The organism is Pseudomonas abietaniphila (assembly GCF_900100795.1).
Lineage (GTDB): Bacteria > Pseudomonadota > Gammaproteobacteria > Pseudomonadales > Pseudomonadaceae > Aquipseudomonas > Aquipseudomonas abietaniphila.
The window spans coordinates 56,102-113,046 of the sequence record NZ_FNCO01000019.1; the positions used below are offsets into that span (position 1 = coordinate 56,102).

General features: G+C 54.2%; 57 protein-coding genes and 1 pseudogene (2 of these 58 running past the window's edge). 35 read left to right on the forward strand and 23 right to left on the reverse strand.

All coding sequences use genetic code 11. The features are described 5' to 3' along the window. From BLS87_RS27665 to BLS87_RS27700, 8 genes are all read left to right on the forward strand, one after another. On the forward strand, positions 1-121 hold the final stretch of the coding sequence (locus BLS87_RS27665) for a DNA internalization-related competence protein ComEC/Rec2 (RefSeq protein ID WP_074757727.1). The gene continues 2,096 nt to the left of window position 1, outside the view; the window shows 121 of its 2,217 coding nt (coding positions 2,097-2,217); its start codon lies beyond the left edge, outside the window; it ends in the stop codon at positions 119-121. 83 nt (positions 122-204) lie between these two features. Next, positions 205-879, forward strand: coding sequence for a MotA/TolQ/ExbB proton channel family protein (locus BLS87_RS27670; RefSeq protein ID WP_074757729.1), 675 nt, complete (start codon positions 205-207; stop codon positions 877-879). Beyond that, a complete protein-coding gene (locus BLS87_RS27675) occupies positions 876-1,307 on the forward strand; it encodes an ExbD/TolR family protein (protein WP_074757731.1) in 432 nt (143 codons plus the stop codon). The genes BLS87_RS27670 and BLS87_RS27675 overlap by 4 nt, the downstream gene beginning before the upstream one ends. Continuing rightward, positions 1,307-2,302, forward strand: coding sequence for a tetraacyldisaccharide 4'-kinase (gene lpxK, locus BLS87_RS27680; protein WP_074757733.1), 996 nt, complete (start codon positions 1,307-1,309; stop codon positions 2,300-2,302). The genes BLS87_RS27675 and lpxK overlap by 1 nt, the downstream gene beginning before the upstream one ends. A gap of 17 nt (positions 2,303-2,319) precedes the next feature. Continuing rightward, positions 2,320-2,505, forward strand: a complete 186-nt coding sequence (locus tag BLS87_RS27685; protein WP_003174668.1) for a Trm112 family protein — start codon at positions 2,320-2,322, stop codon at positions 2,503-2,505. Continuing rightward, positions 2,502-3,266, forward strand: a complete 765-nt coding sequence (kdsB, locus tag BLS87_RS27690; protein ID WP_074757735.1) for a 3-deoxy-manno-octulosonate cytidylyltransferase — start codon at positions 2,502-2,504, stop codon at positions 3,264-3,266. Before BLS87_RS27685 ends, kdsB begins: the two co-directional genes overlap by 4 nt. Before the next feature lie 46 nt (positions 3,267-3,312). Further along, positions 3,313-4,332 carry a UDP-N-acetylmuramate dehydrogenase gene (murB, locus tag BLS87_RS27695; protein WP_074757737.1) on the forward strand — a complete coding sequence of 340 codons (1,020 nt, stop codon included), beginning with the start codon at positions 3,313-3,315 and terminating at the stop codon, positions 4,330-4,332. A 122-nt stretch (positions 4,333-4,454) separates the two neighbouring features. Further along, positions 4,455-5,048, forward strand: coding sequence for a nucleotidyltransferase family protein (locus tag BLS87_RS27700; RefSeq protein WP_074757739.1), 594 nt, complete (start codon positions 4,455-4,457; stop codon positions 5,046-5,048). A gap of 102 nt (positions 5,049-5,150) precedes the next feature. Here BLS87_RS27700 and rne read toward each other — a convergent pair whose 3' ends face one another. Continuing rightward, positions 5,151-8,417 carry a ribonuclease E gene (rne, locus tag BLS87_RS27705; protein WP_208605210.1) on the reverse strand — a complete coding sequence of 1,089 codons (3,267 nt, stop codon included), beginning with the start codon at positions 8,415-8,417 and terminating at the stop codon, positions 5,151-5,153. 717 nt (positions 8,418-9,134) lie between these two features. Here rne and rluC point away from each other — a divergent pair. The 3 genes from rluC to sppA are packed head-to-tail and all read left to right on the forward strand — an operon-like array spanning position 9,135 to position 11,770. Beyond that, complete coding sequence (gene rluC, locus BLS87_RS27710) at positions 9,135-10,094, forward strand: 23S rRNA pseudouridine(955/2504/2580) synthase RluC (RefSeq protein WP_074757743.1); 960 nt, start codon at positions 9,135-9,137, stop codon at positions 10,092-10,094. Beyond that, complete coding sequence (locus BLS87_RS27715; protein ID WP_074757745.1) at positions 10,084-10,764, forward strand: HAD-IA family hydrolase; 681 nt, start codon at positions 10,084-10,086, stop codon at positions 10,762-10,764. Before rluC ends, BLS87_RS27715 begins: the two co-directional genes overlap by 11 nt. Before the next feature lie 7 nt (positions 10,765-10,771). Next, the gene (gene sppA / locus BLS87_RS27720) at positions 10,772-11,770 is read left to right on the forward strand and encodes a signal peptide peptidase SppA (RefSeq protein WP_074757747.1); all 999 of its coding nucleotides are present in this window, start codon (positions 10,772-10,774) and stop codon (positions 11,768-11,770) included. A 65-nt stretch (positions 11,771-11,835) separates the two neighbouring features. Here the strand turns inward: sppA and BLS87_RS27725 are convergent, their stop codons facing one another. Further along, entirely contained in the window at positions 11,836-12,414 is a 579-nt protein-coding gene (locus BLS87_RS27725; protein ID WP_074757749.1) for a Maf family protein, read from the reverse strand. Positions 12,415-12,520: 106 nt separating this feature from the next. Here BLS87_RS27725 and BLS87_RS27730 point away from each other — a divergent pair, with 106 nt between their 5' ends. The 14 genes from BLS87_RS27730 (at position 12,521) to BLS87_RS27795 (ending at position 27,178) form a co-directional block, all read left to right on the forward strand. Beyond that, positions 12,521-13,048, forward strand: coding sequence for a YceD family protein (locus tag BLS87_RS27730; RefSeq protein ID WP_074757751.1), 528 nt, complete (start codon positions 12,521-12,523; stop codon positions 13,046-13,048). Between the two features lie 13 nt (positions 13,049-13,061). Then, a complete protein-coding gene (rpmF, locus tag BLS87_RS27735) occupies positions 13,062-13,244 on the forward strand; it encodes a 50S ribosomal protein L32 (protein WP_003179396.1) in 183 nt (60 codons plus the stop codon). Between the two features lie 4 nt (positions 13,245-13,248). Then, on the forward strand, positions 13,249-14,256 hold the full coding sequence (gene plsX / locus BLS87_RS27740) for a phosphate acyltransferase PlsX (protein WP_074757753.1): 1,008 nt from the start codon (positions 13,249-13,251) through the stop codon (positions 14,254-14,256). Positions 14,257-14,386: 130 nt separating this feature from the next. Next, positions 14,387-15,325 (forward strand): ACP S-malonyltransferase, encoded by a 939-nt coding sequence (gene fabD, locus BLS87_RS27745; RefSeq protein ID WP_074757754.1) that lies wholly within the window; start codon positions 14,387-14,389, stop codon positions 15,323-15,325. Positions 15,326-15,339: 14 nt separating this feature from the next. Beyond that, on the forward strand, positions 15,340-16,077 hold the full coding sequence (fabG, locus tag BLS87_RS27750) for a 3-oxoacyl-ACP reductase FabG (RefSeq protein ID WP_074757756.1): 738 nt from the start codon (positions 15,340-15,342) through the stop codon (positions 16,075-16,077). 186 nt (positions 16,078-16,263) lie between these two features. After that, positions 16,264-16,500: an acyl carrier protein gene (gene acpP, locus BLS87_RS27755; protein WP_074757758.1), complete on the forward strand. Its 237-nt coding sequence runs from the start codon at positions 16,264-16,266 to the stop codon at positions 16,498-16,500. A gap of 107 nt (positions 16,501-16,607) precedes the next feature. Beyond that, positions 16,608-17,852: a beta-ketoacyl-ACP synthase II gene (fabF, locus tag BLS87_RS27760; RefSeq protein WP_074757760.1), complete on the forward strand. Its 1,245-nt coding sequence runs from the start codon at positions 16,608-16,610 to the stop codon at positions 17,850-17,852. Then, on the forward strand, positions 17,849-18,667 hold the full coding sequence (gene pabC / locus BLS87_RS27765) for an aminodeoxychorismate lyase (protein ID WP_074757763.1): 819 nt from the start codon (positions 17,849-17,851) through the stop codon (positions 18,665-18,667). Before fabF ends, pabC begins: the two co-directional genes overlap by 4 nt. Before the next feature lie 3 nt (positions 18,668-18,670). After that, positions 18,671-19,903 carry an endolytic transglycosylase MltG gene (mltG, locus tag BLS87_RS27770; protein WP_074757765.1) on the forward strand — a complete coding sequence of 411 codons (1,233 nt, stop codon included), beginning with the start codon at positions 18,671-18,673 and terminating at the stop codon, positions 19,901-19,903. Positions 19,904-20,168: 265 nt separating this feature from the next. Beyond that, positions 20,169-20,804 carry a dTMP kinase gene (gene tmk / locus BLS87_RS27775; RefSeq protein WP_074757767.1) on the forward strand — a complete coding sequence of 212 codons (636 nt, stop codon included), beginning with the start codon at positions 20,169-20,171 and terminating at the stop codon, positions 20,802-20,804. A gap of 10 nt (positions 20,805-20,814) precedes the next feature. Then, a complete protein-coding gene (locus BLS87_RS27780; RefSeq protein ID WP_074757769.1) occupies positions 20,815-22,818 on the forward strand; it encodes a hypothetical protein in 2,004 nt (667 codons plus the stop codon). Between the two features lie 3 nt (positions 22,819-22,821). Further along, positions 22,822-24,879 (forward strand): tyrosine-type recombinase/integrase, encoded by a 2,058-nt coding sequence (locus tag BLS87_RS27785; protein ID WP_143024495.1) that lies wholly within the window; start codon positions 22,822-22,824, stop codon positions 24,877-24,879. A 33-nt stretch (positions 24,880-24,912) separates the two neighbouring features. Further along, positions 24,913-25,890 carry a hypothetical protein gene (locus BLS87_RS27790; protein WP_074757772.1) on the forward strand — a complete coding sequence of 326 codons (978 nt, stop codon included), beginning with the start codon at positions 24,913-24,915 and terminating at the stop codon, positions 25,888-25,890. 1 nt (position 25,891) lies between these two features. Continuing rightward, positions 25,892-27,178, forward strand: a complete 1,287-nt coding sequence (locus BLS87_RS27795; protein ID WP_074757774.1) for a tyrosine-type recombinase/integrase — start codon at positions 25,892-25,894, stop codon at positions 27,176-27,178. Positions 27,179-27,311: 133 nt separating this feature from the next. Here BLS87_RS27795 and BLS87_RS27800 read toward each other — a convergent pair whose 3' ends face one another. After that, on the reverse strand, positions 27,312-27,776 hold the full coding sequence (locus BLS87_RS27800) for a helix-turn-helix domain-containing protein (protein WP_074757776.1): 465 nt from the start codon (positions 27,774-27,776) through the stop codon (positions 27,312-27,314). Positions 27,777-27,966: 190 nt separating this feature from the next. Between BLS87_RS27800 and BLS87_RS27805 the strand changes: the two genes are divergently transcribed. The 4 genes from BLS87_RS27805 to BLS87_RS27820 are packed head-to-tail and all read left to right on the forward strand — an operon-like array spanning position 27,967 to position 29,563. Continuing rightward, on the forward strand, positions 27,967-28,365 hold the full coding sequence (locus BLS87_RS27805; protein ID WP_074757778.1) for a DUF6957 family protein: 399 nt from the start codon (positions 27,967-27,969) through the stop codon (positions 28,363-28,365). Positions 28,366-28,398: 33 nt separating this feature from the next. Beyond that, positions 28,399-28,845, forward strand: coding sequence for a hypothetical protein (locus tag BLS87_RS27810; protein ID WP_074757780.1), 447 nt, complete (start codon positions 28,399-28,401; stop codon positions 28,843-28,845). Positions 28,846-28,853: 8 nt separating this feature from the next. Continuing rightward, complete coding sequence (locus tag BLS87_RS27815) at positions 28,854-29,216, forward strand: hypothetical protein (RefSeq protein WP_074757782.1); 363 nt, start codon at positions 28,854-28,856, stop codon at positions 29,214-29,216. Between the two features lie 59 nt (positions 29,217-29,275). Beyond that, complete coding sequence (locus BLS87_RS27820) at positions 29,276-29,563, forward strand: hypothetical protein (protein ID WP_074757887.1); 288 nt, start codon at positions 29,276-29,278, stop codon at positions 29,561-29,563. A 38-nt stretch (positions 29,564-29,601) separates the two neighbouring features. Here the strand turns inward: BLS87_RS27820 and BLS87_RS27825 are convergent, their stop codons facing one another. From BLS87_RS27825 to BLS87_RS27845, 5 genes are all read right to left on the reverse strand, one after another. After that, positions 29,602-29,871, reverse strand: coding sequence for a hypothetical protein (locus tag BLS87_RS27825; protein WP_074757784.1), 270 nt, complete (start codon positions 29,869-29,871; stop codon positions 29,602-29,604). A gap of 328 nt (positions 29,872-30,199) precedes the next feature. Continuing rightward, positions 30,200-32,107: a DUF7380 domain-containing protein gene (locus BLS87_RS27830; protein ID WP_083370775.1), complete on the reverse strand. Its 1,908-nt coding sequence runs from the start codon at positions 32,105-32,107 to the stop codon at positions 30,200-30,202. 249 nt (positions 32,108-32,356) lie between these two features. Next, positions 32,357-33,217: a hypothetical protein gene (locus tag BLS87_RS27835; protein ID WP_074757786.1), complete on the reverse strand. Its 861-nt coding sequence runs from the start codon at positions 33,215-33,217 to the stop codon at positions 32,357-32,359. A gap of 31 nt (positions 33,218-33,248) precedes the next feature. Then, positions 33,249-34,160: a hypothetical protein gene (locus BLS87_RS27840; RefSeq protein WP_074757788.1), complete on the reverse strand. Its 912-nt coding sequence runs from the start codon at positions 34,158-34,160 to the stop codon at positions 33,249-33,251. Positions 34,161-34,162: 2 nt separating this feature from the next. Further along, positions 34,163-34,984 carry a phosphodiester glycosidase family protein gene (locus tag BLS87_RS27845; RefSeq protein ID WP_244165910.1) on the reverse strand — a complete coding sequence of 274 codons (822 nt, stop codon included), beginning with the start codon at positions 34,982-34,984 and terminating at the stop codon, positions 34,163-34,165. A 916-nt stretch (positions 34,985-35,900) separates the two neighbouring features. On the opposite strand from BLS87_RS27845, the gene BLS87_RS27850 reads away from it, so the two are divergent. Then, a complete protein-coding gene (locus BLS87_RS27850; RefSeq protein ID WP_074757790.1) occupies positions 35,901-37,088 on the forward strand; it encodes a DUF4427 domain-containing protein in 1,188 nt (395 codons plus the stop codon). A gap of 121 nt (positions 37,089-37,209) precedes the next feature. Here BLS87_RS27850 and BLS87_RS27855 read toward each other — a convergent pair whose 3' ends face one another. From BLS87_RS27855 to BLS87_RS27885, 7 genes are all read right to left on the reverse strand, one after another. Next, positions 37,210-37,653 (reverse strand): 3'-5' exoribonuclease, encoded by a 444-nt coding sequence (locus tag BLS87_RS27855; protein ID WP_074757792.1) that lies wholly within the window; start codon positions 37,651-37,653, stop codon positions 37,210-37,212. A gap of 1,432 nt (positions 37,654-39,085) precedes the next feature. Continuing rightward, on the reverse strand, positions 39,086-40,033 hold the full coding sequence (locus tag BLS87_RS27860; protein WP_074757794.1) for a LysR family transcriptional regulator: 948 nt from the start codon (positions 40,031-40,033) through the stop codon (positions 39,086-39,088). Positions 40,034-40,570: 537 nt separating this feature from the next. Continuing rightward, positions 40,571-41,221: a response regulator transcription factor gene (locus tag BLS87_RS27865; RefSeq protein ID WP_074757796.1), complete on the reverse strand. Its 651-nt coding sequence runs from the start codon at positions 41,219-41,221 to the stop codon at positions 40,571-40,573. Positions 41,222-42,093: 872 nt separating this feature from the next. Next, entirely contained in the window at positions 42,094-42,519 is a 426-nt protein-coding gene (locus tag BLS87_RS27870) for a nuclear transport factor 2 family protein (protein WP_074757798.1), read from the reverse strand. A 514-nt stretch (positions 42,520-43,033) separates the two neighbouring features. Beyond that, positions 43,034-43,864: an alpha/beta fold hydrolase gene (locus tag BLS87_RS27875; protein ID WP_074757893.1), complete on the reverse strand. Its 831-nt coding sequence runs from the start codon at positions 43,862-43,864 to the stop codon at positions 43,034-43,036. A gap of 844 nt (positions 43,865-44,708) precedes the next feature. Further along, on the reverse strand, positions 44,709-45,422 hold the full coding sequence (locus tag BLS87_RS27880; protein WP_074757800.1) for an aquaporin: 714 nt from the start codon (positions 45,420-45,422) through the stop codon (positions 44,709-44,711). Beyond that, positions 45,419-45,748: a hypothetical protein gene (locus BLS87_RS27885; RefSeq protein WP_083370776.1), complete on the reverse strand. Its 330-nt coding sequence runs from the start codon at positions 45,746-45,748 to the stop codon at positions 45,419-45,421. The genes BLS87_RS27880 and BLS87_RS27885 overlap by 4 nt, the downstream gene beginning before the upstream one ends. 365 nt (positions 45,749-46,113) lie before the next feature. On the opposite strand from BLS87_RS27885, the gene tehA reads away from it, so the two are divergent. Further along, positions 46,114-47,133 carry a dicarboxylate transporter/tellurite-resistance protein TehA gene (tehA, locus tag BLS87_RS27890; RefSeq protein ID WP_074757804.1) on the forward strand — a complete coding sequence of 340 codons (1,020 nt, stop codon included), beginning with the start codon at positions 46,114-46,116 and terminating at the stop codon, positions 47,131-47,133. Between the two features lie 79 nt (positions 47,134-47,212). Here tehA and BLS87_RS27895 read toward each other — a convergent pair whose 3' ends face one another. Further along, the gene (locus BLS87_RS27895) at positions 47,213-47,452 is read right to left on the reverse strand and encodes a DUF2789 domain-containing protein (RefSeq protein ID WP_074757806.1); all 240 of its coding nucleotides are present in this window, start codon (positions 47,450-47,452) and stop codon (positions 47,213-47,215) included. 465 nt (positions 47,453-47,917) lie between these two features. Here BLS87_RS27895 and wrbA point away from each other — a divergent pair, with 465 nt between their 5' ends. Then, positions 47,918-48,517: an NAD(P)H:quinone oxidoreductase gene (wrbA, locus tag BLS87_RS27900; protein WP_074757808.1), complete on the forward strand. Its 600-nt coding sequence runs from the start codon at positions 47,918-47,920 to the stop codon at positions 48,515-48,517. Positions 48,518-48,650: 133 nt separating this feature from the next. On the opposite strand, the gene BLS87_RS27905 is transcribed toward wrbA, so the two are convergent. The 5 genes from BLS87_RS27905 to BLS87_RS27925 all read right to left on the reverse strand — a co-directional run bounded on the left by BLS87_RS27905 (position 48,651) and on the right by BLS87_RS27925 (position 51,214). Continuing rightward, positions 48,651-49,169 carry a Dps family protein gene (locus tag BLS87_RS27905; protein WP_074757810.1) on the reverse strand — a complete coding sequence of 173 codons (519 nt, stop codon included), beginning with the start codon at positions 49,167-49,169 and terminating at the stop codon, positions 48,651-48,653. An 8-nt stretch (positions 49,170-49,177) separates the two neighbouring features. Beyond that, complete coding sequence (locus tag BLS87_RS27910) at positions 49,178-49,642, reverse strand: DUF302 domain-containing protein (RefSeq protein ID WP_074757812.1); 465 nt, start codon at positions 49,640-49,642, stop codon at positions 49,178-49,180. Positions 49,643-49,878: 236 nt separating this feature from the next. After that, complete coding sequence (locus BLS87_RS27915) at positions 49,879-50,202, reverse strand: SH3-like domain-containing protein (protein WP_074757814.1); 324 nt, start codon at positions 50,200-50,202, stop codon at positions 49,879-49,881. After that, positions 50,199-50,864, reverse strand: a complete 666-nt coding sequence (locus tag BLS87_RS27920) for a nitrile hydratase subunit alpha (protein WP_074757816.1) — start codon at positions 50,862-50,864, stop codon at positions 50,199-50,201. The genes BLS87_RS27915 and BLS87_RS27920 overlap by 4 nt, the downstream gene beginning before the upstream one ends. Next, entirely contained in the window at positions 50,861-51,214 is a 354-nt protein-coding gene (locus BLS87_RS27925) for an SH3-like domain-containing protein (protein WP_083370777.1), read from the reverse strand. Before BLS87_RS27925 ends, BLS87_RS27920 begins: the two co-directional genes overlap by 4 nt. Positions 51,215-51,949: 735 nt before the next feature. Between BLS87_RS27925 and BLS87_RS27930 the strand changes: the two genes are divergently transcribed. Together BLS87_RS27930 and BLS87_RS27935 are read left to right on the forward strand one after the other, a co-directional pair. Continuing rightward, on the forward strand, positions 51,950-52,903 hold the full coding sequence (locus BLS87_RS27930; protein ID WP_208605211.1) for an MBL fold metallo-hydrolase: 954 nt from the start codon (positions 51,950-51,952) through the stop codon (positions 52,901-52,903). A 592-nt stretch (positions 52,904-53,495) separates the two neighbouring features. Continuing rightward, complete coding sequence (locus BLS87_RS27935; protein ID WP_074757818.1) at positions 53,496-54,554, forward strand: HoxN/HupN/NixA family nickel/cobalt transporter; 1,059 nt, start codon at positions 53,496-53,498, stop codon at positions 54,552-54,554. A 50-nt stretch (positions 54,555-54,604) separates the two neighbouring features. Here the strand turns inward: BLS87_RS27935 and BLS87_RS34780 are convergent. Next, positions 54,605-54,718 (reverse strand): annotated as a pseudogene (locus BLS87_RS34780) (copper resistance protein CopC); the annotation flags it as partial. Positions 54,719-54,955: 237 nt separating this feature from the next. Further along, on the reverse strand, positions 54,956-55,807 hold the full coding sequence (locus BLS87_RS27940) for a LysR family transcriptional regulator (protein ID WP_074757820.1): 852 nt from the start codon (positions 55,805-55,807) through the stop codon (positions 54,956-54,958). A gap of 149 nt (positions 55,808-55,956) precedes the next feature. Between BLS87_RS27940 and BLS87_RS27945 the strand changes: the two genes are divergently transcribed. Further along, positions 55,957-56,945: the 5' portion of a zinc-dependent alcohol dehydrogenase family protein gene (locus BLS87_RS27945; RefSeq protein ID WP_208605212.1), read on the forward strand. It continues 10 nt past the right edge of the window; the window shows 989 of its 999 coding nt (coding positions 1-989); it begins with the start codon at positions 55,957-55,959; its stop codon lies off the right edge, out of view.

The following is a 56,945-nucleotide window of genomic DNA, read 5'->3' on the forward strand; positions in this document are numbered from 1 at the left end:
CTATCGCTGGTTCGGCATTGAAACGTATGACAGTGCCGAACTGGGTGCTATCACATTGCGATTAGGCAGGTTCGAAGGCGTTGACGCCGAACGTAGGGAAAGACGCTTCTGGCGTGAGTGAATGGTCGGATATTCATCGACGGGTTCGGCGAGCCGACTGCCCTATGTTAGAGTGGCGCCACTTTTTTTCAGGGGGTGGTCGCTGTGTGGGAGCTGGTCAAATCTGGTGGCTGGATGATGCTACCGATCATTCTGAGTTCCATCGCCGCCGTCGGAATCATCATCGAGCGTTTGTGGACCCTGCGCGCCAGCCGCATTACGCCACCGCACCTGCTCGGTCAGGTGTGGCGCTGGATTCAGGACAAACAACTGAGCAGCGACAAGCTCAAGGAACTGCGCGCCGATTCGCCGCTGGGTGAGATTCTCGCCGCCGGCCTGGCCAACTCCCGTCACGGTCGCGAGATCATGAAGGAGTGCATCGAGGAAGCCGCCGCCCGGGTGATTCACGAGCTGGAGCGTTACCTCGCCACGCTTGGCACCATCGCCGCCATGGCCCCGCTGCTGGGTCTGCTCGGCACCGTGTTGGGCATGATCGACATCTTCAGTTCGTTCACCAGCACCGGCATGACCGGCAACGCGGGCATGTTGGCCAGCGGTATCGCCAAGGCGCTGATCTGCACGGCGTCCGGCCTGACCGTTGCGATCCCGACCATCTTCTTCCACCGCTACCTGCAAAACCGCGTCGACGAGTTGGTGGTCGGCATGGAGCAGGAAGCGATCAAGCTGGTGGAAGTGGTGCAGGGCGACCGTGACGTGGACCTGACCGACGCCAAGCCTGACCTCAAGGCTGCCGCGCGCGGCGAGGGTCGCAAGAAGTGAAATTCCGCCGCCGCAAGCCTCGGGAGACCATCGACATCAATCTGGTGTCGCTGATCGACGTGGTGTTCATTCTGCTGCTGTTTTTCGTGGTCACCACGACCTTCACCCGCGAAACGCAGATGCGCGTGGACCTGCCGCAGTCGGTCACCGGCGCGTCGGCCGACGATGTCGACAAAAAACACGTCGATATCACGATCAACGCCGAAGGCACCTATTCGGTCAACAACACCCTGTTGGCCGACAGCAAACTGGACACCCTGATCGACGCCTTGCAGAAGGAGTCGGGCGGTGACACCAGCTTGCCGTTGTCCATCAGCGCTGACGGCAAGACGCCTCACCAGTCGGTCATCACCGCGATGGATGCCGCGGGCAAGCTGGGTTTCGCTCACTTGCGCATGACCACTGTCGAGGCCGCCTCGGCTAACTGATGGCACTCACCGATCGCTTGCTTGACGCATGGTACGAAGGCCATCCGGCGCTGACGCTGCTGCGTCCGCTCGAAGCCTTGTACCGCCGCGTCGTCAACAACAAACGCGCGCGTTTCGTGGCCGGGCAGGGCGACATCTACAAAGCCCCTGTGCCCGTGATCGTTGTCGGTAACATTACCGTCGGCGGCACCGGCAAGACGCCGCTGATTCTCTGGATGATCGATTACTGTCGTCGTCGTGGCCTGCGCGTGGGCGTGGTCAGCCGTGGTTATGGCGCCAGACCGCCGAGCCTTCCGTGGCGTGTCACCGCCCGGCAAAGTGCCGAGCAAGCGGGGGACGAGCCCTTGCTGATCGTCAAGCGCACCGGCGTGCCGCTGATGATCGACCCCGATCGTTCGCAGGCAGTGCGCGGATTGCTCGCAGAAGAACCGCTCGACCTGATTCTTTCCGACGATGGCCTGCAGCATTACCGGCTTGATCGGGATCTTGAGCTGGTCCTGATCGATGCCGCGCGGGGGCTGGGCAATCGCCGTTGCCTGCCTGCCGGTCCCTTGCGTGAGCCGGTCGAGCGTCTAGAGAGCGTTGACGCCTTGCTGTACAACGGCGCGAGCGAAGACCGTGACGACGGTTACGCCTTCAGATTGCAGCCCACTGCGCTGGTCAATCTGCTCAGCGGCGAGCATCGCCCCGTGGATCATTTTCCGGCCGGTCAGGCGTTGCACGCGGTGGCGGGTATCGGCAATCCGCAACGTTTCTTCAACACCCTCGAAGGACTACACTGGCGGCCTGTTCCACATGCGTTCGCCGATCACGCCGTGTTCAGTGCACAGGCGCTGGCGTTCACGCCGGTCCTGCCTTTGGTCATGACCGAAAAAGATGCCGTGAAATGTGCAGCCTTCGCGGCCCCCGACTGGTGGTACCTGGCCGTTGAAGCCGTGCCTTCTCCGGCCTTTGTCAGTTGGTTCGATTCGCAGTTAACCCGGCTTTTGCCATGACTCGCTCAGGATTTCTTATGGACACCAAATTGCTCGACATCCTCGCTTGCCCGATCTGCAAAGGTCCGCTCAAGCTCAGCGCCGACAAAACCGAGCTGATCAGCAAGGGCGCCGGCCTGGCTTACCCCATCCGCGACGGCATCCCGGTGATGCTGGAAAGCGAAGCACGCACCCTGACCACTGATGAGCGTCTGGACAAATGACCGCAGCGTTTACCGTTGTTATCCCTGCGCGTTACGGTTCGAGCCGTTTTCCGGGTAAACCGCTGAAAACCATCGCCGGCAAGCCCATGATCCAGCACGTCTGGGAGCAGGCGCGCAAAAGCAGCGCGGAGCGTGTCGTGGTCGCCACTGACGATCAGCGCATTGTCGACGCATGTCTGGCGTTCGGCGCCGAAGTACTGATGACACGCGACGATCACAATTCAGGCACCGACCGGCTGGCCGAAGTGGCCTCGCTGCTCGGGCTCGCCAACGATGCCATCGTGGTCAACGTTCAGGGCGACGAGCCGATGATCCCGCCCGCCGTGATCGATCAGGTCGCCGACAACCTCGCCGCGCACACAGAAGCGCGCATGTCGACGCTGGCTGAGCCTATCGACGATGTGGCTGCGCTGTTCAATCCGAACGTGGTCAAAGTCTGTTCCGACCTTAATGGCCTGGCGCTGACGTTCAGCCGTGCGCCGCTGCCCTGGGCGCGTGATGCACTGGCCAGGACGCGTGACGAACTCCCTGAAGGCGTGCCGTACCGCCGACACATCGGCATCTACGCCTACCGCGCCGGTTTCCTGCATGACTTCGTGAGTTGGGGCCCTTGCTGGCTGGAAAACACCGAAAACCTCGAACAGTTGCGAGCCTTGTGGCATGGCGTGCGGATTCACGTCGCTGATGCGGTGGAAGCGCCGCCCGCAGGCGTCGACACCGCCGAAGACCTGGAACGCGTCCGGCGTTTGCTGGAGGTTTGACGGTCATGGGGGGTAATGCTCAGGTGCTCTTCGGGCAGGTGGTTGCATGAGCCTGCAGATTCAATCCAACGTTTCGCTCAAACCGTTCAACACCTTTGGTGTCGATGTACGGGCTCGACTGTTTGCCGACGCTCATAACGACAGTGATGTCCGGGAGGCGCTGGCGTACTCGGCAGCGCACAAGGTTGAACTGCTGGTCATCGGCGGCGGCAGCAACCTGCTGTTGAGCGGGGATCTCGACGCGCTGGTGCTGCGCATGGCCAGCCGGGGCATTCGCATCACGCATGAAGACTGTGGCGCTGCGATCGTCGAGGCTGAAGCGGGAGAGCCCTGGCATCCGTTCGTTCAGGAGATGCTGGCGCGCGGTCTGTCGGGGGTGGAAAACCTCAGCCTCATCCCGGGCACGGTCGGTGCTGCACCGATGCAGAACATCGGCGCGTATGGCGTTGAACTGAAAGACGTGTTCCACAGCCTTGTGGCCCTGGATCGGGAAAGCGGTGAGCTGCGCGAGTTTTCCCTGGCGGACTGCGCGTTCGGTTACCGCGACAGCGTGTTCAAGCACCAGACCGGTCGCTGGTTGATTCTTCGGGTGCGCTTCAAGCTCAGCTTCGCCGCCCGATTACATCTGGATTACGGCCCGGTGCGTCAGCGTCTTCAGGAGCAGGGCATCCAGGCGCCGACGCCGATGCACGTCAGTCGGGCGATTTGTGAGATTCGCAGTGAAAAGCTGCCCGACCCGGCTGTGCTGGGCAATGCCGGGAGCTTCTTCAAGAATCCGATCGTTTGCGCTGAGCTCGCCGAGCGTATCAAGCAGACGCATCCGGGGCTGGTGGCGTATCCACAGCCTGACGGCCAGGTAAAGCTTGCGGCAGGCTGGCTCATTGAGCAGGCAGGCTGGAAAGGCTTTCGTGAAGGCGACGCGGGGGTTCATGCGCTGCAGTCGCTGGTGCTGGTCAACTACGGCTCGGCCTCGGGGCTGGACCTTCTGACCCTGGCGCAGCGGATTCAAGCCGACATCCTCGAACGTTTCGGTGTGACGCTGGAGATGGAACCCAACCTCTATTGAGGGTTGTTCCGCGTCCTCTCTCGTTTGTTTCAAAACCCATTACACTTCAGCCTTTCACGAGGCTGAAGTGATGGCGTGCCCTTTGCATTTCCGATGCGAGACACTTCAATTCGAGGTTACGCATGAGTGACACCGTGTGCGCCGTCGTCCTGGCGGCAGGACTTGGCAGCCGTTATCGGCAGATCGCCGGTGCCCATCGCAACAAATTGCTGGCGCAATGCACGGGCTATGACGGTATTGAGCGCTCGGTCTTAGAGCACGTGCTCGTGGGGCTCAAGCCTTTCGTCGACAAGATTGTGCTGCTGACCCGCCCTCAGTATTGCAGCGTCGCCGAACTGGGGTTGCAGTACGGCTGCGAGGTTGTGGTGCTGGAGTCCCCAGGCATGGGCGACAGCATTGCCGCGGCCGTAGCAGCAGAGCCTGATCATCGGGGCTGGTTGATTGTTCTTGGGGACATGCCGTTCATCCATGCGGATACCCTCAAGCGGGTGGTCAATTCGCTGGAGGACGACGCTATCAGTGTGCCTGTCCGAGAGGGCGCGTTCGGCCATCCTGTCGGGTTCGGACGAGGGTTCGGTCCCGCACTGAGGTCTCTGGCGGGGGAGAAGGGGGCCAAGCGGCTGTTTAAGGGCGCCAGGGTCATTGAGCTGTCGGTTGAAGATCCCGGTGTCCTTTGGGATGTGGACGTGCCTGCGGCGCTGGATTTCAAATCGTAGAAAACGGTGGTTCAGGATCTGCAGACCCTACTAAGCCCGATTCGCGCGCATAAAAAAGCCCCGCTTGCTTCGCAACAGGCGGGGCTTTTCATTCACTGAAGATTACACGAGCGGCTTAGGCTCTTTGCTTTCTTCCAACATTTCACCGTGCTCGGTCACCACTTCCTTCGTGCTGACGTGCTCGTCAACCACCGGGGCAGGGCTCGCGATGGCTTCGACAGCAACAGGTGCTGGCTCGGCAACGACTGGCGCTTGAGGCGCAGCGCTTGCAGTGGCTTCAGCTTCCTTCTGCAGGCGCTCAGCCTCCAGGCGACGACGGCGAACTTCACGAGGATCGTTCGGCGCGCGGCCGGTGCTGGCCATCGGCAGTGCTGGCTTTTCAGCTGCGACGGGTGTCGGAGCTGGAGCCGGTTCGACCGCCACTGGCGCGGCAACGATTTCCGGAGCGGCCAGTTCAGCCGGTGCAGCCACAGGTTCGGCAACCACTGGTTTCTCGATCACCGGCTTCTCAATCACCGGTTCAGCGGCTTTCGGCGCTTCGACCGGCGCAGCAGGCGCAGCGACAGGTGTCTCAACGACCGGTGCCGGAGCAGGCGCTTCAACAACGGCAGGTGCTTCAACTTCTGCCGGGGTTTCGACCGACTCAGCCTGAGCGGCGGCTTTCACCTGACGTTCGAACGGGCTCAGAGAGGCGTCGAATTGCGCGACTTCAACTTCCGGCATGATCGAACGTTTGGCGGGCGCCGTCGATGCTTCCACGGCTGGAGCCTCGACGACAGGCGCTTCGGCCTTCTCGACAGGCGCGGCTTCAACAGCGGGCGCTTCGACAGCGGCGTTTGCGCGTTCAGCCTGACGGTGAGCGTCGGCTTCGGCCGGGGCGCTGATCACGCTTTCTGCCACGGCGGCGGTCACGGCCAGACCTGCAGCGAGTTCGCTGCTGTTGCCTTCGCTGCGAACGGTGTCGTCACCGGCTTCGGCCTGGTGCTCTTCGCTGCCTTCAATCACATCGCCGTTGGCGTCACGCTGACGCTCACGACGGTTGCTGCGACGACGCTGGCCACGGGAGCGACGGCGAGGGCGATCGCCTTCAGCGTGTTCCTGACCGTTTTCGTCCTGCTGTTCTTCGTTGCTCAACAGTGCTTCGTCTTCAACCGCTGCCGCGGCCTGCTCGGCACGTGGTTGACGTTCTTCACGCGGCGCACGTGGTTGACGCTCTTCGCGCGGTGCGCGCTCAGGACGTTCTTCGCGTGGCACGTTGACAGCCGGTGCGGCATCCAGTGGCTCACGCAGTTCACGTACGCGCTCTTCGCGCGGCTTGCGGTCTTCACGCTGAGCACGAGGCTGGCGCTCTTCACGCGGTGCGCGTGCCGGACGTTCTTCACGTGGAGCTGCCGTTTCGTCACGGGCTTCGCGTGACTCGCGCGGTGCGCGCTCTTCACGAGGGGCGCGTTCTTCACGCGGCGCACGCTCTTCGCGTGGAGCGCGTTCTTCACGCTCTGCACGAGGGGCGCGTTCTTCGCGAGGCTTGCGCTCTTCGTCGCGGCGACCGTTACGGCTGCGGCTCTGCTGACGACCGTTGCGACGCTCTTCGTTGCGGGCTGGACGCTCTGCAGCCGGTTTTTCAACCACGGCGGCCGGTGCGACAGGCTCTTCCTTGGTGGCGAACAGGCTGACCAGCGATTTCACCAGGCCTTTGAACAGGCTTGGCTCGTGGGCAACAGGTGCTGGCGCTGCCGGTGCGGCGACTTCGGCAGGAACCGGAGCATTGGCGCGTGCCGGTGCGGTCTTGACCGCGGCTTCCTGGCGAACCAGGGTCCGGGTTGCTGCTGTCGGCTGGACTTCTTCCACTTCGGCGGCGGCCGCAGCGATTTCGTAGCTGGACTGCAGGCTGTGGGCTTCCGGACTGTCATCACGCAGGCGCTGAACTTCGAAGTGCGGCGTCTCGAGATGATCGTTCGGCAGGATGATGATGCGTGCGCGGGTGCGCAGTTCGATCTTGGTGATCGAGTTGCGTTTTTCGTTGAGCAGGAACGCAGCAACCGGGATCGGCACTTGGGCGCGGACCTCGGCGGTGCGGTCTTTCAGGGCTTCTTCTTCGATCAGGCGCAGGATCGCCAGCGACAAGGATTCGACGTCACGGATGATGCCGGTGCCGTTGCAGCGTGGGCAGACGATGCCACTGCTTTCGCCCAGCGATGGTCGCAGGCGCTGACGGGACATTTCCAGCAGGCCGAAGCGCGAGATGCGACCGACCTGAACGCGGGCACGGTCGGCTTCCAGGCTTTCGCGGACTTTTTCTTCCACGGCGCGCTGGTTCTTGGCCGGCGTCATGTCGATGAAGTCGATGACGATCAGGCCGCCAATGTCGCGCAGACGCAGTTGACGGGCGATTTCTTCAGCCGCTTCAAGGTTGGTCTGCAGGGCGGTTTCTTCGATGTCGCTGCCTTTGGTGGCGCGTGCCGAGTTGATGTCGATGGACACCAGGGCTTCGGTCGGATCGATGACGATGGAGCCACCGGAAGGCAGTTCGACGACGCGCTGGAAGGCGGTTTCGATCTGGCTTTCGATCTGGAAACGGTTGAACAGCGGAACGCTGTCTTCGTACAGCTTGATCTTGCTGGCGTACTGCGGCATCACCTGGCGGATGAAGGTCAGGGCTTCTTCCTGGGCTTCGACGCTGTCGATCAGGACTTCACCGATGTCCTGGCGCAGGTAATCGCGGATCGCGCGGATGATGACGTTGCTTTCCTGGTAGATCAGGAACGGCGCGGCACGATCCAGGGACGCTTCCTTGATGGCGGTCCACAGTTGCAGCAGGTAGTCGAGGTCCCACTGCATTTCTTCGCTGCTGCGGCCAAGGCCGGCAGTGCGCACGATCAGGCCCATGTCGGCCGGTGCGATCAAGCCGTTGAGGGCTTCACGCAGTTCGTTGCGCTCTTCGCCTTCGATGCGGCGGGAGATACCACCGGCACGCGGGTTGTTCGGCATCAGCACCAGGTAACGGCCGGCCAGGCTGATGAACGTGGTCAGGGCGGCGCCCTTGTTGCCACGCTCTTCTTTCTCGACCTGAACGATGACTTCCTGGCCTTCGCTCAGGACGTCCTTGATGTTGACGCGACCTTCCGGGGACTTCTTGAAGTATTCGCGGGAGATTTCTTTCAGCGGCAGAAAGCCGTGACGCTCAGAGCCGAAGTCGACAAACGCGGCTTCAAGGCTGGGTTCGATGCGCGTAATCCGGCCTTTATAGATGTTGGCCTTCTTCTGTTCGCGGGCCCCGGATTCGATGTCCAGGTCGTATAGGCGCTGGCCGTCTACCAGCGCAACACGCAACTCTTCAGGTTGAGTCGCGTTAATCAGCATTCTTTTCATGTAGTACCGTCGGTTTCCGGGCTGCCGGAAACGGCGTTCGGCACACACGACTTCTCACGGTCGGTGTCAGGGCGCGTCAGGAGTGCTTGGACACTCCAGTGTCTAGCGATATTCGGCCAGCGGGGCCGTAGTCGCGACGACGTTTCCTGCTTGCTGTGGTGACAAATGACACCCTGTCAGCAAAAGCTTGGTCAGGAGGAGGAATCAACCATCGGTAGCGGACGATATGAAGCGTCTTGAATAAAGCCTTTTGCTACACAGTCCGACGGTTGTGCGTCTCCACCCCACACGTATCCCTGATAATTCGGGTGCTGCCGCGCGCTGAATCCGCAGCGGGTTTGCATTTACGCGATCTTCGATGGGAAGTTCACGCGTCATGGCTCAAATTAAGGCTTCGGTTTCCGAAGCATTCGCCCGGTGTGTCTGCCAGCGACTGCACTTTGTGAACTGGCCTTGAACATGGGCCTCGATGGCGAGTGATTCACTCTGCGATCGGGCTTGTTTCAGGCCTCATGTCACCTGCGCTCGTTACGCTTGCTGACGCTCCGTTGTCACCGAAAGCCCCGTAGGGCGGCCTCGCGCCCTCGTGAATTGCGTTGGGCAGGGCCGGCTGTCATACCGTTTGTCCGCTGTCCAGGCCGCTTTTGGCGGCGTTCGCGACTATAGCAGCAATCATTAAGTGCTTCAAATCCATAAAAAATTGTTATGATTTGCGCCATGACGAATATCACCCCCCCAACCCCCGGCGTTCAGCTGGTAGAGGTTGCGCCGGAACTTGCCGGTCAACGCATCGATAATTTTCTGATCACGTACCTCAAGGGCGTTCCCAAGACCTTGATTTACCGCATATTGCGCAAAGGCGAAGTGCGAGTGAACAAAGGCCGGATCAAGCCCGAGTACAAGCTTCAGGCAGGCGACATCGTGCGCGTTCCACCCGTTCGGGTGCCTGAACGTGACGAGCCTGTGCCCGTCGCGCAAGGTCTGTTACAGCGCCTGGAAGCGGCAATCGTTTACGAAGACAAAGGCCTCATTGTCCTTAACAAGCCTGCTGGCATCGCGGTTCACGGCGGCAGCGGCCTGAGTTTCGGCGTCATCGAAGCCTTTCGTCAGTTACGCCCCGATGCCAAGGAGCTGGAACTGGTCCACCGCCTCGATCGCGACACTTCCGGTCTGCTCATGATCGCCAAGAAACGCAGCATGTTGCGTCACCTGCACGAGCAACTGCGGGGCGATGGCGTCGACAAACGGTACATGGCACTCGTTCGAGGTCACTGGGCAACGTCGCAGAAGCAGGTACGTGCGCCCTTGCTCAAGAGCAACCTGCGCTCGGGCGAGCGCATGGTCGAGGTGAACGAAGAGGGCAAGGAGGCGCTGACGCTGTTCAAAGTGCTGCGCCGCTTCGGTGACTTCGCGACGATGGTGGAGGCGCGCCCGATCACCGGTCGTACTCACCAGATTCGTGTGCACGCCCTGCATGCTGGCCATTGCATTGCGGGCGACAGCAAGTATGGCGACGAGGACTTTTCTCGCGAAATTCGTGATTTGGGCGGCAAGCGTCTGTTCCTGCATGCTTATGCCCTGACTGTACCGCTGCCGGATGGCGGCGAGCTGAAAGTGGAAGCGCCCGTTGATGAAATGTGGGCCAAAACCGTGGAGCGTTTGCTGAGTGCGCCGTGATTACGAGCTGCTGATTTTTGACTGGGACGGCACGCTGTCCGACTCCATCGGTCGCATCGTCGAGGCCATGCGGGCCGCAGCCGAGTTGTCCGGCCGGCCGGTGCGGGACGACCTGGCGATCAAAGGCATTATTGGCCTGGGGTTGCCGGAGGCGATTCGCACGCTGTACCCCGACATCACTGCCAATGACCTGATCGATTTTCGTCAGCGCTACGCAGACAGTTACATGGCCATGGATGTCGAACCCTCGAAGTTGTTCGACGGTGTGCATGAGTCGCTGGAGGCCTTCCGTTCCGAGGGTTACCGGCTGGCGGTGGCGACCGGCAAGGCGCGTCGCGGCCTGGATCGTGTGCTCAAGGCCCATGGCTGGATAGATTACTTCGATGCGACTCGGGCCGCCGACGAGACGGCGAGCAAGCCTGACCCTCTGATGCTCAACGAAATCCTGCAGCACTGCGGCGTGCCGCCTGAAAAGGCGCTGATGATTGGCGATGCGTCGTTCGATCTGCTGATGGCGCGTAACGCCGGCATGGATTGCGTAGCCGTGGGGTACGGTGCGCAGGCGCTGGATTCGTTGCTTCAGTATGAGCCGCGTCTGGCGATCGAGCATTTTTCCGAATTGCGTACCTGGTTGGGTGCGCGGACTGCCGAATCTTCGTTGTTGGGGTAATTGATCTATGTCGGATGAATGGAAAGCACCGTCCTCGCAAGAGGGCGACGGCGAGCGCAAGGCCGATGCAAAGAGCTGGCAGTTGTTGGAAAAGACTTTGCTGGCCAGTGTTCAGGAGCAACGTCGCGCCCGTCGTTGGGGCATTTTTTTCAAATCCCTGACCTTTCTTTACCTGTTTGTAATGCTGGCGCTGTTTTCGCCGCTGATGGATTTCGGTAAAGGCGCATCGCGCACGACCAGTCACACTGCGTTGATCGAGGTGAAGGGCATGATCGCCGACACCGAGGCTGCCAGCGCCGACAACATTGTGGGCAGCCTGCGGTCCGCCTTCGAGGACGAAAAAACCAAAGGCGTGATCCTGCGCATCAATAGCCCTGGTGGCAGCCCGGTTCAGTCGGGCTACATCTATGACGAGATTCGCCGTCTGCGTGCGCAGAAGCCGAACATCAAGGTCTATGCGGTCATTACCGACCTCGGGGCTTCGGGCGCTTACTACATCGCCAGCGCTGCCGATCAGATTTACGCCGACAAGGCGAGCCTGGTGGGTTCCATCGGTGTCACAGCGGCCGGCTTCGGTTTTGTCGGCACCATGGAAAAGCTGGGGGTGGACCGCCGCACCTACACTTCGGGTGAGCACAAGGCGTTCCTCGATCCTTTCCAGCCACCGAAGCCCGACGAGACGGCCTTCTGGCAGGGCGTGCTGGACACGACGCACAAACAGTTCATTGCCAGTGTGAAAGCGGGGCGCGGCGACCGCTTGAAGGACAAAGACCATCCTGAGCTGTTCTCCGGTCTGGTATGGACGGGTGAGCAGGCTGTCGCGTTGGGCCTTGTGGACGGTTTGGGCAGTGCCAGTTATGTCGCGCGTGAGGTGATCGGCGAGAAGGAGATGGTCGACTACACCGTGCAGGAGTCGCCGTTTGATCGTTTCTCGAAGAAGCTGGGTTCAAGCGTCGCCGAACAGATCGCAATGTGGGCCGGGTTTAACGGTCCTTCACTGCGCTAAAGGCTCCCGGCAACAGAAAACCCGGCCATTGGTCGGGTTTTTTTATCGCGCAAGATGCGCCTTGGTCAGGGGATTTCGATGCCTTCTGCGGTGAGCATGTCGACCAGCCTTATTAAAGGCAGGCCGATCAGGCTGGTGGCGTCCGGGCCTTCAGTGCTGCGGAACAGGCTGACGCCCAAGCCTTCGGCCTTGAAGCTGCCCGCGCAGTCGTACGGCTGCTCGGCGTGCAGGTAGCGGCTGATGCGTGGCGGGCTGAGTTCACGCATGTGGACAGTAAACGGCACGCAGTCGACCTGGCACTGCCCTGTCTGGCTGTTGTACAGCGCCAGTCCGGTCAGGAAGCTCACACTTTTGCCGCTGCTCGCGCTGAGCTGTTCCAGGGCGCGCTCAAAGGTGTGCGGCTTGCCGAGAATCTGCTCGCCCAGCACCGCCACCTGATCCGAGCCGATGATTAGATGGTCGGGATATTTCGCTGCCAGGGCTCGGGCTTTTTCCTGTGCGAGGCGCTTTACCAGCGTTATGGCGGACTCGTGCGGGTGATGGCTTTCGTCGATGTCCGGCGACGCGCAGACGAACGGCAGGCGCAGGCGTTCGAGCAATTCCCGGCGATAAGGCGAGCTGGAAGCGAGGAGCAAAGGCAGCATGGGGTTCTCCAAAACATGAAAGTCGAGTGTAATCAGCGGGTCAGGTTGCGAACAGCCCTGAATTTCCTTTGACAGTCGAGGACCTCGTCCCTAGAATGCTGCGCCTATGTTGAATGACCCGATTCCACCTCACGTTGACCCGCGCAAATTAGCTGATCGTGGCACTACTCTTCAGGGAGAGATGCTGCTGGCTGATTTGGAGAGACTCTGCGACCCGCTTGCTGACAATCTCGGTACAGTGCAGGCGAAATTCGTTTTTGAGCGAGACGAACAGCGCGCTGTGGTTATCCACAGCGAGATCGACGTCGAAGTCAAAATGGTTTGCCAGCGTTGTCTTGAGCTGGTCACCTTTCCGATCCATAGCGAATGCAGTTACGCCGTGGTGAAGGAGGGTGCAAACACCCAGTCGTTGCCGAAAGGCTATGACGTGCTGGAACTCGGCGAAGATCCATTGGATTTGCTGGCGTTGATCGAGGATGAGCTTTTGCTCGCCTTGCCCATTGTGCCAACTCATGATCCGAAAGAATGCCAGCAGCCGGCGGGCCTCGATGAGCCCGAGCCGAGCGTGGACGAGGTAACGCGGTCCAACCCGTTCAGTGTATTGGCGCAGTTAAAGCGTGACCCAAACGTTTAGGAGTTAATCAATTATGGCTGTTCAGCAGAACAAAAAATCCCGCTCTGCCCGTGACATGCGCCGTTCGCACGACGCTCTCGAGGCTAGCACTCTGTCTGTAGAAAAAACCACCGGTGAAGTTCACCTGCGTCACCACGTATCGCCAGAAGGCGTATACCGTGGCCGTAAAGTGATCGACAAGGGCGCTGACGAGTAATTTCTTGTCCGCTCCGGTCATCGCGATCGACGCAATGGGCGGGGACTTCGGTCCCCGCAGCATTGTTCAGGCCAGCATTGCCTGCCTGCTCGCTACACCCTCGCTTCATCTGACCCTCGTCGGTCAAGCCTCCCTTCTTGAAGAACTCATCGCACGCCATTCCGGTGTCGATCGGTCGCGCCTGCTCGTCGTCAACGCCACGGAAATCATCACCATGGATGACCGGCCTTCGCTTGCGCTGCGCGGCAAGCCGGACTCGTCGATGCGTGTCGCGTTGCGGCTGTTGGCAGACGGTAAGGCGCAGGCGTGTGTCAGTGCCGGAAATACCGGGGCGTTGATGGCGCTCTCGCGGTTCGTGCTCAAGACCCTGCCGGGCATCGATCGTCCGGCCATGGTCGCGGCGATTCCGACCCAGCGTGGCTACTGTCAGTTGCTGGACCTGGGTGCGAACGTGGATTGCAGTGCCGAGAACCTTTACCAGTTCGCCGTCATGGGGTCGGTCGCTGCCGAGGCGCTGGGTGTGGCGCGGCCAAAGGTCGCATTGCTCAATGTCGGCACCGAGGACATCAAGGGCAACCAGCAGGTCAAGTTGGCGGCCAGTCTGCTGCAGGCCGCGCCGGGGCTTAATTACGTCGGGTTTGTCGAAGGCGACGGTCTGTATCGCGGCGAGGCCGATGTGGTGGTGTGTGACGGGTTTGTGGGGAATATCCTGCTCAAATCCAGCGAAGGCCTGGCCACCATGATCGGTGAACGGATCGAGACGTTGTTTCGCCGGAACGTGCTGTCCCGGGCCGTAGGTGCGCTGGCGATGCCGCTGCTCAAACGCCTCAAGGCCGATCTGGCGCCTGCGCGTCACAACGGCGCAAGTTTTCTGGGGTTGCAGGGCATTGTGGTGAAGAGCCATGGCTCCGCAGGCGCTCAAGGTTTTCAGAGCGCGATTCAACGTGCCCTGATCGAAATACAGGAGAATCTGCCGGAGCGCCTGCATGGACGTCTGGAAGAGCTGCTGTAACGTGTCTTGAGCTAGAATGTGACCCTTGTGACTGCTTGGTCATCCAACGGTTCAGTCGCAACACTTTGAATTACCTTGCGTTCGGTCTGACCGGACGTTCTTTTCGACGACAATAATCAGGGGCTTGTTAATGTCTGCTTCCGTCGCATTCGTCTTTCCGGGTCAGGGCTCGCAGTCCCTCGGCATGCTTGCCGAGCTGGGCGCGCAGTACCCGTTGATCCAGGACACGTTTAAAGAAGCCTCCGACGCTTTGGGTTATGACCTTTGGGCGCTGACCCAGCAGGGTCCGGAAGAAAACCTCAATCAAACCGACAAAACCCAGCCGGCCATTCTGACCGCTTCGGTCGCCTTGTGGCGTCTGTGGCTGGCAGAAGGCGGTGTGCGTCCTGCGTTCGTCGCCGGCCACAGTCTGGGTGAATACAGTGCGCTGGTGGCGGCTGGCAGCCTGTCGCTGTCAGAGGCCGTCAAACTGGTCGAGCGTCGTGGTCAGCTGATGCAAGAAGCCGTTCCGGCCGGGCAGGGTGGCATGGCCGCCATTCTCGGTCTGGACGATGCCGACGTAATTGCCGCCTGTGCCGAAGCGGCTCAGGGCGAGGTCGTCAGCGCCGTGAATTTCAACTCGCCGGGCCAGGTCGTGATCGCCGGTGCCAAAGCGGCCGTCGAGCGTGCGATCGAGGCCTGCAAGGCCAAAGGCGCCAAGCGTGCGTTGCCGTTGCCGGTCAGCGTGCCGTCGCACTGCGAGCTGATGCGTCCTGCCGCCGAGCGTTTCGCCGAGTCCGTCGCTGCCATCGACTGGCAGGCGCCGCAAATCCCTCTGGTGCAGAACGTCAGTGCCAGCGTGGTCTCGGATCTGGACACGCTGAAAACCGATTTGCTTCAACAGCTGTACAAGCCGGTTCGCTGGGTCGAGTCGATCCAGGCGCTGGCCGCCAACGGTGCACTGCAACTGGTCGAGTGCGGTCCAGGCAAAGTGCTGGCGGGTCTTAACAAGCGTTGCGCCGATGGCGTGAACACCCACAACCTCAATACCCCGGATGCCTTCGCCGCCACTCTCGCGGCGCTGGCCTGATAAGGAGAACCTGCATGAGTCAGGGTAAAGTTGCACTGGTCACCGGTGCGAGCCGTGGCATTGGTCGGGCGATCGCCCTGGAACTGGGGCGTAACGGCGCCATTGTGGTAGGTACTGCCACCACCGAGTCCGGCGCCGAAAAGATCACTGCTTACTTCAAGGAAAACAACGTCGAAGGCTTCGGTATCGCTCTCGATGTTGGCAGCGACGAGTCCGTCAGCGCTGTTCTGGCACAGATTCAGGAGCGCGTTGGCGCGCCGTTGATCCTGGTCAATAACGCCGGTATCACCCGTGACAACCTGATGATGCGCATGAAAGATGACGAGTGGCATGACGTCATCAACACCAACCTGACCAGCCTGTATCGCCTGACCAAGGGCGTTTTGCGTGGCATGACCAAGGCGCGTTGGGGCCGCATCATCAGCATTGGCTCCGTAGTGGGTGCCATGGGCAACGCAGGTCAAGTAAACTACGCCGCCGCGAAAGCGGGACTGGAAGGTTTCAGTCGCGCGCTAGCCCGTGAAGTCGGCTCGCGAGCAGTGACTGTCAACTCGGTGACCCCAGGGTTTATCGACACCGACATGACCCGCGAGCTGCCAGAGGCACAACGTGATTCCCTGACGAGCCAGATTCCTCTGGGGCGACTGGGGCAGGCAGAAGAGATCGCGCATGTGGTCGCTTTTCTTGCCTCGGAAGGTGCAGGCTACGTTACCGGGGCTACAATCCCCGTGAACGGCGGCATGTACATGTGACTCCCCGTATCGAAAAAATGTCATACGGGCTGTCTAAAATCCGTTATAAAGCTGAAATCTATTAAGGGGTTGAGGGTCGATGGGCGTAGCGGGAATTGCGTTGAGCTTGAAATACGCAAAACCTCTTCTATACACTTACCCATCGGCCAGCTGCCCGAATTTGTCCACTAGGAGTTAACACACGGTATGAGCACCATCGAAGATCGCGTCAAGAAAATCGTTGCCGAACAACTTGGCGTCAAGGCAGAAGAAGTCACCAACACCGCTTCTTTCGTTGAAGACCTGGGTGCCGACTCCCTTGACACCGTTGAGCTGGTGATGGCTCTGGAAGAGGAATTCGAGACCGAAATCCCTGACGAAGAAGCCGAGAAGATCACCACTGTTCAAGCTGCTATCGATTACGTTACTGCCCACCAGGCGTAAGATTTTGTAATCGTTGCTCGCTGTCCTGGAAAAACCGCACTGCCTCAGGCGTGCGGTTTTTTCTTTAAACAGGGCAGCGTTTCGTCCATAGAAAAAAGGAGAGTCCTGTGTCGCGTAGACGCGTCGTGGTCACCGGTATGGGTATGCTGACGCCATTGGGCAACGATGTGCCCAGTACCTGGCAAGGCATTCTGGCTGGCCAGAGTGGCATTGGCCTTATCGAACACACGGACCTTTCGGCTTACACGACTCGCTTCGGCGGTTCGGTCAAAGGATTCAAGGTCGAAGATTATCTGTCGCCCAAAGAGGCTCGACGTCTCGATCTCTTCATTCAGTACGGCCTGGCCGCCAGCTTCCAGGCGGTGCGCAATGCCGGTATCGAAATCACTGACGCAAACCGTGAGCGCATCGGCGTTGCCATGGGTTCCGGGATCGGTGGTTTGACCAACATCGAAAATACCAGCCGTCTGCTGCACGAGCAGGGGCCGGGCAAGATCTCCCCGTTCTTCGTGCCGGGTTCGATCATCAACATGATTTCCGGCTTCCTGTCGATTCACTTGGGCGCACAGGGGCCGAACTACGCCATTGCCACCGCGTGTACCACGAGTACGCACTGCATCGGCATGGCCGCGCGCAACATCGCCTATGACGAGGCGGATGTGATGATCGCAGGTGGCGCCGAGATGGCCGCCTGTGGTCTGGGAATGGGCGGCTTCGGCGCCTCCCGTGCACTGTCGACCCGAAACGACGAGCCTACCCGCGCCAGTCGTCCCTGGGACAAAGGCCGCGATGGTTTCGTACTGTCCGACGGCGCGGGTGCACTGGTCCTTGAAGAACTGGAACATGCCAGAGCCCGTGGCGCCACGATCTACGCCGAGTTGATCGGTTTCGGCATGAGCGGCGACGCCTTCCACATGACGTCGCCGCCGGAAGATGGCGCGGGCGCGGCACGCTGCATCACCAATGCCTTGCGCGATGCGAAGGTCACGCCGGATCAGGTCCAGTACATCAACGCTCACGGTACATCGACGCCGGCGGGCGATCTGGCCGAGGTCAACGCGATCAAGTCGGTCTTTGGCGATCACGCCTATAAACTGGCGGTGAGCTCCACCAAGTCCATGACCGGTCACTTGCTGGGTGCGGCAGGGGCCATCGAAGCGATCTTCAGCGTACTGGCAATCAATGGCCAGGTGGCGCCACCGACCATCAACCTTGATGAGCCGGGCGAAGGTTGTGATCTGGACTTCGTGCCTCATGAACCTCGCAACATGCCGATCGACGTTGTCGTGTCCAACTCCTTCGGGTTTGGCGGCACGAACGGCTCACTGGTGTTCCGCCGGTACGCCGAATGACAGTGTGCTGGATCGATGGCGCGCCTGCCGACGCTCTGCCCGTAAAGGATCGAGGGTTGGCCTACGGCGATGGTCTGTTCGAGACCCTTCTGGTCAAGGCGGGCCAGCCATTGCTTTTCGAGCGTCACTTGCAGCGGCTCGCGCTGGGTGGACGACGCCTGGCGCTGAACCTCGATCTGGCGTTGATTGAGCGGGAATGCCGGACATTCGCGGTGCAGATGAGCGAAGGCGTGATGAAGTTGATCGTCACCCGTGGCGATGGCGTGCGCGGTTACGCGCCCGCCGTCGATGCCCAGCCGCGGCGGATCCTGCAAAGCAGCCCGCTGCCGCTCTACCCTCAGGAAAATGCCGAACAGGGTGTACGCCTTTTTCCCTGCAAGACCCGTCTCGCTGAACAACCGCTGTTGGCAGGCCTCAAACACCTCAATCGTCTCGAGCAAGTCATCGCCCGCAGTGAGTGGAGCGACGCGGAACATGCCGAGGGCCTGATGCGCGACACCTCTGGCCGGGTCGTTGAAGGGGTCTACAGCAATCTGTTCATGGTCAAGGGCGGCGTATTGCTGACGCCGGACCTGACGCGCTGCGGGGTCGCGGGTGTGATGCGGGGCGAGTTGCTGACCCTGGCCGAGCAGGCAAACATGCCGGCCCGCGCACTTGACCTCCACGTGTCCGACCTGCAAAAGGCCGATGAAGTCTTCGTCTGTAACAGCATCTATGGCATCTGGCCTGTTCGTGCGTGCGAGCAACTGAACTGGCCGGTTGGACCGGTCACCCGTAAACTGCAAAACCTCGTTCGCGGGCTTCTGGATATCTGATTCGTGATCCGAAAATTATTTGTCTTGCTGGAAACCGGTGTGATTCTGGCGGGGCTGTTACTGGGTCTTGCCTTTTGGCAGCAGAACACCGCGCTGCAACAACCCTTGAATTTGACTCAAGAGCAATTGCTCGATGTGCCGGCAGGCTCGTCACCGACGGGTGTGCTCAATCGTCTGGAAGCCGACGGCGTCATCAAGGATGCGTTCCTGTTGCGCCTTTACTGGCGTTTCAATCTGTCTGGGCAGGCGCTGCACAGCGGTGAATACCGCATGGCGCCGGGCATGACGGCAAAGTCGTTGCTGACGCTGTGGGAAAAGGGCGAGGTCGTGCAGTACAGCCTGACGCTGGTCGAGGGCTGGACGTTCCGTCAGGTTCGCGCGGCACTCGGGAAACAGCCCAAGCTCGAACAGACCCTCAGCGACCTGAGCGACAGTGAGGTAATGGCTAAGCTCGGCCATCCCGACGTCTTCCCCGAAGGTCGCTTCTTTCCGGACACCTATCGCTACGTTCGCGGCACGACCGATGCTGAATTGCTCAAGCAGGCGTATAACCGGCTCGATACGGTGCTTCAGGAGGAATGGGAGAAACGAGCGGCGGATGTGCCTTATGTCGATCCGTATCAGGCGTTGATCATGGCGTCATTGGTTGAGAAAGAGACGGGCGTACCGCAGGAGCGTGGGCAGATCGCCGGTGTTTTCGTGCGACGACTGCAGCAAGGCATGCTGTTGCAAACCGATCCAACAGTCATTTACGGGCTCGGCGAACGCTACAACGGCAAGATTACCCGCGCGTTTCTGAAGGAAGCCACGCCTTACAACACCTATGTCATCTCCGGTCTGCCACCGACGCCCATCGCCATGGTCGGCCGCGAGGCCATTCATGCGGCCATGAACCCCGTGGCAGGCAGCAGTCTGTACTTTGTTGCACGAGGGGACGGCAGCCATGTGTTCTCCGACAATCTGGAGGCTCATAACGCGGCCGTGAAGGAGTTTCAGCTCAAGCGTCGGGCCGATTACCGCTCCAGCCCTGCGCCTGTCGTTCCCGCGCCGGGCGTCGATGCTGTGCCGACGGTCGAGCAGCCTGCGACCGACACGGCGCCCGCGCCTGAGTCGACAGATCCTCAGCCACAGCCGGCTGAGCAGAAGACGCCGAAGCCCGGGGCGACCGAGCAACCTGATGCGCCGACCGACTCAAGTGACAAGGTCGAGAAGAAGGGCGAGCAGAGCCCGCAATGAATCTGATTAAGGACTGCCTGTGACCGGTTTGTTTATTACGCTGGAAGGTCCCGAAGGCGCGTTACATCTCTTAGCCTGATAATGTAAACCAAACCCAATATAATCTCTTGTGCTACCATGTCAACCTGTCATGGGGCGTGCTTGCGTTCGACCCGCAGTCGCCCAGATGGAGTGATCCTGAAATAAACCCTGCAGGTTTCTTGACGAATACATCTCCCATGACCATGATGTAAACCACATTCAGGTTTCATTGGTGGTGAATCTCATGGCAACAGGCCGCTTCATCGTTTGCGACGGTAACAACGGCGCAGGAAAGTCATCGGTCATCGCAGACTTGCGCGAGTGGCTGAGTGCGGCGGGTCATGAAGTCATGGTCACTCGTGAACCTGGTGGGACACCTATCGGCGAGAAGATCAGGGAAGTTGTGCTCAGCCCTGAAACCCCCGAGTTGTGCGATACCACTGAGTTGCTCCTGTTCGCCGCAGCAAGAGCTCAACATCTCCAAGAGAAGATCATCCCAGCGATTGAGGCCGGGGTGATCGTCATCTGTGATCGTTTCACGCCTGCCACAATCGCTTTTCAGCACTATGGAAGGGGGTTGCCACTGGATCTGGTGCAAGCCATCAATGGCATTGCTCTCAATGGCTTTAAGCCCGACCTGAACATCATCCTTGACCTTGATCCTATTCTCGGCATGCAGCGTGTAGCTTCCCGGGGAGGGAAGTTGGACAGGATGGAAATGCAAAAGACCGAATTCCTTTCCCGCGCACGCGAAGGATTTCTTCGTCAAGCAAAGGAAGATCCAGTTTCATTCACTATAGTGGACGCTTCCCGGAGCTTTGATTCAGTCGTCAAAGACGTCAGGTCTGCTGCCCAGGCCCTCCTCTCGCGCCTGGCCTGAGGAAAACATCATGCGATACCTCTCCATGTATCGCTCCGAAGAGTCAGCAACCTCCGCAGACTCAATAAAAATCAGTGCGACTTATTATACTGAGCATCCACTTTTTAGCTTTTTGAATGCTCTGTGCTGCGCTTTGCACTACGTGTTTATCAGGTATGTCCCCGATCTTTCTTATTCAAAAGGATATGAACTGCGCACCGCGATTGTTGAGTTTCTGAAATTCAGGGAGCAGCACAATGCTCGGCTTCATCCTTCTCTTCATATAAATAAAATTGAAGATATTGGGGTGGAGGAATTTCGGCTATTTATCGACTATCTCAGGCGCATTGGTAGAAGCCTTTATCCAGCCGTACGTCTTCGAGCAGCGCTGCAAAAAGTTGCGAAAAACAACGATGACGGCCTGCCCCTGTTAACAATACCAGGCGTAGGAGCTAAGTCTGATAGTCCGAGAGAGCCTCTCGCCTTGTCGACTGATCAAGAGTTTTACTCGTTTATGGATAAAGAAGTATCAAGGCTCATAGTAAAACTTCTTTTTCGGGGCAAGGTTAAGCGTGCAGCCCCGTATAGCTCCCAAGAGATTATCAACATCAGGGACAAGTTGATGAGTTTGGAGGGTGAAGGATCGTCGGCATGGACAATTGATCCGGTTCGTGCCATGAGAACGCTCTTAGACGCGGGATATCCATTTGGCTGCAGTAGGCCAATATCTGATACGCTGAGAAACGGGTTGCTGCGAAAAAAATGGGTAAAGCGAATTACATCTCCCGAACACTTTGTGTTGAGCTGCTGCTTGCCCTATTCATATTCACAGCTGAGACGGCGCGCTCCAAATTGCATCAGTTACACTGATTTGATGGAGAAGTATTATCCAACATCAGAAGATCATGCTGCATTGGCCTGTTTCATTCAGCGCCTGTGTGGGTGGAATAAAGAATCTGTATTGAATTTAGATAAGGATAGATTCCTACATCCGCTCTCAGAAGTGGCTAATTCCAACGTCGTCATGATTGTTTCAGAAAAAAGAAAATCACAGTCGAGCGCTAAGAGGCACGAGTCTCCTAAAACGGTTTGGGCGACGTCTACCAAAAAAGGCCCCCGTTCTGGGTACTATTTGATTCTGATGGCGAAACAATTGTCTGAACCTCTTCACGAGATTCTCCAGAGGAGTGATGGTGTACCTGGCGACGATGTAAGGAGGAGTTCACCCTTCCTGTGTCTCGCCGAGGACAGCTCAGGTTGGGCGTTAAGTGAGCCGGAGCCTAATATCCGCATCTACTCACTTAATACAACCACATATTGGAATGGCGGTGTGGCGGGTTTTTTAGAAAGAGCCCAGCTATATGAGAATGGCGAATTGATTAAAAGCGCTATTGATCTCGAGGGTCGCTTGCGTGTCACGTGGGAGTATAACGACGCCAGAAATTCAAAACACCCGCTATCGCTGATTGCGTTAAAGATGGGGCACAATGATATAGAGACGACCAGTACGCACTATGACAGCTCTGGTAAGGCTATAAGCGATCGGAAAGAGCGTTTCCGAGAGATCCAGGAAGATGTCTTGGTGCGGTTTCGCGACGGAAAATTCCAAGGGACGATTGCAAGCACGGGTCGACCCAGGCCGAGTGATCCCACCTTTCGAATCTTGACGATCATAGGGCACGAGAGAGCGTTGTGGGCATGTGTCGATTCCAGCAGTCCAGATTTCCCTGGCGCTGAGAAGCTCGAGTCTGGAGAGCGTTGTACAAAGGTAGACAAATGCTGGGGGTGCAAGCAGATCTATCTTCTGGGAGATTCCTTGCCTTTTCTCATGGAACGGTTGTCGACGCTTGAGCGCGCCGTTGAAGCAGACGACGCCCTTTATGATGAATGCCGGGATGAGATTAGTGTGCTGGAGTATGTTCTGAGGAATTGGGGCGATGAAACGGCTACCACTGACGCGCTCACATACATGCGGAAATATGAAGCATTGTTGCCGTTCGATATGAAATCACTGATTCCTTTTGTTGAGGACTAAGTCGTGAGCAAATACGGTGAGGATTCATTTCAGGATATATTAGATGAAATCGAGCGTGAAGCACGGGACGCGGCTGACGCTTATTTTTCTGATCTGTACAACGCTTGTCATGGCGCCGGTCAAGATGCTCCGTCTCAACGCCTCAGTGGTCTCTTGACAAAATTAGCTGTTGATCCTGATGGAGAGTTTCCTGTATCAGAATATTCTGTGTATTCCGATGGCCACTGGGTTTTGTTGCGGGCTGAAGGTTTCAAAGATGTTTCTTTGTCTATCGAAAATTCCCCTTCAAGCCTTCATGGGTTAAAGAGGGTAATCTGCTATCACTTGCTTCCCGCGTTTAATCCAACGGGAACAGTACGTAGCTTTCGGTCATCTTCATCATATGCGCATGGTTTCAAATATATGGAGAAATTTTTATTCTCTCCAAATTATCTTGGAGGTTCCGCTGAGGACGTGAGTGCTATCAGCGCAACTACCCTGAATGAGGCGCTAGACGACGCCCGAGATTCTGGCGTCAGTCGTGCGTACGTGAATCTTTTCTTTTTATCATGTTTCTGGATTTTTTTATCTAGCAGTAAAATTATTCCTTTGGAGTATCAGCTAGATGTGAAACTAGGTGAGGTTGATACGGTTGCTCGCCGACAAGATATTCAAGAAATGATCCGTTCAACGTTCGTTGGCTGGAAACCCTATTCTGATGACGAGTTGAAAGATATGCTGAGTTATGCATTCTTTTGGATCGACAAAGGAATACCGGTTATGCAAAAAATCTTGTCCTACGCCGCGAGAAATCCCGATATTAAAAAGCAGTTTTATCTCCAGGGTACGCCGAATCTTACTTTTGAACGTTTGTTAGGTAAAAGAGTTGATGGTGTTGAAATTGTGGGTTTTTCCCGCACTGAACAGGTTAAGCAGTACGAATCAAAAAAAACAGCGTGCACAACAGAATATACTCAATACCGGTATTCTTGGAGGCAACGTTTTGCATATGCCGTAGATAGGGTGCGGAATGCGATATTCATCCTATGTTGCACCATGACTGGGCTCAGAAAGCGAGAACTGGCGCCATTGCAATTTGATGATGTTTCTCAGCGGAGTGACGGTCTGTGGTATTTGTCATTCGTACGTTACAAGACCAGTGATGATCCTAACTATTTCGGAGAAGCAGATGAAATATCTCTTCCGAGCTATTTGGGCGAAGCGATTGAATCGTACAAACAGCTTCGGCAGTACGACGGATTTATGATGAAGGGGTACCTATTTCAACCGGTGATTGCAACTCACGAGCTCAATCTAACAGATCGAATGATCACCAAGCTTGCCATTAATCTTTCAGCTGAAGTCGGTGTTGATGGTCTGCATGTTCATCGGTTCAGGAAAACCATTGCTGAAATTTTGATTAATAGGTCGGAGCGAAATATTGATCTTGTAAGGATGATATTTGGGCATTCTAGTTATGTGATGGGAATGAGGTATATATCCCGTAACCCATTTCTGGTTTCGTCAGTTGTCGAAACTCTCAAAGAGCATTTTGCTAAGGACTTTGTGGACATTTTGAGTGCGATGAGCACAGGTGTCTACGCTGGTGAAACTGCAAATGAACTTGCCGCACAAGTCAGCCAACGGCCAGATCTCTTCGTAGGGAAAATCCTCAAAACAACAGTCCTTCAATACGTGACCCACATGTTCGAAGGTGGCGAAGCATTCATGGTACAGCGCACGGCTCTCAGGACGTTCTGTATGAGCGGGCTTGTTGAGAACGGCGACAGCTTGCCGCCATGTCTTGCTCATCGAGAAAAACTTATATTTCCTGTTCGTCCTGATGTTACTAACTGCCAGATTCAGTGTTCCCGCAACCTCGTGCTGGAATCGGCGGCCAGCGCTATTGAGCAAAACCTGAAATTTTACCGTTCTATCAAGGTTTCAGCCGGAAAGCTTTCTCAAGCAGCGTTGTTTGAGTTAGATCAGAAAATCGCGATCAACGAAAAATTGCTTGATGAACTTTCCCAGCCGAAGCCTCCAAGCTTCGCTAAAAAAGCTTTGCGGAGCGGAAAGAACTGAGCATGACTTTAATTACGAAGAGCGACTGAAGTTATGGAACCTCAAGGAACTGAAGCTAAAATCATAAAGATTATCTGCGACCATTATCTCAGTGGCGCTAGAGAGCGATTGACCATCGGCGAAGTTTCAGCGCGTGCAAACATATCTCGCCAAGCATTTCACAAAACCTATATACATTTAAAACCGTTTCTAACAGGCACCCGCAACATAGATGAACTCCTCCTGGGTAATGAGGCCGAACTCGGAAGGGCGCTGTTGAAGTCTCAGAAGCTGATCCGTGAAACCCAGGCGGAGCTCGATGAGGTTCGAGCGGGATATATGTCCGAGTTCAAACGGCTCGAAGCAAATTTGGTTACAACCTTGATGAACGGCGATGTGCTCATTCATCACTCTAAGGAGCTCACCTCACAGCTAAAGAAAAAGGCGCTCCACAATGAAATTCTTAAGCGACAGGTTGATGAGAAAGAAATAGAGCTTTCTCTGACGAAACTATCCGGAAGTAAATCGCCATTGCCTCCGATAAAGGATTTTATAGTTGATCGTCTGCAGGTTGACCTTCGGGCTGCGTTTACCCGGTTCTCAGAAACGCAGGATCTCGACGAGTACTATGCTAACAAAACTGACGCGGTTACCAAGGTTAAAGATAAGCTGGTACGTGTCCTGAAGAAAGGTGTCATTCGAGTCGTGATTTTTCAGGATCGTTTTATAAGCTCTTTCGAGAAATTCGTGGTTAAGAATTTTTCAGTGCCAACTGAGTCCGTAATTATAGTCCAACTGCCTCTGGCTTCCCGCAGTGAAATCCGGAATTTTATCCATGGGTTGGTAGGTGCAAAGCCATTAGATTTGTTTGTGCCATACTGTGCCAGCGAACCGGTAATAAAAGCCCAGCGTGGCTTTTCATTCGGAGATGTCCCTGAGGCCGAATTTAGGAGTTTCTCGAAAGAGCCAATGCCTACCATTCAGGATGGCTTTGACAATCTTTGTATATTCCAAATCGAGCAAGGAGACTAGCATGCTCCAGATTTCTAGGTTGCTGATTACATACATGTGTGCGATGTCTGGCAGGATGCTGACGCATTATGTGTTGATCGCCACGGTGATGAATAAAAGATACATGCTTAGCCACGCCAATCTTTTTCTGCGTCATGCCACATCTGGATCCACTGATACATCAAGTCGGTATTCAAATGTGATTTCGATGTTTTACAGGTATCTGTCGAGTCTGGAGAAGTATCAAGATGTTCCCGTTGCACAGTATCACTTGCTGGTGGATAACGATGATTTGAAGAATTGGCAAATCAAGCGTAATATAGACCGACTCGCTAAACAATCTATAAAACCCTCCACAGAAACCATCGAAATTGATGCTAAGGTTATATATGGTTTTTTTTACTGGTTGAATGATGAGGGTTATCCAAGCTGTCTGAATTACAAGCTTGAAACTTGGCAGCCTAACTTCAAGAATGAAGGCCTGTTGAACTATATTAAGCGTGAGGCCAAAGTTGTCCTCAGCTCAAAGGGCATCAAAGCACTGGATCGCGAGTCGCGCCAGCGCCGTGCGTACTCGTTGATCACGAACGAGGAGATCAAGGATTTATTAGAGAACTTTCACGATCCTGTGTATCCGGCCATGTTTAAACTCGCTTTGGGTACCGCGATGCGGCCAATGGATTTGTGCGAGTTCCCATACGCTGGTAACGGTTTCAACCGTCACATTCAGCCTTGGGACAACATGACATTTGAGAATGCCACCGTTGATTACCGTGTTGACGCGAGTAAGGGCAACAAGACTCGTGATATCAAGATCCATCGCGACGATCTTGAGACGTTGTACAAGCACTATACAAAGGATTTGTATGCTCCTCGAGCTGAGCTTTACGCCAAGAAATTTGGTAAACCTTGCCCGCCGTCAATTCTTTTTTTGAATGTTGATGGCGTTCCAGTAACGCCCAAGATGGTATCTGTTCGCTCCAACGCGGCCAAACGACGCGCAATCAACGCAGGTTCCAAAATGCGCGAAAGCGTTTGTTTCTACGACAGCAGGCACTGGTGGCCGACTGTCTTCTTGATCAAGCGGTTTAAATCCGGCCTTCTGGGTCAGCTCAGCGAGGTCAGAGATGCGGCAGCGATGCAGGTGCTCAAAACTCAGATGGGCCACGCCAAGTTGCAGACAACCTACGAGCACTACGTAGATGTTGCACGAGTAGTCTTGCTCGCCCATGAGGGCTTTGTGCACGAACTCTACGCCAACCCTGACCAGAGCGTTGACCAGTTCCTGGAGTCGCCGGCTTTTGGCTGACTGCGTCCTGCAACGCGCGAGCCCACTCTTGCAGCTAATGACTTGGCTTGTCGGGGGGAGAGGAGACTATGCCGCAGTGATGGCTTTCAACGGATTGAAACAGTCGCCCGCGCAATCCCTAGCTGAACCAACATCACTGCGCGAGATAGCGATGGATTGTGGTCTTTGACAGCTGAAGCGACTTTGCTATATCCGCTAAGGACAGGCCCTCAGCTCTAAGCTTCCTGGCGTCCGCAGCAGTCTGGACAGGATCGCTTTTTCTCCGCCTGCCACTAGACGCGCGTGGTGTCATAGCGGCTTCGGCAATATCCGCGAAAACACCACTTTCAGCCAGTAGAGCAGCCTTATGTCCCAATCGCTGGCACAGATCGACTGCAGGCACGTTGATCTGAACACCTACGGCTAGCAGCAACAACAGCTCCACCTCAACCTCAAGCGTTTGGGCGATCCCCTGGAGCACATCCAGCGAAACATTGGCACGTCCTGCTTCGATCCGGGCGAGATAGGAGCGGTCGATGGATTTGAAATCTTCCTGGGACAAGCCTCGGCTTTTGCGCATGCCGCGAACGACCACTGCCAAAGCTTCGTTCAGCAACATTCTCGATCCTCATCCAAAGCGAGGATAGAGCCATATTGCTTCGTTCCTAAACAGAGACTATAGTCTTCATGTAACGGTTTGGGAACGACATCTGCTGGATCTCCTGCTGTTGGCCGTCTAGTCAGGGCTCCAGTGCTCCACCGAGCCCAACGCCATTTTCAAATATTGACTTGGCCAGCGGGAGGCTTGAGTGAGCAACAAGATTTCGACCGACGATCTCATCGGCGCGGCAGGGCAGCCTATAGAGGGATCGTTGTCCGACAGCATGGAGCTTATCGCACGTGTGCAAGAGTGCTTCCCGGGGAAGCCTTACTGCCTAGTCGAGCAGTGGACAGTTTTCCAGGCCGACCTCTCTTCTGACGAGCTGGAGACCGTTCACCGGCGTGGGCATCTTCCGCTATTCCTTTACGCGCACAGCGTCGTCCAGGACTCCCGGAGGCGTTTCCAACCTGGCGACTGGGTTCGATCGAGCATGTGTGTTTCATTTGGCGATGGAGTCATGTTCGAAACGAGGAATACGGTCTACATGCTCATGGGCTCTGGCTCCAAGCGAACGGCGAGCCTCAAGACAATCTTTTCATTTTTCTAGCCCCTCTCTGCGGGGCGATATGCAGGACAAGCGATGTTTAGAACTGATGACAGCGAGATGGCCGGGGTGCCTGGGATGTTTGGCGAGGGCTTGGCTCATTGGCACTCAGTCTCACGAGTGTTGCGCACGCACTGGTACCACGCGACTGTCCAGCTAACCCAGCCTGGCCGTACTTCTGAGATCCAGCTGATGATCAATGATGAGCATCGGCTGCAAGCTGCTTTGATCTCTCAAGACGAGACGGTCGTCATTAAAGACGTGCAAGTCGTCACTCCTGCGTACATGAACAAGGGTGAAGGTTGGAAGATGGAGCCGCTTACCAGCGTGAAGGTCGGCACTGATGAAGATGAATGCTTCGTCTGCATTATCACGGTGGACAGTGGTGCCGTGTATCACAGCTCGCATCGAGAGGTTTTTGATCGGTCACGGCTGAACAACCTCAACGAGATCTTTAACTCGAACCGTCTTGTTCGAAGCTGAAGGCTGCCATGAATGACCTCGAGCTGGAATTGCACAGCAAGCGCCTATTAGATTTTGATCTGCTCTGGATCTTTCGGGCTCAGATGCAGGGCTTTGATCGCCCGGTCACGGCTTATCTGAGTCACGTGTTTCTGGCACAAGATACTGCAGTCGGGGTCGTCTTCGGCCACGTCAACAAAGGGCCGTTTGGACGATTCGATGACGGCCATTACATCATAACGTCGAGCATCGTTTCAGTCGCACGTGAGGGGCGATTCTGGGTGATCACCACGCTGAACTCTCGGTACGTGATTGCTACTTTCAGGCGCGATATCGGCCGTCAGACCCTGCGTGAATTTCAGACTGGAAATACCAATCACCTTCCGCTCTGATGTTCATCAGCCTCGGCCCAGTCAACTGGCTCACTGCCGGCTTGTGGGGAGCAGACCATATGTTGATCAAGAAGGGTGAAATCATCTGTATTGCCTCCGGGGTCTTCGAAGGCTACGACCAGGATGGGCCCTTCCAGGCAGAGGTGGATTTTGATCTCGAGGACTTTATTGAGGCTGTGAGATCTTCTGCGCCTCCAGGGATAAATCCTTGGGATGCAGACGATTTGATGCGAGACATTCCTGCGCGGCTTGTCGAACAGGGCCTTGTCTCGAGACTGTCCTGTAGGAGCTTTCACTTGGGTGCGTTTAGCAGGTGGGATTTCAAGGAGGAGGGTGGTGGAAGCTAGGTGGCTACATTTTTCGAACGTAGCCACGCGGGAAAATATCAGGCCGCTCGTTTGCGCTTAGACGGCATTGCTTCTACTCGCAAGACCTTAAGCTTCATTTGCGGACATTTGAGACGCTGACCTTCGGCATCGTAGTTGTTCAGGGACTCAAATCTGGCTTCGATATCGCAGCAGGTTTGGCAATCTTGGTATTTGTGGTCTTCCGTGCTCACATATTCGTGATTCACGCGGCTGGTTAGGTCTGCGTCAGGCCAGTACCAGTCGGGGATGGTGGTATCGATACGAAGGAAGCTGATGTGGAATTTCATGTTGCGCCTTGGATAGGTGTTTCAAAAATCATCCTAAATGCGAAAGGCGGGCGTCGTGCCACCACCGATGATACCTATCCATCTATCCTCGTCAATCGCTGGCTTGGTTCTATTCCTCTCTTCGGGAATATCTTGGGTGTGCCGCCTCGGCGGACGGCTGCCGTAAACCAAGCCAGCGTGGTTCCCACGCCGTCTCGTCCCTGGCGGGCGGGCATCCTCACACCTTCGGCCTAGCGGCCTGCGCGCTCCGCTTGCGGGTGGGCTAGCTCAACCCGAGTCACTTTGCGAGCTGGCCGGCGAAGGCCTCAGGTGATCCTCCTCAAACTGGTTAGAGAGATGCCAATTCCAGTTCCGGTGCAACATGGGTTTTCCAATGTGGAAGCAGTGGGAGGCAAACCATGTAGTACATAAGCCAACAGGCATAGATACTCGAGTGCAGATAGCACGACCCCGGGGCCAGCTTCCCGTGTGCGAGTTCATGGCGTAGGCATGGCCCCCCTTTGAAGTTGAAAAGCAGGTCAATGGTGTAGATCAGATCGACGCCAAAAATTGACTCCAACTGCTCCCGCCGGCTTTTCAACAATCCACTGATAGACCTGTCTTCCTGGAACATTTCCTCATCGAGCTTCGACGAGTCGATTCCAGCGTCACTGAGTACCTGGCGCAGAGAGTTCTCAAGCTGAGGGAATAGCAAATGGCAGGCAGACATCATGTCTCCCTGTAGAAAGCGTGCCAAACCCAAAGCATAGATTTGCTCGAACCCAGGCGCTACGAATGGACTGGCTGAGACGATTGCCATCAGGTGTCGATCATCGACAGCAAACTTCGTAAGCAGAGTGCGGGCGGCCGGCTTTACTCGGCTTTCAACCCACATTTGGTAGTGGAAATCTAAGTAAGGCAGGCACTTGTAGTCGTACCAATCTAGGGGTGGCGCCTCATTGAGGTTAATGACCGGTACTTCAGTAATTACACGACCCAAAACATCGGTGTACACACCACCGTTGAAGAGGTCAGACAGGAGGGAGTCACTCTGACTCCTAATGACGTCGGTGTGCAGCGCCATCTTTTCTGGAACAGGGCAGAGGTGCGCGAACCTGTAAAAGAAGTCGGGAAGAGTCAGGTTCTTAAAGATATCGATGGTGCCTTGGCGCTCCTCGCTCAGATCCATGGGGGTGCGGAAGGTTGAGAACTCATGAGCAGCCTGCGCCTGAAGTTCCAACAATTCGACTCTCAACGCCTCCAGCTCTCTTTGCATCCCTGGGATTGAGCGGAGCTCTCGGATGGCATCCCGCGTCCAGCTTGCCTTGGACATGCAGCTATCGACTCCATCGCGCATTCTCAGGATCTGCTGAATCGACATAAGCTTGCAGCGTTTGAAGCCTTCAGGATTTTCCGATTGTTGATGAGCGTTGGCGGCCAGCTCCCACACCGCTTTGATAGCCATTGCATAGTCATTTGCCTTGGCATCGTTTGCCGCTTTTTCAGCGTCCTGAGCTACTTGCTCCCATTCGATAAGATGGAAGGTCTGCCCTAGCCGGGCAAGCCGATCAAACGACGAAGAGCACCGCAAATCCCAGGCCTGTTCGTATAGGCGTCTCCACGTGGTGGTGGCGGTCTCGGGAGGTGTTTTGCGCTTCCCGGTGCCAGCAATAATCTGGAACGCTCTTTCGATCAGGTCTACGATCTTCGTCGATAAGCCGGAGGGTGGTTCGTAGCTAAAGGACAGTTTGTCATTGAGGTAAGAATCGATCGCTAGGCAGTACGATTCGATGGCCAAGCTCGCACTCTGGTGCAGGCTTCGGTGGTTGTACCACGGCACGTCTGCGACTCGCGCACGCAGCAATGGATGGTCGATCTTGCCGGCAATAGCCGCAAGCACATGACTCTGCTCTCCAGCGATGTCTCGAGGTACCGGGGTGCGCATTCCATCTTCGATCAACCTTGGGCCGAAGGCGTCCTGACGATCAACCGAGAAGTGGAAGCTGCACACGACCATCAAAACCCGGTACGCCCGGTACGCCCCCATGTAGCCCTCGGCCAGCGCTTTCTTGGAAAGCGCACCCAACTGCGAATCTAGCGAGTAGAACTCTAAAGTATCGATACTCTCTAGCAGACTGCCGAGGTTGGTCTGCTCAAAGTCTGCGACTGTGGCCAATTCCAGTTTAAAGATGTTGGGCTCGGTGGCCGGTTTTTGCTCTGTATCTGGCTGGGCTGCTTGGTCTGTTTCTGTACTCATCCGACCCCCTAATCCTGTAGAAGCGTTACCACGATAGTGACCTGGGCTTGGGGACTGGCGATACTTATGAGCGGAGCCTCTTGGTGCAAAGGTGGCCGCCATCCAAGAGCCGGTGATCTGGATACCCAGCCTATTGCGTTGAGACTTGTTGGACGATAAACGCTTCCCGCCGTCCCTCTGCGCGTATAGAGGTAAGGTAGATGAGCCTGAGGGTGGCGTCAGCAGGCAGTATGGCGCTGACCCAGAGTTCTACTCATAGGGCGATAGCAGCGTGATTCCTTTCAGTGGATCGATCACCCCCACTGCGATCTCAATCTTTCCGTCAACGTTTCTTGCGAGTGAAATCACGTTGTTGTCGTGTAGTGTGAAGTGCTGCCCGTCTGCGACTCCAGGGTATCGCGCCGGAAAGTGATAATCGACGTAGTAGGCGATTCGCTTTACTAGCTGTGGATCGTTCAGCGAGGAGTCCAGAAAGCGTGGCGCAGCGGTGCCCAGCCCGCATACCACGCACAATCCGCCGATCCAGTGTGCAAAGAGATTTATGCCTGTTTGTTTGCGTTCAGTGCTTGGCTGGTAAAAAAAACGGATTCCGAACCGATTAGCGAGCATCTGCCGCAGACTTTCTCTTTTTGGCGACGTGGAGATGATCCAGGCAGACTCAAGCACCGGAGCCAGCAACAAGCATCCGAGTGCTACGACCACGCAACTCGCGAGGAATGCTGCAAAATACATCAGGACTGTACAGAGGATGGTCATCACTGCGACCGATCCATCGAAGTCCTTGACGGGTAAGCCTAAGCCCAGAGCTACGCACCATCTCGCCATCAAATATCCCAGCAAAAGCAACCCGGCGTGCATCCACGTCGCTAAAAATTTGCTAGCTGGAAATCTCCAAAGCCTGATGGCGTGGTTAGTCAGCCAAATGCAAAAGCCTGTGCTTGCCAGTGCCCAGCAAAGGAAGGCCATGCGCTCGAACAGCGACCCCAGAGTTAGAAGCAGTACTGCGAGGGCACTGACCCCGGTAGCGAAGGCTGCACGGTATAGGTGATCCCATAGAGGGAGGGGAGGCCAGAGCTTAGCCTTCATCCTACGAAGCAACGCTTCACGCATTTTTGTTAATGATCCAGATGGCAACCACGATTTAGTAATCGCTCCCAAAATCGAAGCTGGCTGTTGCCGAGAAGGTGTCTCCCTGGAGCGTTTTCCAGTTCGAAAATTTCACAGCGGTCGAGCAATCGATACCTTGCGCACCTGCCTCTGTCCTTTGGTTGGGCGCATTTCGGAGATGGTAAGCACATCCGCGCATTTGGATGCTGCCCGACGGTTTGTCCAGCACGTAATCTCCGACCACCCACAGGCGTTCCTCCACAGATTTGTGCGGGATTAAAAACATCATGCGAAACGTATTGCCGTCCTTGCTTCCAGAGACTTTTCCACTCTGCCATTTGTAGCGAGGTAGCTCAAAGCCACCGGTAAGCTTGGACTCCACCTGGACGAGCTTCAACCCCCCAGGTGACGCACCCAATACCATTTCCCAATCACCCGTCAGAATGACTCGCTTGGTGTCGGTTCGCTCGAAATGTGGCTTCAGGACTGGCGGTTTAGGAGCGATGACGAACGTCAGGGAGTTCGAGGTCTTTGTAAGCTCGTTGGTACGATAGTTCGCTGAGACCATGATTGGCGTGTTGGCGGAGGTAACTGCTCGAACTTTGATTTGTCTAAGAATGACCGCACCGTTGATTTCGGCTACCTCCGCGCTTGCGGTAGGAATGACTTTCAGCGCCTCAGAGGACGAGGTAACGGTAACTGTTCCTGGCGGCAGCTTATGTTGGCCTGTCGGGTAGATCTTGATGACGATATCCCTTGTTTCGCCGACATTCAGCGATGGCGACTCGGACTCCAGAGCCACTTCAGCGTCGGGGCTCTGAAGCATGCTGTAGGCATTCTTCATCTCATCCAGATGGGTCACACACCATCCGGCAGGTGCTCCCAACGCCACGATGGCAGCCCAAACTCCCTTCTTGATCTTCAACAGTTTCTTGAGATCGAACATGGCTATTTCTCAGCCAGGCGGTCGATTCTGACGGCGTTCGGGAAATACGATCTCCCAGAGTCACCGAACAGCAGGCCTTTCGACGGGATGTGTATCTGAGCCCCTGCACCACCATCCAAAGCCAGAGCCCTGTGGATCTTCAGGCCACGGCTATCCGCAATATCCTTGAATGTCTGTGCGAAGTCATAAAGCGTGGATGCTTGGCTGAATGAGTGAAAGACACCCACAACCAGCATGTCACCTTCAAGTGTGTAGCCGATCGCGACTCGGTTGAATTCGGCATCCCGAGGGTTTTTGTGGATGTCGATCGTCCCTTTGTAGAGGATGATCGGTTTGGACTGGATAGCTTCCGGCCAAGCACCTGCTTGATTGCGGTTCTGAGCCGGGATGATCTTCACATTGCCTCTGCGATCAGAAACCAGAATGCCGCCGTGATCCCATTCCATGAGCTTGACCAAGCGCTTTCCATTAGACCTGATCAGCCCAATCGGCTTTTCGACGCCGTCTGATCTGAATCCGAAGAACCCGCCGCTAGCGATCAGGATTGTGTTCTTGTTGGCGACGGGTGCGTACGCTTGCTTCGCCGTACTTTTCTTGCGGATGTCCTGAACCGTAAGGGCAGAGCTGTTTGCAGGGATGTAGGCGGTGACGGTCTGATATTCACCACAGACGTGGGTAGCGACTTCTGCCCCAGCAGTCAGCGAGTAGGTTTTTTCGACGCAATCAGGTGTGGCTGGCTGTTCCTGAGCTTCAGCCGCAGATGCTGCTCCCGATAACACAACCAGCAGTGCAGCGAGTGAAATCCGTTTCATCAATACTTTCATCTACATTTCGATTGATCACCGCCAAGACCTTGGCTAGGCGGCATGTGTAACAGGCGCGAAATAATAATGTAAAACTGTGATGGCGTCTCGCCATTTTTTACGAGGATTGTTGATTGCCGGTCGGGCCGTGCATTTGCGGCTCGAACACTTTGGCACCTCGCTCTAGAGCCATGAGCTGCCTGGGATCTCAGTCTGACGTTGTTGGAGCATTTGCTGGGCTAGGAAATATTGTTGTATTCGACATGGATTTATATAACAAGGTGCGAAATAAAAAACGTGATGATATTATTATGTACTGAGCCCGGATGTCTTTCGACCAATTAACTATTGATGCAGAAATTATTATGGGCAGAGTGCATTAATAATGCTGGTACGCCTCGTACGGTCACAGTCTTCATTAGACATCCGGTGCACTCACCATCTGCAGCAGTCACCCCCGCCGATGGGCTGCGAAGTCCTAACAATAAGGTGTTATGGCTGTTATGCCGGCGGAATGGATCCTAAGCCGCTGACACCTCAGCCGCTTTGCCCACGATTTGCTGGTCGGGTGAGCAGCACAGACCGACCGAAGCCATCGGGTAGGCACTAGGATTCATTGCGACGAGTTTGCGTCAATTGCCTGATAGCTAAGTTTCAGGATTGTGAGATATTGACATTGAATCAATATTTATCGCGTGAGAGAGAATAATTGGCAGGTTTTCACAGTATTGTCAGTTGGTGCATTGTTGTAGTTTGAATTGTCAATATTCGCGTAATTAAGAGGTGTTCAGGAGTTCATATATTTTTTTGCGCTTGCAAACTTGCGTTGTTGCGAGGTGCTGTCTAATGTCTGTCAGGTCGATAGTTTAATAGCTCATAGCCTATGAAGAAAATTCAAAGGCCGAGGAATGTTGCGCTTCCAAAAGAGGGTTGTGAAATGCGAAATACGATTGACCTGAAAACTGCTCCACGGCTAGTGCATTACTTTCGAGACGTTGATCTTCGCGGTAACTCGCGTCCGGGATATGTGCCAGAAGGATTTCCCTTGCACTGTCGTCCCGACGATGACCAATGGTCTGCGGGGTTTCTCCTCCGAGTTGCAGTGCGCTTCCAGCATTTGTGGGCGACTTATGGCGTCCGCGATGGCAAGAAAACTATCCAAGGCCCGCAACCTGCTGTGTGTTTCTCGGCCTTCAATCTGGGCGACCTGATCGCTGTCCGCGATGGCTTCCTCCCATTAGACGAGGCGGCCACACAGTTCGCTCTCACGCTCTCTATCGAGGTCGCGGAGAAGGGGAGCATTCAACGATTCGCTCCTGCATCTCATGAAGGTGCGGATGAGTGCGATGGTGCAGGATGCGACGTGTCCTCGCAGTCAACCAACCCCCCAGAATGGCGTTGGCAGTACCTCGGCGATTACGCGCGCACTATCGATCGTCTTGAGTCACAGGGGGTTGAAGAAGCCAGCATCCCGGGGCTTGAGCTGACCCAGGAACAGTGGTCAGGACTAGGGGTAGTTGTTCCGGATCTGGCGACTGCTCGTGTGCTTCAGTACGACCTGCTTTTGTTGATCGATAGGGGAGTCGTTTCAGCGACGCATTTTGATCACATCTTGGTCTGCGACAAGCTACCCGCGACCATCGCCGGCCTCCATGACTACGAAGTGCAATCAGCCTTCTCTGAGGCTTGCTTCGACTTCAAATCATGCATGCCAGTCTCCACTTCAGAAGCTGGGGCGGCTGAAAAGGATTTCGAAATTCGTGTGGTGAACCTCGATCGCATTACACCCAAGAAGCCTGTGAAAGAAAGCGGTGGCTGCTGGCTCTGGTTTCAAGATAACACCCATCCGTACGTCAGGGCTTTGATCACCGCTGGCCTGGTCAGGCCGAACAAGCGTGGCCGCTATCTCGCCTCTCTGGATGAACTGGATCCTGGCCGTGATCTCCGGGAGCGCCAAGATATTACTTTGAGACTCGCCCAAGAGTTGAAAGAAACCTATGGCGTCCGGAGCACCTATTTCAGCGTCTTGCACTCCCAATGCGCAGATGATGATCCCGCTTACAGCGGAAGAGTCTGGGGTGGCGGGTACTACATAACTCCAACCCCTGAGGACGATGAGGATTGAGCCCTTTGCATTTTAGCCGCTAGGTGCAGCTCATTCTGTGCATACTCTCTGGGTGTATGGATGGGCGGGGTATAGACGATTCGCACCTGAGCAGGCGTCATTGCTCACGAGAGTGCCCCCATCATGGCCTGAACATGCCAGCAATTATCCTGGCGTCTAGCAACGCGTGGTGAGGTAGCACCGCCCCATCGCTTGTAGGCGAAAGTGTCGTGGCATCGGTCGGATAATTTCGGACGTTCCTGGGCCATCGTCCATTGTGGTAAGCGAGCTCGCAAAAAAGCTCCCAGTCGTAGATAGGGGCGTCTGTGATAACCTCGAGCTCTTCGTCGTAGGTTGCCAAGAACCGGAGGAGTGCCTTCCTGGCCTCGATTATCGGCATGGCGTACTCACCGCCCCAGAGCTGTGGCAGTACGATCTCTTTCACGAAATCACTGCAGTCGTCTGCTCGCCAACCATCGAGCAACTCAACGTATAATTCGCGACCGTTTTCAGAAACCAGTGCCAGCGATATCAGCTTCGCTGTCGCCGAGAGCTGGGTAAATTCGCAATCAAGAAAGAGCCTCATGCTGTTGAAACTCCGTAATGACTAGGGCCCGTCTAAATATGGCGCATGAGGGTCAGTTGTGGGATATGGCCCTCGAACATTTTGGCTCTGACGTACTGCTCCAGGTGGTTGCAGACATGAGTAGCCATCGCCTAGGGTAGTGGTGGCGCACCTGACGACCAAACAAGTGGGCCAAGATATTCTGCCGGACGCTTCCCAAACTTCTATCAGCTGCGGCCCCTTGTCGACATCCTGGCCTGCTTTGTCCCAGTGAAAATCCGCTACGGGGCGGCAATGCTCAATTGCGATCTCTGCCGTACGCTCAGGTGACGTCCAAAAATCTACCCACTCGTCACATGCTCATGTTTGGTGGGCCGCTCTCGCGGACGGCTGTCGTGAACCGAGCCTACGCGTTACCGCTGCGTCTCGGCCCTGCCGGGCTTCCATCCTCCCATCTGCGGCCTGCTGACCTGCGCGCTCCGCTTGCGCGTTCCAACGTCATCGTGCCGTCAGGATTGTTGCTCATGGGCGTCTGCAAGGGATTCAAGTCTGCAGCGGCACATCCTGTACCTACTCGATGGATAGGCAGAGTTTGAGAGTGAGAGTTTGCGCCCCCTAGCTTCGTAGGCCGTCCATATCTACGCACCATTAGAATTGCTGAGTCCGAACGGTGGTCACCCCCGGTAATGTCGACGCGATCTATCTGATGACCCTAGAGGCTGATGTCTGCGCGATAGCAGGATGTCTTCCGAGGGCGTTGGCAGTTTCCCCGTCAAAGCCGGTAGTCAATGAGCTCCTCTGTGAGCTGCCAGACTTCCCGCGCTGCATATGAGTCAGGTGCATCGTCGAGAATGGAATGGAAGTAGCAGTAACCATCCATAAGCTCGCGAGTGCTGTTGTAAATGTCGATTACGACTTCGTGCGCTGCCGTGATTCGTGTGGACAGGAGCGGAAGGTTTGATCGCTCAGCCCGAAGCTAAACGCATCAGTCCCAAGGGCGTTTATTCACATGCTACTAGCAGGCGTTTAATGTGTGGGGTAGCTCAGCGGCTCGTAGCGAACATGGCGGGTTAACGTGCCCCTGCGGGGACGGCTGTCGTGAACCAAGCCTGGCCATGAATGGCCGTCTTGGCCCTGCGGGCTTCCATCCTCACGCCGGCGCGCTCCGCTTGCACAGCTGCGTTCACAAATGGAGTGGGTTCTGATTTGGCTGATCGAGCGAAGCCCAGAATATCTGTGTGTCGAGATGACATGGCACTTCTCCATTGAGCGCTTTCGCTTGAGCCAGAAGAAAGCCTCTTCACATGTTGGGACGTCGTTCGGAAGTGTGAGGAAACTAGCGATTGCCCCACGCGATACCATGGGTGTCCTCCCGAGTAGCATCCTCAACCTACTCTTAGCCCATCTGCCTGAATGTGCCTTGAACGATACGGCTTCGATTTCTAATTGGTTTCTAGGCAGCGTCTTTATTAAAAGTCATTTGGGAAACAGGTAAACCTGTTCCAGACAGATAATGACTGATGCTGGAGCGGAGCCAACGCTCGCAGGGATCGGTGTCCAGAGTGGAGCTCCAGGACAGCGATAGATCAAGAGAGGGGAGGCTGATGGGCACGGGATCCATACGGAACTCACCTTGACCTACCATGGCTTTCGCAACGTACTCTGGTACCACTGCAAGCAGATCACTGTCTTCAAGCAGTGTTTTAAGGGCACTGTATTGCGGTACGGCTAGTACCACTTGGCGCTGCCGGCCCTGGCTGCTCAACGCTTCATCAATGTAATCTGTCATCTCGCCGCTGAGCGAAACCGAGACGTGCGGGCGTTTGCAGTATTCGTCTAAATCGAGGGATCCAACGATTGAGCGCGCGCTCAACACCGTCGGAACAATAGTTTGGAGAAATTTGCGTTTGGCATTGGCTGGAAGATCTCTACTTTGGCATATGCTGAGGGACACTTCTCCAGTAGCCAGTTGATTGGAGATCATTGAGTGATCACTGCGACGTATCACCAAACTCACCTGAGGCGCTTCCAGGCGCAGGTGGCGTAGCAGGCCAGGTAGCATTGCATACTCCACGTCATCAGAAAGACCGAGTCGAAACACAGCATTGCTCGTCAATGGATCAAAATCATTTACGAAGCTTAGTGCGGCAGCCATGCTATCTAAGGCCGGGGTTAGATTTTGATGGATTTCAAGCGCTCTACTCGTCGGTTCCATGGTTCTACCTATCCGAATAAATAGCGGGTCATCAAAGTATAGGCGCAAGCGATGCAGTGATGCGCTGATTGCCGGCTGACTCAAGAATAGCTTTTCTGCGACGCGTGTCAGATTACGTTCGTGCATGAGTGCTTCGAAAGTGATCAGGAGGCTGAAATCTATTTTTCGGAGGTCATATCTGTTCATTGTTCTCACCTTTAGAGATTACAGCCTCGTTACTAAAACTCGGCGCGGGGGAAGGCTAGTGCCATCTAAAACTGTTCTGATTATGTCGTCATTTAAACTGACGCGCTCTTGTTGTTCATTGAATCTAGCATAGGGCGGGGCGCGCGAATAAACACTGCTACCCACGTGCAAATTTGTTAGCGCTCAAGTGGTAGTGCCTAATACTTCGGTATGAGATTAGGTAGGCTCAGTATGAAGCAGTTTGTAATGCTGGCGTCGATGTTGTATGCCCTATACATGTGCTCATGTAGAGAAGGGGCGAGTTTGGACAGGGAATTGGTGATCAAGCGGGGAAGGGACGGTAGGGGCAGACGATATTGGAACACCAGAAGGAGGTAGCAGAAAAAAAGCCGGATGGGGGGGCCATTCCTAGCAGTAGAAATCCTAGGAGTTTTTTGGGTGTGTATTTCCTCAACCGATAGGAGGTGAGCGAGAGTTGTTGGATCACATCCAGGGCCGTAGTACACTGAAGGATATAACAAATAAATAATGGATGGGTCATCCCTTTGCGTTAATTCCCAATGCTTCTGCCATTCGAACCAAGTCCGCAAACGATTTTGCTTGCATCTTTTTCATCGCGTGACCACGATGAATCTTCACCGTAACTTCACTCAAACAGACTTCGCTCGCAATCTGTTTGTTCATCAGTCCCCTGACTGCATGGGCCATTACCTCCTTCTCACGAGGAGTTAAAGACTTGTAACAGGCATGCATCTGGGCATCATGTTTGTCGAGCTCCCGCCTTATTTTGTCTGATCTTAGGGCTGCTGATACCGCGTCAAGAAGATCCTGATCCCGGAAGGGTTTAACCAAGAAATCCACGGCTCCAGCCTTCATCGCTTTGACGGTCATGGCGATATCCCCATGCCCTGTGATGAATATGATAGGTATATTATTACTTGCATCGAGCAATTGGCGTTGGAAATCCAGGCCGCTAGTGCCTTGTAGACGAACATCGAGCACTAGGCAGCAGGGCGCTTTCGGATCTGCTCGATTTAAGAATTCCGCCGCCGAGGCAAAGGATTCGACTCGAACATCCGTTGAACGAAAAAGGCTACTGAGCGCGACGCGCACTGATGCCTCATCATCAATCACGAAAACAATTGGCTCATCGCTATGAGGCTTTTCAGAATCAGATTTTTCGTTCAAGTGGGCTCCTTAGTCCTGAGCGGGGGACGCTGAAATAAGCGCCTTCCCTCTGTTCGCAGGTCGCTCAACGACGACCACCTTGGGCTTCAATCATTTGCAAATCGAAAACCCCATTCCCATGCCTCCGGTTTTGCCTGTGTAAAAAGCCTCGCGATTCTCTTAAATCAACGGTCTGAAAAGGCTGCAATTCACCATTGATAACCGGCTAAATTTTAGTCGGTAAACAGCGACAGGCAAAGCCGCAGTTCGCTCAAAGGCTCTGTTGGTTCACCATGAAATCGGTGTCTTGGCCTTTTGCCTCAGGTGCACAAAACGAGTATCTGATGATCAGGGAGTGCTTCAAGCGGTAACCATTTGTCGGCTTGCCGAAATGCCAGCCGACCAATCGAAAGGGAAAGCGGAAAAACTGAGCGAGTTCAGCGCTTTGCTGGTACCTTGCTGCCTCATTTTTAAAGTGCTAACAGTTTAGAGGTAACTTTATACTGTGACTCGTCATGCGTGGAGTGAGCGGATGACGAACTCGTCGTTTGTGATGGACTTCTACTTTCGATGTACCTGAGCAGATCTTCCGCTTAGTCTTTTTACAGCAGAGGTTGAGTAACTAGCGTTTTGGCTTTCCTAGACCATTGTTTCGTTACCGGATTCTGTGGGCAACTACACCAGTCTCACCCCAAGCCCATTTATCGAGCTATCCTCACTTTCGGCGCGTAAAAAAGCCAAAATAAACTCTTCTGAAATAGAGCTTGTAGCTCGAATTGGTTTGGCTGTATTAAGTCGTTAAATTCCAAAATTATTGAAGTATGTTCTTCATAAAAGCCTATCGAACAGTCCGATAAGAGATCCAGGTATCTCGATCTACCCTCATATTAAAGTTACCCCCAATAATATCTATCTTTATCCTCACCTAAAAAATCAGGGTCGACGTAAATATGGAGGCGAGAAATCAACGTCCCTTTGAATTCGAATACATTGCAAAATCTACCTTCGGAAAGATCTTTCACTGGCCAATGCTTTCCGTTTTTGGCAACACCGCTTTCGGTACCTTCTACGACAACTATTTGACCGTTTGCGATATAGTTGTAAGTCCTAACATCATGATTTAGGCTGTCTAGCTTGCTCTTCAGTCCCTGCACGAACTCAATAACCTTTGCTTTGCCGGTGTGCGTACCGAATTTAGGAAAAAATAGTTGCACATCGTCACAAAATAGATCCAAGATAGAGGGGTCGCCGGAGTCAGCCTTATTGAAATAAAGCTTAGTAATTTCAACCAGCTTTCTGCTATTTTCTGAATTTGTCATATCTGCCTCCACTCTTTCAAGGTGATAGAACTAAAAAAACTGGGTTGTCTGTGTGCCTTTACATTAAAACTGAAAAACACTTTTTTACCGATTCTTGATAGTGAGAATCGTGCAGATTTGCCATCAACGCACCGCTCGTTGTCAGTCAAAAAGCTTGACTGATCGGATCCCATGAATACAGTCGCCTTTGCAATTCAGTCAGGCTTAAACCTTTGCTTGTTCACAGCCTACGCTGAGCAAAGCTGCTTCGTCTCAAACCCGTGCAATCCATCGATCAAGGAATGTTTTGCTTACGCAATGGGACAATGGCATCCCCCTCGGGGAGTTCGCTTTAAACGTAAGGTTCGCGTTGAGCGATGGTATGCTTTTGATCATCTGGCGAAGTAAAACTCTTCGTCATCGCCTTAAACACGCCATTCACCCATACGCTTTCAATGCCAATCGGCGCCATCAGTCGCATCAACCAGAGGCCCGGCTCCTACAGCCTCTGGCCCCTGGTCGATAACCTCAGCGTTTAGCCACGAATAAACGCCAAGATATCTGCGTTAATTTCAGCTGCGTTGGTCGTGGGCATGCCGTGAGGGAAACCTGGATACTTTTTGAGAGTGCCATGTTTCAGCAGCTTGGCCGCCAAAGGCGCGGAGTCCTCGTAAGGCACGATCTGATCGTCCTCACCGTGTAACACGAGTGTAGGAACCTGAATCTTTTTAAGATCTTCGGTAAAGTCGGTTTCAGAGAAAACCTTAATACATTCGTATTGAGCTATGGCGCCTCCCATCATGCCTTGGCGCCACCAGTTGTTGATGTTGCCTTCCGAGACCTTGGCTCCTGGGCGGTTGTAGCCGAAGAACGGGCCCGATGGCACGTCTCTGTAGAACTGGGCACGGTTTTCCAAGAGCGCCGTACGCAGGCCGTCGAAAACACTGATATCCAGTCCTCCCGGGTTTTTTGCGGACTTGACCATAACCGGCGGTATGGCGCTGATCAACACAGCTTTGGCCACGCGACCTGGTTTGGCGAGCGCGACGTATCGGGTAACCTCGCCACCACCGGTGGAGTGACCTATGTGGATGGCACCTTTGAGATTGAGCGCATCTGTCAGCTCCATCACGTCGGCTGCGTAGGTATCCATGTCATTGCCTTGCCACGTCTGGGTCGAGCGTCCGTGTCCACGCCGATCGTGGGCAATAACCCTGTAGCCTTTTTGCAGAAAGAACATCATCTGGTTGTCCCAGTCGTCAGCACTGAGTGGCCAGCCATGGTGGAACATCACAGGAGTGGCGTCTTTCGGGCCCCAGTCTTTGTAGAAAATCTCGGTGCCATCTTTGGTCTTAATTGTGGTCATTTCGAAATTACTCCCCGCTGGATGTGATTGAACCTTCTTTTCGGTTGCTGCCATTACGCCAAATGGGACATTCGCAAGTATGCTCACTGCGGCAACACCGGCGAGGAAGTCCCGCCTTGGCAGTGCAACGCCCATGCTGTCATTTAAAGTCTCGTCATCGGAATTTCGCTGCATTGCTTTTTCCTCACCAAGAACGTACTTCATAGTATTGACGACGCGGCGTTTAGCTATTGAACGGCGTTGCTCGGTTTTGTACACCCTTGCTGTCACGCAACACGAATCTGGCTTCAGAACCACTCCAAAGAGGTACAAATCCAAAAAAGCACACGCACCAATATGATGCATCGCAGGAGGAGGTATTCCGAGCGATAGAGCCTTTTTCGAGTCTCGGGATTTCAGCGCCTCTTAAGTAGGGAGGAAGAAATGCGCCGTAATGTACACAGTGGGGGATTGCGGAGCGCGAAAGGGTGGAAGAGTGGGCGTCGAAACCGTCATTCGGCCACGACCGTAACCGTGGCTAGCTACGCCGACAATAGGAAGTAGAATGTTTCACCGGCTAGCGATGCTTACAAGGCATCCATGGTGCTCAAGATTTAGTTGATCCACCAGCCCTCGGACAATGTCCCGCACGACGCCAAGGGTCAAGACGGGAAAGGGCTGATTGCCGCATCGCCGATCCCATTTTGGATGCCCTTGGTATCCAAAAAAACCGAATGGCGCGAGCGCTTTTGAGCCACGGTGAACAATTAAAACTCATTTTGAGATGAGCAAGGGTACAGGTTGCTTGGCTCTTTTTCTGGGCAGCGGTCAGCCGCTTGATAAGCGCGACACAGGTACGTTCTCATTAGGGCGTTCGCGGATACGCAAATGAAATGATGACCAAGGCCAGGAGCGCGCCGGCTATTTCTGCTACGACATACCACGTCGCCGAAGGTAGAGTCAGTCCAACTGGGCCGGAGGCGAGTACGGCCGCCAAGGTAATTGCAGGATTGGCATACGATGCTGAGGGTGTGGCTACGATTGCTGCCAATAACCAAGCCCCCACACCAAACGGCCCCGTCAGCGCCTTACCGCCGTTGATGCAGCCGAACACAACGATCATTAGGCCGCAGGTTGCGACTATTTCGCTGATCACCCACTTAGAAGTCAACGTCACCGACAATGGTTCGCTGGCCAAGCTGTCGAAGAGACTGTTGGCCAAAAGCGCCCCCAGGGATGCCCCCACGATCTGGCCACCTATGTACGCCAATGCACACCTGAGTGAACGCTGGCCGGAAAGCCATTGCAGTCCTGTAATGAGTGGATTGAAATGTCCTCCGGAGACGCTACCAAAAGCCAGAATCAAACCCACTAGGGCACCGCTGGTGGCGAGAGCGCTGACGACTAGGCCGAGTTCGTAATTACCTCCGGATATACGTTGCCCTGTGAGGGCCGCCCCTGTCACGGCCATCATTAGCAGCAACGAGCCTACCCCCTCCGCAAAAGCGCGGCGCGAAAGTGTGAGGGAGGGATCTTTTTCAAAGAAACAAGGCGTAGTTTCCGAGGTCGGGGTGCTCATAGGCGTCGTTGCCCCTGTTGAGCTTCAGCGGACTCGAATAACTCACTGGCTCTGACTTGATAGGGGTTGGCCGCAAATTCTCCAGCTGTAATTACCTCTTTTTGAAAAAGTATTTTGATAAAGGTTGCGATCCAGCGCCCGTAGCAAACGAGCTGGGTACCCAACACCAGGCCAAGTGCTTTGATACGCCGACATATCTCGGCGCTGTCGATGCGGCTGCGAAATTCAACGACATCACCGAGTGCATGGCAGCGTTTCACCCAAAGTTGGAGTTCATGATCAGATTGTACAGAGGCAGATTGCCCCCCATGGCTTGACTCTCTCACGCTGAGCTCCTTCAGGGCCGGATGTGAACCACTCAGTTAACCACTCGTTGGAATAAGGAGATGGCCAAATTAATTGCGAGGGGTGGGTCGAAAATAAAACGACCTAATTCCTTGAACTTTCGCATCAATCCATTACTAAATTCTTGATAGTTTTCAGCAAATTTGTCCGCTTCTGTTTTGTAGTGCTTTCGACTCAAGTTTATATTATCCACAGAGTTTACTGATCCCATGACGCAAACGTTCTAATTTTGCAAGAAAAGGTCAATACACCGATTTTTCTAACATAGAAAATATACAATGGTTTGAATAAGCTTCTGTTTCGAATTTTGTCCCACGAATTATATTAATTGAGCAGACTGGCCATAATGGAAAAATTTATTGTACATACTCAAGCACAGCCGTTAGGGAGTAATGTTGCAGAAAGTCGTACTGTCGTACCTGCTTCTTCATTTGGGATTGTGTTGGGGATGGCGGGTCTGGGTAATTGCTGGCACATGGCGCAATCCTATTGGGAGGTGTCACATTGGATACCGGACGTGCTGTGTGGATTAACTACAGTTATATGGTTTGCATTAGTTATTGGGTTTATCTATAAATGGTTTTTCCAAAAAGATTTTGCTTTGGCCGAACTGAATCATCCCGTTCAATGCTGTTTTATTGGTCTTTTGCCTTTATCAACGTTGCTCGTCGCAATGTGGATTTACGCATTTTTTCCTGCGTTAGCAGTGATGTTGATCGTGCTCTCTGTGATTGGTCAACTAGGGTTTTCGATGTACAGGTTTGGCGGTATGTGGCGTGGAGGTCGCAGACTGAAAGACACCACCGCAGTCATTTACTTGCCATCAGTCGCTGGTAATTTTGTCTCAGCCATAGCGCTGGCGGGGATCGGTTATATTGATTTCGGTAAATTGCTATTTGGGGCCGGCCTATTTTCATGGTTGGCGCTGGAGTCGACGATAATTAATCGCTTGTTAGTTGAAGATGAGCTCAGCCCTGCCATACGGCCGACCTTAGGTATTCAGTTGGCGCCGCCCGTTGTAGGGGCAGTCGCTTACCTCGGTGTCTCTGGTGGAGAGGTTGACTTGTTCTTCTTCAGTCTGATGGGGTATGGGTTTGTGCAACTGTTGTTCCTAATGAGACTGCTACCCTGGTTTTGGAGGTCGGGGTTAAATCCTTCATTTTGGGCGTTCAGTTTTGGTATCACTGCCGTAACCCTCGCTTGCATGCGTGCAGGAACGATTGCGCCGCATAGCTTTTTCGCCAGTGCCGCACCATTTATATTTATCTTAGCGAATGTAGCAGTTATTTTTCTGTTTATTCTAACCGCTTGGCTTTTAATGATAGGCCGGCTGTTCAAACAGCAAGCTTTCGCTGCAGGAACTTAGTTTTTGAGGAGAATTCGCTTAACTGCCTCCGGAAATCTTTGATTTTCGGAGGCTAGGCTGCGAATGTGGGAGCTAGCATTTAACCCTTGTTATGCAGCATTGCGTTCAATTCGTCCACAGTGTGAGCCCAGTCTGCATCATTCTGCAGTTCTTCTTTGAGTAGCAGTTTTTGTTCAGGTGTCCAAAACAAGGCTTCGGACAAAAGCATATCTCGGGGCAGCGGAGAATGTGTAGAAACGAATTGATTTATGCTCGCTTGATCAGACGGAAGACCCAGCTGTTCAAATAGATTGGTCAAGGTTTGTTTTGACAGTTCCATATTATCTCCTTGCTGAATGGGTGGTTCGCTATCGAATGAGCTGTGTGGATCGCACCATAGGACTGATCGATTCAGCCTCGCACTTAGCTTGAGTGCCATGCTAATATAAACCTAACACATCAACTATTATTGAACGTTTCGATTAGAATTGTACTTATTGAATAGGGAGAGTGTTTCTAGCCGTTCATGGTGCAGCACAGAAAAATCTTCAGATTTTTCAATCTGTTGTTGGCGGGGCTATGGCGTAGCGAATGTGCTGTTGACAGATTTTTTAACAGCATGTTTCGCCACGATTAAAGGCTTTCTGGTTATGACATTCTTCCAAACGCACTATTATCTGGGCGTATCTGCAGCTGGCTAGAAAGTCGTACAAAATCGTCCGTAATGTTCTATTTTAAAAATCTTGTTCATGGGAAATTACGACTTGTCGCGCCGTTCCGAGCGCGAAATCGAGGAGTCACTCTCATGGCTAAAGTTCTCGTTCTTTACTATTCGTCCTATGGTCATATCGAAACAATGGCTCAAGCGGTGGCCGAAGGCGCGAGAAATGCCGGCGGGCAAGTTGATATCAAACGGGTGCCCGAGACCGTACCCGATGCCATTGCGACGAAGTCCCACTTCAAGCTCGATCAACAGGCCCCAATCGCAACCATTGATGAGCTCGAGCACTATGATGCGATTATCATCGGCACCGGCACGCGTTTTGGGCGGATGAGTGGGCAAATGGCGGCTTTTCTTGACCAGGCTGGAGGGCTGTGGGCCCGTGGGGCGTTGAATGGAAAGGTGGGTGGGGCGTTCACGTCTTCGGGTACTCAGCACGGTGGGCAAGAAACAACCCTTTTCTCTATTATCACTAACTTGTTGCACTTTGGTATTACTGTCGTGGGGCTCCCTTACAGCCACCAAGGCCAGATGAACGTTGATGAAATTGTCGGTGGTGCGCCTTATGGGGCTACAACAGTCGCTGGCCCCGATGGCTCTCGCCAACCGACAGCGATCGATCTTGATGGAGCCCGTCATCAAGGTGAACTTATTGCCAATGTTGCAATCAAGCTCAACCGCTGATATTGATCGGAGGGTACACTGCCGCGCCACTTGGATGCGTTACTGCGTATTGCGCAAGATCAAAACCCACTCACGGAACCGCCTGGATCATCACAGGCGGTCTTTATGAGCTAATCCAGAGTCAATCTAATGATCAACTTTTTCTTCCCGACTCAAAGAGAAACCAAATGCGCAGCTCTGTTTCATCCAGCCAATTTTCAATCAGGCTCGCCGTTGCGATGTCGCCATACTGATCACACAGCTTATGCGCCGTTCTCATAAAACCTGCTAAAAGGATATTGTCGTCGCGCAACTCCGCCAGCATTTCGTCTGGCGCAACAAAGCCCGCATCATTGTCTTTCAGACGCTGGATGCGTCCGATATGGCCGGCAGAGCGGATGGTCGTACCCCCTATTTTCCGGACTCGCTCCGCGATGGCGTCAGTGGATGCGAAAATCTGGTTTGCTTGCTCGTCCAGTAACAGGTGAAAATCCCTGAAATGAGGCCCTGACATATGCCAGTGAAAGTTTTTCGTTTTCAGGTAGAGAGCAAACACGTCTGCGAGCAACGCATTCAAAGTGTTGGTTAATTCCAATATATCGTTTCGGTTCAGGTCGTTGACCGTGATTAGCTCTGACTGAAGACGCGACCTTCCACGCTCACCGTTATTCATGATTCTCCTTACTGAATTTTGTTATTTATCGAGCTTGGGAGGGTAGCGATATCAGGATTCTCCTGATCTGTTAACTTCGACGTGACCGCGATCGCTGCCAAATCTTTCATCATTTGGCTGATTGCCCGGATACGCTCTTCGTGGCCTCTGAGACCGTGCCGATTCGCCAACCACTGCGGTTGGTTGTAAGAGACATTAGTAGTCCCCGATTCGTCCTGCCAGACGAGGATTTTAAGGGGGAGCTCGAGCGCTATTGTTGGAGCCGACTGCATCAAATACGTACCCACCGCTGGGTTTCCGAAGATAATGACTTCGGAGGCAAGCAGGGAAAGCCCCGCTTTCTGTGCGGCGGCAGCTTGATTAATGCGCGCAACAGGTTCAATGCCAAGTTGCCTGATTGCGTCAAGGAGGCGTTCTGCTGTGTCTGCCCAGTTATTTTTGCTTACTCGTGTTACTAAGCCATCGATGTCCATTCCAAAAGTCCTCGTTGTCGAAAACTCTAGCAATCCCACGCGAAAGTTGCTGCATTTGACTACCAGAGTATTAAGCAGTCCCCTTAGTTTTTATCCAAAATGTATTGTCTTGTGCTGTGTTCAAAAAACATCCACTTACGTTCACTGCGAAGTGATCTGCGGACAGATTCAAATGCGGGCCAGGAGGATATCGACAGCGATGGTCGATATCCTCTTGGCGGAGCTTACTGAATCCACTAACCTATTTCGCGTGCTTCGACTTCTGCCATTTTCTGCGCAAGCTCAGTCGGCGTGAGAATGCCCTTTTGAAAAAAAATATTGGCGAAAGCGACGATCCAGCGTTCGTAATACGACAGCTTGCCGATCACCTCGCTTCCGAGGGCTTCCACCCCACGACGCTTTTCCTCCGTGCTAAGGATCTTGTGAAAATCGATAACGTCGGCAAGTGCATGGCAACGTTTCTCCCAAGGCTCCAGGGCGTGCTCCACCTGTACGATAGGGTCAGCGGGCATGCCCCCAATGTCATTCGGAAGACGTTTAATCAATTCTTCAGTGCTCATTTCTTCTGCTCCTCTGGAGGATTAAGGGCAGGCACGACGCCAATCATGGCGTCGCGGGTGACGAGGGTAGCGAGTTGCTCCTCGGTGAAATTGTCTGTGCCGTCGGGACGCATGGGGAGAACGAGGAAGCGGACGATGGCTGTGGAGTCGCTGACGCGGATCTCTACATCGTCTGGGATTATGGTACCGAATTCTGCCAGTACCGCTCTCGGCTCATGGATTGCCCGGGCGCGATAGGGTTTTAGCTTGTACCAATCCGGTGGTAAACCAAGCACAGGACGCGGATAGCAGGAACACAGGGTACACACGATTAAATTGTGCACCTTCTTTGTGTTTTCCAAAACAATCAACTCGGTATCATCATAGAAGCTGATGCCCAACTCTTCGCAGCCTTTCCGTCCATCTTCTAACAGACGAGCCTTGAATCCGGGATCCACCCACGCATGGGCGACTACTTTGGCGCCCAAGGCTGGAGTGCGTGAGTCCAGCACCTCAATCTGACGGCGTATCTCGCTCGAATGGATTATTTTCTTCTCACACAGAAGCTCCCGAACCGCAGTTTCCATAATTTCGTAATAACTCGGTTTCGCCGTTTGGCTGATCTCTTCGTGCGGATGATCGTGAGAGTGGTCGTGCTTTTCAGTGTGGGCATGTTGTTTCATTTTGCATCCTCTTCTAGCCAAGTCTCATAAACTTCTATGCGCACACTGTCCGTTTGAGTTCCCACGTAATCGCTCCAGATTTCCGTCATAGGGAATGCTATGCGGTAATAGTGAAGTCTTGAGCCCGCGTTATGGCCGAACCCTTCGGTTTCATTGTCCACATAAGGTGAAGCAATGATCGACTCCACAATCCCTTTTTTGCCGCGCAGATAGATTGGCACCCGGTAGTGTCCCACGGGGAATCGGACTAAAACCCTCACGCGGTCGCCGACACCAAAGGCTGGTCGTTCATTGAGTGCCGATGTGACATCAAGTAAGTAGGTCGGGTGTGTTTTCGGAATTATCGCCATGTGTAGGCCCCTCCAAATGGCTCGGCCTTTGCAGGTAGAGGCAGCCATGCGTATGTGGCACCCCCCGCTTAGGATCGATTTTTCGAGATAGCTGGTTCGGATCGGAATACTGTCACTTGGGCTTGCCTGTTTCTTGTAAAAATTCAGCACATTTGACTTCTACGGCGCTGCGGTAGGACGTTGCATTATGAATGGATCGCAGTTTGTATTTTTCGGCCATTGAGATTCGATTCGGCATCAGGACTCCCTCCCTTAGGCCAATGGTGGTGAGCGCTTAGGTCTCGACCGACTGAAAGACGCGTCGTCCAGCAGCTATAGATCGTCCTACAGTCCAGCCCTTCATGGCGGCTTTCGCGAGCCAACGGCGTGTCAGGTTGGGAGGGAATACTGTAAGCGCCATCCTGGGGTTTTACGGGGGAAGTTGTTCGTCTGGCGCCGTTTCGCGAGCTCAATGAAGGATATGTGTACTAGGCCGCCCAAGGGCGGAGCAGACGCTTCGTCGCTTGGATAAATCCGGCAGAAAGGTGTAACGCTTCCACCCGACAGCGTTTGAAGATGTACCACGCAAAAAGTCAACTTTGCGCAAAAACGATCAATACGGTCAATTCGTAAGACTCTTATTCTCTTTTACGACAGGTCATCAATTGAGAATCTGACCCATTCGTTACTATCTTTACGGTGCGACAAATGGGTATCTGACGATCTTGATATTTTTCTGCGTAAGGGGAACGTGAAATGCCGACAAAAAACATATTGAAAAAACAACCTCATCAATCTGCTTTTGCTAATCTGGCGGTAGTGGTGTCAAGCTTGTCCTTGATGGCGGGCGGTGCGTGGGCTGAGAGCCCGGTGAAGATGATTAATGCCGAAGCCGCTAAATCCGCCATCACCACTGTGCCGTTAAGAAACAACATCAGCGTTCTAGAAGGCTCCGGTGGCAACATTGGAGTAATGGATGGGCCCGAAGGAAAGTTCATGATCGATGCGGGGATCGCGGTATCGAAGCCGAGAATTGAAGCAGCTTTGGCTAAAATCAGCTCCAAACCTGTTAAATATGTTGTCGACACACACTGGCATTGGGATCACACCGATGGTAACGAATGGTTGCATGCTACCGGCGCTACAATTGCAGGTACTCCAAACACTGTAAAACATATGTCCACAACCTCTCGTGTAGATGATTGGGACTTTACATTTCCTCCTTTTCCGAAGGGCGGCATTCCTTCAGTTGTAATCACGAAACCGAAGACTTTCAAATTTAACGGCCAAGACATCATTGTGACTCCGGTCAAACCGGCGCATACAGATGGCGACGCGTTTGTTTACTTCAAGCAAGCTGACGTTTTGTTTTTAGGCGATCTTTACTGGAATGGGGTTTATCCATTCATCGATAACGAGCATGGCGGAAACATCGGCGGCGCGATCAAGGCCGTTGATGTAGCTCTAAAGGTTGCCGGTGAAAACACACAAATCGTTCCAGGTCATGGTGAAGTGAGTGGCCGTAAAGAGCTGGTTGAGTTCAGGGAGATGTTGTCGAGCATTCGTGACAATGTAGCGGCGTTGAAGAAGCAAGGGAAAACTTTGGAGCAGGTTATTGCTGCTAAACCAACAAAAGATTTTGATGCTAAGTGGGGTCAGTTCGTGATCAATCCCGACTTCTTCACCAGACTGGTGTATCAAGGAATGTGATTGGGGCGCTTGCGGTGTGAGGGCCTCACACCGCCAGGGCATCACCACGGTAAGCGTCCGGGGCACTCAGGATGAATAGCAAACTGGGCTCGTAAACGCTTGGAGCGTCCAATGATGGCTGATAGCGGTCGCCGGTCGAGCATTTTCTTACGCCTCACCCAACCAGCATCGGAATCTTACGCCTTACATCAATTTGGAGCGCTGCGTACCTAGCTCCCATGAACCTGCAGTATTGATTCTATCCTGATATGCGCATTCCAGCAGAACCGACCAGTGAACCGGTGTTGGCTGGATTACACGATGGAGCGTTCAGCCAGTGCGTCAAGAGCGGAACGGTCTTTACGACTGGATTGTAATGAGCCTCTCAAACATGAACGTCTCAAATTGTTTCATTGTCCATCGGTATCAGTTACTGCATGCTCCGGCCCAAGCCTTCCCTCTCGGTTGAGTGGTGAGCTGCGAGAAAGAAGCCGGTGGGAATCCGGCGCGGTCGCGCCACTGTATGCGTGAGCGGATTCAATCCGCTCACCGAGCCAGACCTTTCTTTTCATTCACGCTTCAAATGGGACGCGAAATCCCGTGGAGAACACCCATGATTTCAAAGCTGAAACGCCAATTTTCTGCCTCCAGCGGAGTTGTAAAAGCTAAGCTTTTGTCCATTTACGGACTGCTCATAGGTCTCAACGTCGTCGCTTGGGGATGGGCGCTTTTGGAGTTTCATGGACAGCCGGTTTTGCTCGGGACGGCACTGTTAGCGTATGGGTTCGGCTTGCGTCACGCCGTTGATGCCGACCACATCGCCGCGATCGACAATGTCACCCGAAAGATGATGCAAGAGGGCAAGAGGCCCGTCAGCGTAGGATTTTTCTTTTCGCTCGGCCACTCCAGCGTGGTCATCCTGGCCGCCATAGGCGTCGCGTTCGCGGCATTGGCGTTGGGAGAGGGATTCGAACATTACAAAGCCATTGGCGGTGTAGTGAGCACCACAGTGTCAGCCGTGTTTCTGCTGGTCATCGCGCTCACTAACCTGATCATCTTCACGTCGATCTACAAGGCCTGGCGCAAACTCAAGAACGGCGGCGGGTATGTTGATGATGATTTCGACACTGTGCTGGCCAATCGTGGTTTCCTATCGCGCTTGCTCAAGCCGCTGTTTCGGCTGATCAGCCGCAGTTGGCAAATGTTCCCGCTCGGCTTCTTGTTTGGCATTGGCTTCGACACTGCAACAGAAATCAGCCTGCTTGGTATCTCGGCTACGCAGGCGTCTCAAGGACTGTCGCCCTGGTCAGTGCTGGTTTTTCCGTTGCTGTTCAGTGCAGGTATGTCACTGGTCGACACGCTGGACGGCCACTTGATGCTCGGCGCCTATGGATGGGCTTACATGAAGCCGGCCCGCAAGATCTACTACAACATGACCATCACGCTCGTTTCGGTAGTCGTTGCGCTGGTAGTGGGCACGATTGAAGCGCTGGGTTTGATCGAAGAAGAGTATTCGCCGCAGGGCGCTGTCTGGGACTTCGTTGGGGTGCTCAACGAAAACTTTGGCACGCTGGGCTACGTCATTATTGCGATCTTCGCCGGAAGTTGGGCACTGTCGATGATCATTTACAAGATGAAGGGGTTCGATAAGCTGGAGCTGGCCGGATCCTGAATCAGCGCTGTGCGTTCAGCCAATTGCTGAACGCACAGGCTTGGGCAGTATCAGTTGCTTATCTTGAAGGTATAACTGCCTTCGCTCTTGTGGGTTTCGACCGACACGGCGTGCCATTCAACTCAGTATGCGTCTGCTTCTAGCGGCTGATCCGGAGTGGTGATGGACACCATTGTCCCTAATGCTAGAGCGCCGTAGTTGAAATGGTCGGACGGTACTGACTAGCTTAGATGAGCCCGGTAGGGATTGTGAGAGGATAATTAGATTAACGGTGCTGATGCAGACAGATGAAGGCGAGAACTTCTCTCTGTTAGCGACCAATCGCATCTTAGTCGTTCACGGCATTACCTTCTGTTCGAGTCATCCATTTAATTTTTTTCAGTTTTCGACCGGCGGAATACTCAGTCTGCGAGTCGCTCAATGACTAAGTCGAGTAAAACCCTCAGACGTTTTAGGCGCCTTAGGTCACGGTGGTAACCAATCCAGGTCACCCTTGAAGGTAATTCCTCTCCCAAGTCGACCGGTTCCAATTGCGGAAAGCTAGACCCTAAAGTTCTCGGCAATATCGCCAGTCCTCCACCTTGGGCGCACATCAATGCCTGAACGTCTCGATCATTACTGCGGAGTGCCACATGTGCGTAGGGAAGTAGGCGTTTCAGCCAAGCGACCTCGGGCATTGACTCCAGTTCTGCGTTCATAGTGATAAGTGCCGTACCGGCGCCGTCGCCAGGCACAGGGTGCTTAGTCCCCTTAAGTGCAAACAGATCATAATGAATGCGTAGCAATTTCCGAGAAACTACGTCCGATTCATCAAACGGTCTGGCACGAAATGCTACATCAGCCTCGCGGTGCGACAGGCTCAAAAAACGTGGGTCAGTCAGCAACTCAATCGTGACATTAGGGTTAGACTGAGCGTATTCGACCAGAACTGGCGTTAAATAGTGTGCGCCAAACCATTCCGAAGACGTAATGCGCAATGTCCCCTCCAGGTGCTTTTCTTCGCCTGCGATTTTTCGCTGGAAGGCAAACATTTCCTCTTCGATTCGCTCGGCATGCTCCAGTAGAGCTGCGCCTTCGTCCGTCAGTAAAAAGCCGTCATTTGTTCGTTGGAAAAGCTTTTGGCCGATTGCGTCCTCAAGGGCATTTAGCCGGCGACCCATGGTAGGTTGAGTTCGGCCTAGTTTTCGAGCCGCAGCGCCGAGTGTGCCATTGCGAGCGATAGCCAGGAAAACACGTACGTCACTCCATTCCACATTTGGCTCCTATTTTTGGGGCGATACGATACTCGTAAGGCAACCCTGCGATTCATTCAAAATCGCATAGCTGAAATGCAATCTCGTTGGTTTTCCTCTAACCGTGGCAAGGATACCGTAAATCATCTAAGAAAAAGTGTCCCCGTGTCATGCAGATGAGTTCAATGAGAGCCGCAATTCTTGAGACTTACGACTCGCAGTTTCGATACGCCAGTGTTGCCCTTCCTGTTCCTCAACCGGGAGAAGTATTGGTCAAAATCGTATCTAGCGGGGTTAATTCTTTAGATCTTGCTATTCGTAGCGGCAAGGCTCCATACCTACGGCATGCCTTACCCGCCATTCTTGGCAGTGATTTTGCCGGAATAGTTGTGGGCACTGGTTCCGCTCATGCATCTTTTCGACCTGGTGATGAGGTGTATGGCATGACGGGCGGGGTCGCCGGAATCCAGGGGACTCTTGCCGAGTACGCGTGCATCGACGCTCGGTTGCTTGCGTTAAAACCTACCAATCTATGTATGCGTGAAGCGGCCGCGCTTCCGATGCCCTTCATTTCTGCATGGGAAGGTCTCGTCGAGAGAGCAGGTCTGCAGAGCTCCCAAACGCTCCTAATCCAGGGCGGCTCAAGTGATGTCGGTCACTTGGCGATTCAAATCGCTAATGCATTAGGGGCGAAGGTTTTCGCTACTGAAACGCCAGATCGGCTTCATCTAGTGGAAGATTCGGGCGCGACGGCAATTAACAGTGACTGCATGACCGTTGAGGAATACGTCTCTCAATACACCCGAGGGCGAGGTTTTGACATCGTCTACGACACCATTGGAGGCGAAAGTCTCAATAATTCATTTCGAGCTGTCAGGCAAAAAGGTCATGTAATCAGTACGTTGGGATGGCGAGAGCATTGCCTCGCTTCGCTTTCGGTGAGAGGAGCGATTTTCTCAGCGGTGTTTCCGGTACTTCCGTTGCTCTCAGGAGAAGGGAAGTCTCACCTCGGTGAAATGTTGAGGGAAGCCAGTCGTCTGGTGGAGTCTGGATTGCTGCTGCCCCGCATGGATGCGCGTCGATTTGGACTACAATCTGTCGATGAAGCGCATGCCGCTTTCACCGATGGTGCGGGCAATGGAAAACTCATCATCGACAT

Bases quoted from the DNA above. Each gene is read 5' to 3' on its own strand.
- lpxK (WP_074757733.1), top strand. From the start codon at position 1,307: ATGGCACTCACCGATCGCTTGCTTGACGCATGGTACGAAGGCCATCCG.
- BLS87_RS27685 (WP_003174668.1), top strand. From the start codon at position 2,320: ATGGACACCAAATTGCTCGACATCCTCGCTTGCCCGATCTGCAAAGGT.
- kdsB (WP_074757735.1), top strand. From the start codon at position 2,502: ATGACCGCAGCGTTTACCGTTGTTATCCCTGCGCGTTACGGTTCGAGC.
- murB (WP_074757737.1), top strand. From the start codon at position 3,313: ATGAGCCTGCAGATTCAATCCAACGTTTCGCTCAAACCGTTCAACACC.
- BLS87_RS27700 (WP_074757739.1), top strand. From the start codon at position 4,455: ATGAGTGACACCGTGTGCGCCGTCGTCCTGGCGGCAGGACTTGGCAGC.
- rne (WP_208605210.1), bottom strand. From the start codon at position 8,417: ATGAAAAGAATGCTGATTAACGCGACTCAACCTGAAGAGTTGCGTGTT.
- rluC (WP_074757743.1), top strand. From the start codon at position 9,135: ATGACGAATATCACCCCCCCAACCCCCGGCGTTCAGCTGGTAGAGGTT.
- sppA (WP_074757747.1), top strand. From the start codon at position 10,772: ATGTCGGATGAATGGAAAGCACCGTCCTCGCAAGAGGGCGACGGCGAG.
- BLS87_RS27725 (WP_074757749.1), bottom strand. From the start codon at position 12,414: ATGCTGCCTTTGCTCCTCGCTTCCAGCTCGCCTTATCGCCGGGAATTG.
- BLS87_RS27730 (WP_074757751.1), top strand. From the start codon at position 12,521: ATGTTGAATGACCCGATTCCACCTCACGTTGACCCGCGCAAATTAGCT.
- rpmF (WP_003179396.1), top strand. From the start codon at position 13,062: ATGGCTGTTCAGCAGAACAAAAAATCCCGCTCTGCCCGTGACATGCGC.
- fabD (WP_074757754.1), top strand. From the start codon at position 14,387: ATGTCTGCTTCCGTCGCATTCGTCTTTCCGGGTCAGGGCTCGCAGTCC.
- fabG (WP_074757756.1), top strand. From the start codon at position 15,340: ATGAGTCAGGGTAAAGTTGCACTGGTCACCGGTGCGAGCCGTGGCATT.
- acpP (WP_074757758.1), top strand. From the start codon at position 16,264: ATGAGCACCATCGAAGATCGCGTCAAGAAAATCGTTGCCGAACAACTT.
- pabC (WP_074757763.1), top strand. From the start codon at position 17,849: ATGACAGTGTGCTGGATCGATGGCGCGCCTGCCGACGCTCTGCCCGTA.
- tmk (WP_074757767.1), top strand. From the start codon at position 20,169: ATGGCAACAGGCCGCTTCATCGTTTGCGACGGTAACAACGGCGCAGGA.
- BLS87_RS27780 (WP_074757769.1), top strand. From the start codon at position 20,815: ATGCGATACCTCTCCATGTATCGCTCCGAAGAGTCAGCAACCTCCGCA.
- BLS87_RS27790 (WP_074757772.1), top strand. From the start codon at position 24,913: ATGGAACCTCAAGGAACTGAAGCTAAAATCATAAAGATTATCTGCGAC.
- BLS87_RS27795 (WP_074757774.1), top strand. From the start codon at position 25,892: ATGCTCCAGATTTCTAGGTTGCTGATTACATACATGTGTGCGATGTCT.
- BLS87_RS27800 (WP_074757776.1), bottom strand. From the start codon at position 27,776: ATGTTGCTGAACGAAGCTTTGGCAGTGGTCGTTCGCGGCATGCGCAAA.
- BLS87_RS27810 (WP_074757780.1), top strand. From the start codon at position 28,399: ATGTTTAGAACTGATGACAGCGAGATGGCCGGGGTGCCTGGGATGTTT.
- BLS87_RS27815 (WP_074757782.1), top strand. From the start codon at position 28,854: ATGAATGACCTCGAGCTGGAATTGCACAGCAAGCGCCTATTAGATTTT.
- BLS87_RS27820 (WP_074757887.1), top strand. From the start codon at position 29,276: ATGTTGATCAAGAAGGGTGAAATCATCTGTATTGCCTCCGGGGTCTTC.
- BLS87_RS27825 (WP_074757784.1), bottom strand. From the start codon at position 29,871: ATGAAATTCCACATCAGCTTCCTTCGTATCGATACCACCATCCCCGAC.
- BLS87_RS27830 (WP_083370775.1), bottom strand. From the start codon at position 32,107: ATGAGTACAGAAACAGACCAAGCAGCCCAGCCAGATACAGAGCAAAAA.
- BLS87_RS27835 (WP_074757786.1), bottom strand. From the start codon at position 33,217: ATGCGTGAAGCGTTGCTTCGTAGGATGAAGGCTAAGCTCTGGCCTCCC.
- BLS87_RS27840 (WP_074757788.1), bottom strand. From the start codon at position 34,160: ATGTTCGATCTCAAGAAACTGTTGAAGATCAAGAAGGGAGTTTGGGCT.
- BLS87_RS27845 (WP_244165910.1), bottom strand. From the start codon at position 34,984: ATGAAAGTATTGATGAAACGGATTTCACTCGCTGCACTGCTGGTTGTG.
- BLS87_RS27850 (WP_074757790.1), top strand. From the start codon at position 35,901: ATGCGAAATACGATTGACCTGAAAACTGCTCCACGGCTAGTGCATTAC.
- BLS87_RS27855 (WP_074757792.1), bottom strand. From the start codon at position 37,653: ATGAGGCTCTTTCTTGATTGCGAATTTACCCAGCTCTCGGCGACAGCG.
- BLS87_RS27860 (WP_074757794.1), bottom strand. From the start codon at position 40,033: ATGAACAGATATGACCTCCGAAAAATAGATTTCAGCCTCCTGATCACT.
- BLS87_RS27870 (WP_074757798.1), bottom strand. From the start codon at position 42,519: ATGACAAATTCAGAAAATAGCAGAAAGCTGGTTGAAATTACTAAGCTT.
- BLS87_RS27875 (WP_074757893.1), bottom strand. From the start codon at position 43,864: ATGACCACAATTAAGACCAAAGATGGCACCGAGATTTTCTACAAAGAC.
- BLS87_RS27880 (WP_074757800.1), bottom strand. From the start codon at position 45,422: ATGAGCACCCCGACCTCGGAAACTACGCCTTGTTTCTTTGAAAAAGAT.
- tehA (WP_074757804.1), top strand. From the start codon at position 46,114: ATGGAAAAATTTATTGTACATACTCAAGCACAGCCGTTAGGGAGTAAT.
- BLS87_RS27895 (WP_074757806.1), bottom strand. From the start codon at position 47,452: ATGGAACTGTCAAAACAAACCTTGACCAATCTATTTGAACAGCTGGGT.
- wrbA (WP_074757808.1), top strand. From the start codon at position 47,918: ATGGCTAAAGTTCTCGTTCTTTACTATTCGTCCTATGGTCATATCGAA.
- BLS87_RS27905 (WP_074757810.1), bottom strand. From the start codon at position 49,169: ATGAATAACGGTGAGCGTGGAAGGTCGCGTCTTCAGTCAGAGCTAATC.
- BLS87_RS27910 (WP_074757812.1), bottom strand. From the start codon at position 49,642: ATGGACATCGATGGCTTAGTAACACGAGTAAGCAAAAATAACTGGGCA.
- BLS87_RS27915 (WP_074757814.1), bottom strand. From the start codon at position 50,202: ATGAGCACTGAAGAATTGATTAAACGTCTTCCGAATGACATTGGGGGC.
- BLS87_RS27920 (WP_074757816.1), bottom strand. From the start codon at position 50,864: ATGAAACAACATGCCCACACTGAAAAGCACGACCACTCTCACGATCAT.
- BLS87_RS27925 (WP_083370777.1), bottom strand. From the start codon at position 51,214: ATGGCGATAATTCCGAAAACACACCCGACCTACTTACTTGATGTCACA.
- BLS87_RS27930 (WP_208605211.1), top strand. From the start codon at position 51,950: ATGCCGACAAAAAACATATTGAAAAAACAACCTCATCAATCTGCTTTT.
- BLS87_RS27935 (WP_074757818.1), top strand. From the start codon at position 53,496: ATGATTTCAAAGCTGAAACGCCAATTTTCTGCCTCCAGCGGAGTTGTA.